Below are 55949 nucleotides of genomic sequence, written 5' to 3' on the forward strand. Positions count from 1 at the left end.
TCCAGGTAGGCCTGGCCGTTGGGCTTCTGCAGTTCCAGCAGCCAACCGCCGTAGTACCAGCGGTTGCTGACACCGAGGACCAGGGTCGAGCCCTCGGCGCTCAGGGTGAACCCGCCACCCGACGGGGTGAGCGCCCACTTCTGGGAGGACGCGCCGGAGCAGGGCTGCTGGGCGAGGTACTGGCCGGCCACCGGACCGCCGCCGAGCTGGAGGCACTTGTCCGAACGGACGGACTTGATCCGCACCGCGCCGGATCCGGCGTCCTCGAAGGTCCACTTCTGGTTGGCGTAGCCGGTGCGCTGGTAGGCGATGGCCACGGTGCCGTCGTTGAGCGAGCTGCCCCAGAGGTCGGCGGCCTGCCCGGTGAGGCCGTTCACCATGGTGTACCGGGTGCCGGGCTGCGGCCGGCCGCCGTCGGCGAGGGTGCTGAAGGTGGCTGCGCGGCCGGGCTGCGAGACCGTGCCGGCGGCGTCACGCACGGCGACGGCCACGGTGTACGAGGTGCCGGGGGCGAGCCGGACCAGGCCGACCACGGTGGCGCGGACGGTGCCCACGGACTGCCCGTTCAGCAGCACGTCGTAGCCGGCGGCAGCCGGGACCGCGGTCCAGCTCAGCACGGCCGAGTTCTGGGTGATCTGGCTGACCGTCATGGCCGGGGCGGTGTTGCCGCCGGTGGGCGTCGCGGTCGGGGTGGGGGTCGGGCCCGGCGTGGTGGTTCCGGTCGGCGACGGGGTCCTGGTCGGGCTCGGGGTGGTGCTCCCGGTGGCCGTCGGGGTCGGGGTGGTGGGGGACGGCGTCGAGGTCGGGGACGGGGTCCGGGTCGGCGTGGCCGTCGGGGTCGGGGTGGGGGTGGGGGTCGGGTTCGGACCGGTGCCGCCACCGGCGATCAGGAAGCGGTTGTTGGCGACGTTCCAGTGCGTGGCCAGGTAACTGCCGGCCGCGGGATTGGTGTTGTAGTAGTCGTCGTGGTGGCAGTCGAGCCGGTTGTCACTGGCGTTGTCCGGGCAGACCGTCTTCATCGCCGGGTAGTACGGGGCGTCCGAGTAGCACATGAGGTCCCACTCGTCGACGCAGTGGCCGCCCTTGCTCGAATTGGGTGCGCTGTTGCTCACCGCACCCAGGTTGTGGCCGAGTTCGTGCGCCGCCGTGGAGCCGCCCCAGCAGCCGGAGTCGGTCCGCCCGTACGAGGGGCCGAAGTTGCTCAGGTTGTCCTGGCCGGGCCGCTCGTCGCCCGCGAAGGTGCCGATGCCGCAGTACACCTTGGCGTCGGTGAACATCATGTACTTGCGGTCCTTGCGGTTGAACCCCTGCGCGGCGAGCGCGCGGTTGCTCGCGTTGAAGTCCTGGATCTCGGAGTCCGCGATCTGCACGTTCAACACCGATGCGGTGCAGTCGGATTCGGTGACGAAGCGCACGTGCCGGACGCCGCCGGTCTCCTGGGCGCTGGCGTTGTAGATGACGTCGACCTCCGCCGCCCACTTCTTGAACGACGGCAGGTACTGGGCGAAGCGGTCGTTGCCCGGGGTGTGGACGTACACCACCTGGATCCGGTTGCCGGTGCTGCCGTCCCCCTCGCAGACCAGCGCGGACCCGCCGGCGGCGGGGGTCTGCTGGGGCGTTGCGGCTCCGGCCGCCGGGGTCGCAGCGTCGCCGAGGAGGGCCTTCTGGCCTGCGTCCAGGACCGGGGCACCGCCCTTCAGCAGGTCGGCCGCGGCGGGCGGCTGGGCGTCGGCGGGCGGCGTCAGCGCCGCCACCGGGGCGGCGGCCGCGGCGACCGGCGGGACGTCCTTGTGGATGTCGATGTCCTTGGGCGGCGCGTCCGGACCGTGGCTGCACAGCTGGCCCGCGGTGACCTCCAGCGAGCCGGCGCAGCGGTCGCCCGTCGGCAGCGTCAGACCTGTGTAGACGAGACCGCGTTCCGGCTGGTCCTTGGGTATCTCGTGCAGCGGCGCGGCCTTCTGGTCCCGCTTCGGAGCGGGTGCCTGCGTGGCGCCCTCGGCGGTGCCGGTCTCACCCGGGCCGCCGTCCTCGGTGACGACTCCGGCCGTGCCCGCCTCCGCCCGGTCGGCCGATCCGCCAACCGCCGCTGCGGTGCCGGCCCGGACGGCGGCCGGCTCCAACGCGGTCTGGATGCCCAGTGCGCCCGCCACCAGTCCGGCCACTACCGCCGCCGCCATAAGCGCCGTCCGGCGCCCCGACCTCTTGCGCCGCCTGCGGCGGGTCTCCGTACTCCGGTGTCCCATCGCACTCTCTCCTGTCCTCGGTGTGACGGTCCGTTCGCCATGTGACGTGGCGTCCGGACCTTCCGACACCCTGGAGACCGGGGAGGACGGGAGGGGATAACAGAAACATCTTTCGAAATTCGATCGGGTGGATCGGCGTCGTGCCACGACGGGGTGTGCGGCCGGGTGTGCGGCCGGGTGCGCGCGGTGGGCGGAGGGGGTGCGCAGCGGGTCGCGCAAAGGCGAGCGGCGGGGCGCGGGCATGGGCGCGCGAGCGGGCATACGGGCGGGCGCGCGAGCGGGCGCGCGGCAGTGCCGGGGAGCACGCTCGGGGGGTACGCGCTCCCCGGCAGGGGTGGTGGCGGCCACCCGGCCGGGCTGCCCGGGGGTCCGGGTTCCGGCTGCCGTGACCGGAATGCTAGACCCGCCGGGTGGCCGTGGCCAGAGCTCTGACCAGCCGATTTTCCGCCCCGGACATGCCACTGCGACCCACCGGGCACAGCCGCAGCGTCTCACCTCCGAGCGGACATCAGCTCCGAGCGGACATCAGCTCTGAGCGGACGTCACCTCCGGCTGGATGCCACCTCCGACCGGACGTCATCTTCGGCCGGACCTCACCCCGGCAACCGCGACGGCGCGGTCGGCACGACGACGCGGGGCGGCCGCCGTCCGATCAGACCGCCGTCCGATCAGACCGCCGCCTGATCAGGCCGCCGTCCGGTCAGGCCGCCACGCTCAGCACGGGGGCGGCGATCCGGCGGGCGACCGGGGCGTGCATGGTCGCGAGGGAGGCGGCCAGCCGGGCCGGGTCGCCGGCCAGCCAGAGCCGCAGCGCGGCGGCGAGCGCGGCGCTGGCGGGGCAGGTCCGCAGCCCGCCGGCGAGGGCGATCCGGTCGCCGAGCAGCGGGAGCAGGTCCGCGACGGGCGCCGGCAGCCAGAGCATGACGGCGCAGGCTGTGGGACGGGCGAGGACGCGCAGCAGCCGCAGCGCCGCGGTGTCGTCGTGCAGGGCCGGGATGACGTCGAGCAGCCCGTCCGCCGCCACCTCCGAGACGTCGCTGCCGTGGCCGCGCGCCAGTTCGCGCAGCAGGGCCCGCTCGGCCGCGGTGATCCGGACGGTCAGCATGACTTCTTCGCAGTCCATGGTCCTGGTCCCGCCTTCCGCTTGAGGGGTGTGCCCGTCGGTGGGTCACGCGCGTGCTGGTCCCCGGCGCCGTGGGGCGCCGAAAGGGTTCTGCCCGTCAGGAGGCCTCCGTCACCGGCGCAATCAGGCCGTAATGGCCGTCGTAACGGCGGTAGAGCACCCGGCCGCGGCCGTCGTCCGGATCGGTGTGGAAGACGAACGGCCAGCAGGTGAGCCAGAGCCGCCGGGCGGCCTCGGCCACGTCGAGGCGGGGCGCGGGGTGCAGGCTCTCGGACAGCGGGAGGGCGGATCCGCCGAGCCGCGCGGTCGAGTGGGCGCGGACCAGCCGCAGGCCACCGCTCACCGGCCGGCGGTGGACCAGGCTGTCCTGTCCGGTGAGTGCGTCCACGAAGAGGTGGAAGCCGTGGTCCAGGGCGAGCAGCTCGCGGGCCGCCTCGTCGGGGGTGCGGCGGGCGAGGACGACCGACTTGCGCCGGACGATCTGCCGTTCGGCCAGCGGGCGCGGGGTGAACTGCGGCCGGTAGGCGCTCTCGTACACCGCGGCCAGCCCGATGTCCCCCTGCTCGCGCAGCCGGGCGGCCCGGGCGGCGAGCGTGCCGAGCGCGAGGTCCACCGCCTCGCGGACGGTCCTGCCGGACAGTTGGACCCGGACCGTACCGTCGCCGTCCAGCACGACCGCGGCCTGCGCCACGACCGGCCGGGTCACCGCCCGGTCGCACATCCGGGTGAGCCGGACCCTGGCCCCGTGCACTCCCGGGCCGAGCGCCGCGAACAGTTCCAGCGCCTGCACCCGCGCGTACTCGGCGTCCTCGCGGGGCAGCTCGCCGCGTATCTCCACCCGTACGTCGGGGGCGGGCCGGTGGCGCAGACGGGTCATCAGGGTCCTCCTCGGTTCCGGACCATGCCGGGGTCTCCGGAACGTGCCGGACGGTTCCGGACCATGCTGGACCGTCGGAGGCCCTCCGGCCGAGGGCCTAAAGACCCTGCCTGTGAGGCAACGGCGACCGGCCCCGCCCGGCCCGTCCGCCCAGGTCAGACCCTGAACCGGGACGCGGCGGCGCCCGGGGGCGTGAGCGCCGTGGTCCGCGCCGCTCCGCCGTACCGGTCACAGCGCCTGACGGCCGGTTGCGGACGTGCACCGTTCCGGGCCAGACTCCCGTTCGTGACCGAGACGATCCCCCTGGACCAGGGCGACCCGCGCTGGGTCTTCCCGGCCCTCACCGAGGCCGAGGCCCCCGCCGTCGAGGCCGCACTCGCCCTCGCCGCCGGCCGGATGCGCCGGATTGCCACCGGACTCGGCGTCCGGGCGGGCCGGGCCGGGGCCGGCCTGGAGTATCACCGGAACGAGTGGATCGTCGCCGCCACCATCACCGGCTTCGTCGAGACACCGGACCTGCTCGTGGTCTGCTCACTCGGCTTCCCGCGCCGCTGCGGGTTCGACCTGAGCTGGGGGCCGCCCTGGCGGGCGGGGACCGAGGTCGAGGTGGCGGGCGAGGTGGTGGACGGCTGGGAGGAGTGGTTCGAGCAACCCGTGGCGGCCGCCGAGGGGTTCGCCGCGGCGGCCGACCGGCTGACCGGCCCGGTGGACGCCGCGGTCCGGCGCGGCCACCGGGCCTGACGGTGGGGCCCGCTCGATCTGCCGGTGGGGCCGCCGGGCCTGCCGGTCGGGCCACGGGGCCTGCCGGTGGGGCCGCCAGCTCTGCCGGTGGAGTCGCCGGGCCTGCCGGTGGTGCCGCCAGCTCTGCCGGTGGAGTCGCCGGGCCTGCCGGTGGAGTCGCCGGATCTGCCGGTGGAGTCGCCGGGCCTGCTGGTGGAGTCGCCGGATCTGCCGACGGGGTGTCACCGGGCCGTGCCGCTACCACATCGCCCGCGGTCAACGCGCCCACCGCGCGCGCCGCGCCCGGGCGGGAGCGGCACGATCCACCGATGGGGTGATCCCCCCGCGTACGGCGCAACGCTCGCGGGACCGGCGCGTTTTCTATGACGTGCGCCCTCCGTCTGTGGCGCGCGCGCGGGGGTCTGCGCTGGCCGGAGCCCCCGGATCCCGCCTGTCGCGGCGGCGGCTCCGGCGGGCCCGCCGCGCCGGTCCAACTGGTTGAGAGAGAATGTCATGCCCCTGACGATCGAGCCCCGTAGACCGATCGCCCCCTCCAGGGACGCCCCCCGGCCGGGGGCGCCGGCCGCTCCCCCGCTCGCGCCGGGCGCACTCCCCGTCCTCGGCCACGCCCCCGCCCTGCTCCGCGACCCGCTCGGCTTCCTCGGCTCGCTCTCCCGCCACGGCGGAGTGGTGCGGATCCGGCTCGGTCCGCGCACCGTCTGCGTGGTCACCGACGCCCGCCTGGTCCACACCCTGCTGGTGGCACTCGCCCACGACTGCCCGCGCGGCGCCGTCCAGGACACCCTCAGGACCGCCTTCGGCGACGGCCTCCTGATGTCCGAGGGACAGGCGCACCGCGACCGCCGCCGGGTCGTCCAGCCCGCCTTCGGCCAGGACCGGATGGCCGGCTACCTCGCGGTGATGCACCAGGTCACGGAGGAGCGCGCGGCACGCTGGCGGCCCGGCCAGGTCCTCGACGTGGCCAAGGAGATGAACCACCTCGCGCTGGAGATCGTCACCCGAACGCTGTTCGACGCGCGGCTGAGCGAGGACGCGACGCTCGCCTTCCACCAGGCGCTGCCCGACATGGTGAAGGGCCAGATCGTCCAGTCCCTCTACCCGCACCCCGCCCTCGCCCGGCTGCCGCTGCCGGTCAACCGGCGGTTCGACACCGCCGTCCGGGTGCTCAACCAGGTGGTCGACCAGGCCGTCGACCGCGGCGCCCGGCCGGCCGGCCGCCCCTTCGGCGGCGAGGCGCAGCCCGGCCGCAACGCGGCCCCCACGCTGCCCGCCCTGCTGCGCGCCGCAACCGACCCCGCCACCGGCCGCCCGCTCACCGAGGCGGACGTGCGCTCCGAGGCGATCACCATGTTCGGCGCGGGCACCGAGACCGTCTCCACCACGCTCACCTGGCTGATCGACGAACTGCTGCGGCACCCGCGGGTGGAGGCCCTCGTCCTCGCCGAGCTGGACGAGCACCTCCCGGCGGGCACCGTCCCCACCCCGGAGGCGCTCGCCCGGCTCACGTACACGCGCAGCGTCACCCGGGAGGTGGTCCGGCTGCACGCGCCGAACGCCTTCCTGATGCGCACCGCGAGCGTGCCGGTCGAGCTCGGCCGGTACCGGATCCCGGCCGGTACCGAGCTGCTCTACAGCCTCACCGCGCTGCACCGCGACCCGCTGCTCCACCCGGACCCGCTGCGCTTCCACCCCGGCCGCTGGCGCGAGGGCGACGGCTCGGCGGGCACCGGGCCGCGGGCGTTCCTGCCGTTCGGGGCGGGCAAGCACAAGTGCATCGGCGAGGCGTTCGCCTGGGCGGAGCTGACCGTGGCCGCCGCCGCGATCCTGCGCCGCTGGCGGCCGACGGCGGTGCCGGGCGCCCGGGCCCGCGAGGTCGTCTGGACCACCGTCCAGGCCCAGGGCCTGCGCGTCCGGCTCGCCCCGCGCGAGGCCCCCGGTGCACCGGCAGGACCGGAGGCACGAGCGGGCACCGCGCAGGCGGACCCCGTACCAACCGGCACCGCCCAGGCCACCGTCGAACGACCTGCCGCCGCTTCCGCAGGTGCCGCCGGCGCCCCACGGATCACCGCCGTCCCGCGGCCGGCCCCGCCCGCGCACCCGGCGCCGCGCCCACCCGCCACGGCCGGCCACCGCCTCCCCGGCGAGCTGCTCACCGCCACCACCCGGCACGCCGACTGGGCGCTCCACCACGGCCTGCTCTGCCCCGCCGAGCTGCCGCGCTACCAGGCCTACGCGCTCCCCGGGTTGATCGGCCACGCCTACCCCCGGGCGCGCGGCGCCGAGCTCGACCTGCTGGTCGACGTCCTCGGCTGGTTCACCATCCTCGACGACCGCTTCGACGGCCCGCCCGGCCACCGCCCTGCGCAGGCCCGCGCCGTCGTCCACCCGCTGCTCGCCGTCCTGACGGGCGACGTTCCCGCTCCGGCAGCGGGCGACTCCCCGTTGCTGCACTCCTGGCGGGAACTGTGGCAGCGCCAGTGCGACGCGATGTCGCCCGCCTGGCGCGAACGGAGCGCCGCCGAGTGGCGGTCCTGCCTGGAGACCTTCCTCACCGAGTCCGCGCACCGGGCCGGACGCACCTCCCCCGGCCTGCCCGAGACCCTGCGTCTGCGTCGTCACGCCAGCTGCCTCTACCCGTTCATGAACATACTGGAGCGCGTCCACGGCGCCGACGCACCCGCCCGGCTGCACGCCGACCCCACGCTGCACCGGCTGCGCGCGCACACCGCCGACGCCGCGACGCTCATCAACGACCTCTACTCGCTGGAACGGGAGGAGCGGCAGGCCGCGGCCGCCTTCAACACCGTGCTGACCCTGCAACGCGTCCGCGGCTGCACCCGCACCCAGGCCGCGGCTGCGGTCCGCGCCCGGGTCGCGCGCCTGAGGGAGGAGAGCGACACGCTCCGGCGGCGCCTGCTGCTCCGCCACCCGGCCGGCCACTGGTACCTGAACGGCACCCGGGAGCTGGTCGACGGCGTACAGGCCTGGACCAGCACCTCCCGCCGCTACGTCGGTGACGGCCCCCGCGTCAGGGACGATCAGCGCCTCAGGGACGGTCAGCGCCTCGGTGACGGTCACCCCCTCAGCGACGGCCTCCGAGGCTGAACAGCAGGATCACGAACCCGGCGAAGAGGTGCGTGGCGAAGATGTAGATGCCCGCGCGGATCAGCATGGCCTTGCGCCTGCTCTTCTCGTCGCTGATGCCGTCGGCCATGGCCGGGTTCTCCTTCGGGTCGGGCGGTCGTCGCGCACGGTCCGGGCGGGCGTCGGCACGACGCCCGCCCGGTGCTCATCGACCGGGCGCGCGGAGCTCGGTGAGCAGCGCGCCCTGGTCGGCGATCAGGTCGGTGAGGATGCGCCGGGCGGCGCGCAGCAGTTCGGCGACGTCCGGCGTGCTGAGCGCATAGACCACGGTGTTGCCCTCGCGGGTGGCCGTGACCAGCTGGGTCCGGCGCAGTACCGCGAGCTGCTGGGAGAGGTTGGACGGCTCGACCTCGATCTCGGCCAGCAGCTCGCGCACCGGCCGCGGCCCGTCCTGCAGCAGCTCCAGCACGCGGATGCGGACCGGGTGCCCGAGGGTGCGGAAGAACTCCGCCTTGGCCTGGTACAGCGGGACCGCCATCGTCCGTTCTCTCCCTGCTGTTCGCTGGTGCCCGGGGGCGCCCGATCGGCGGGCAGTCCGGCGGCCCGGTGCGGCCGGGAAGCATCATCCCTTGCGGATGAAGAATTCTTCAAGTCGTCATCGCGCCCGGCCGCCGACCACCGCCGCCACCCCGCTGCCACCCCCTGCCGACTTCCCTCTCCGGCCCCCTCCCCCATGAACGAACAGGGCCCGGGAGTCCGCCAACCCCCGGGCCCTGCTGCACTACCGGCGCGTCATCAACACGGCACCACGACGTCGACGGTCACCGGAGCCGGGTTCCACGGGAAGTCGGCCACGCTGAAGCTGCCGTGCACGGTCGAGCCGCACGTCACCGTGCCGCTGACGCCCCGCACCTGCACCGTGCTGGCCTTGAACAACGTGCCCCCGCTCACCGAGCCGAGCGAGGCGCCGCCCACCACCTGACCGGAGAGGCCGGTCAGCAGCTGCCTGGTCGGCAGCTCCGGGCTGCCCGGGCTCGGCGGACCGGCCAGGGAGATCTGGCCGTAGAACGCAACACCGGTGCCGGTGATCTCGGCGCACACCTTGGTCGACAGACCGGCCTGCAGGCCGGAGGCGCCGCAGGTGACGGTGGTGGTCGTGGTCGTGGCGGTCGCCGCGCCGGCCTCGGCGGGGATGGCCAGGAGGGTCGCCGCCCCGGCGACGCCGGCCGCGAGCAGAGTGAGTCGGTTCATCCGCTTCTCCGTTTCACAAAGTCATACAGTTCTGCGCATGTGACATTTCACATGTGCCATGCCGTAACCCTGGCACATGATTCGAATGCCCACCGGCGATTGGGCCATCGACCCATCGGACAGACCGGAAAACAGCCTTTCGATGGCGCGATCTTGGCTCTTGACCGCAGGTGAATGCCGCCGAACGGCACCGAGGTGGCCCGTGCCCGTGCCCTCGACCCGGCGTGGGGTGTTGGACGGGGTGTGAAGCGTCTCCTCCGGATCACCGCCGCCCTGGCCGCCGACCGCGCCCTCGCCGCCCTCGTTCCCGGAGCGATCCTCCAGCTCCACGTCGGCGCGCCCGACGAGAGCCCCGACCACCACTGCCTGGACGCCGAGGCGCTGCCGCTGATCATCGACGCCGTCCGTGCCCGCGGCTACCGCATCCTCGACCTGCGCGAGCTGCTCGACCCCGCACGGGCGAGCGGGTGATCAGGCGAGGACGTCGGCCGTCATGGTGGGGGACGATCCCGGCCCTCCCCCGCCGCTGCTCCCCGGACGGCCCCCGGCAGGCCCCGGCAGGCCCCGGCAGGCTACCGGCCGCCCGCGGCAAGACCGGAGCGCAGGGTGTCGACCCGGTGGAGGGCGTCGAGGAAGGCCTGGCGGTCCAGGCGGCCGCTGTCCAGGCCGTCGGCCAGGGCGACGGCGGCGGCATCGCCCTGCTCGACGTCGCGGGCCGAGCAGAGCAGGAGGTCCATGCCCGCCTCGGCCGCGGCGAGGGCCCGGGCGGGGGTGTCCCCGAACAGGTTCAGGGCGCCGGCTTCGAGTGCGTCGGTGACGGTGACGCCCCGGAAGCCGAGGCGGTCGCGGAGTTCGCCCTGGACGACGGTGGGCGACAGGCCGGCCGGGCGGGCCGGGTCGAGGGCGGGGTAGACCGCCCAGGAGGTCATGACCAGGCGGACGCCGGCCGCGATGGCGGCGCGGTAGGGCTCCTCGCCGCGGGCGCGGAGTTCGGCGAGGGGGACGGGCAGGGTGACGGGCTCCTCGTCGGTGTTCTGGTCGCGCGCGGCGGCGCCGAGGCCCGGGAAGTGCTTGGCGGTGGCCGCGACGCCGAGGTCCTGCTGCGCGGCCAGGAAGGCGGCGCCCAACCCGGCCACCACGGAGGGATCCTGGCCGTAGGAGCGCTCGAAGTGGTCGATGAAGTTGTCGGGGGTGTCGAAGACGTCGAGGACGGGCGCGAGGTTGGTGTTCAGACCGGCGTCGGCGAGGTTGTGGCCGGCGCCGGCGCCCGAGCGGGCGGCCTCGGCGACCGGGTCGGGCGCCAGCCCGGTGCGGCGGGCGGAGAGTTCGGGAGCACCGGGCAGCCGGCGGACCTTGCCGCCCTCCTGGTCGGTCATCAGCAGCAGCGGGAGGGCGCCCGGGGCCTCGGCGGCGGCCTGGCGCAGCTGCCCGACGGCCGTGCGGAGTTGGTCGGGCGAGGTGATGTTCTCGCCGAACAGGATGACGCCTGCCGCCCGGCCCTCGCTGATCGTCCGCAGCAGGGCCGGCGGCGGGGTCGGCCCGGCGTAGGAGTAGACGATGCGCCGGCCGGCGAGCCGGCGGGAGTCCTCGTTCGGCACGGGGCTCTTCCTCTCCGCGGTGGGCGGCGGCCGGTGGGTTCCGTGCGCGGTACCAACCGGGGCCGGGGTCATGGCGGTCAGCAGCAGGATGAGGGCCGCGACGCGGACGGTCCGTCGGAGCGACGGCATCGGACCTCCCGGACAGGGGGACGGAACCGCAGCGGGACGGGACCGTGGGGGGACGGGACTCTGGAGCGACATGGACGAAGCCGGGCGCGGGGCCCGCCGGGGCCGGCCGCTCCGGTGCGTCAGGCTACCGGGAGCCGACCCGGCCGGGCTCCGCGCAACGCGCCCGCTACCCCATCCGCCGTAGCAGTCCGCCCAGCACCGCGACGCCCTCCGTGATCTCGCCCGGCGCGCCGGCCGCGTAGCCGAGCACCAGCCCGGGCGGGTGCGGCAGCCGGGCGTGCCAGGAGAGCGGCTGCACCTTGACGCCGTGGGCGAGCGCGGCCGTGGCGAGTTCGGTGTCCGTGCAGTCGAGCCCGGCCGGGAAGGTGACCATCAGGTGCAACCCGGCCGCCGCACCGTGCACGACGGCGCCCGGCAGGTGGGCGCCGATCGCGGCGATCATCGCGTCCCGGCGCCGACGGTGACGCGGACGCAGCAGGCGCAGGTGGCGTTCCAGCTCGCCGCTCTCCATCAGCCGGGCCAGCACCAGCTGCGGCAGGACCGCGTTGCCGAGGTCGGCGAAGCGCTTGGCCGCGAGGACGGCCTCGCGATGGCGGGGCGGGACGAGCAGCCAGCCGGTGCGCAGGGCGGGGGCGAGCAGCTTGGAGACGCTGCCGGTGTAGCAGACCTGTTCGGGGAGGACGCCGCGCAGCGCGGGCACGGGTGCGCGGTCGTAACGGTGTTCGGCGTCGTAGTCGTCCTCGATGACGAGGCCGCCCTCGCCGGCCCAGCGGAGCAGTTCGCGGCGCCGCTCGCCGCCGAGCACGACGCCGGCCGGGAACTGGTGTGCGGGGGTGAGCAGGACGGCGGGGGCGCCGGTGGCGCGGAGCGCGTCGACGCGGATGCCGTCGGCGTCGACCGGGACGGGCGGGGTGGCGGTGAGCCAGTGGCCGAGGTGCTGGCGGGTGCCGAGCGAGCCCGGGTCCTCGACCGCGACCTCGGTGAGGCCGGCCTGCCCGAGCACCTGGCCGAGCAGGGCGAGGGCCTGGGCCGCGCCGGCGACGATCAGCACCTCGTCGGGGTCGGCGCGGATGCCCCGGTTGCGCGCCAGCCAGTGGGCGACGGCCCGGCGGAGCGCGGGGGTGCCGCGGGGGTCGCCGTAGCCGAACTCGTGGGCGGAGAGCCTGTCCAGGACGGCGCGTTCGGCGCGCAGCCAGGCGGCGCGGGGGAAGGCGGCGAGGTCCGGGACGCCGGGCGAGAGGTTGATCCGGGCGGGGGCGGCGCGCAGCGCGTCGAAGCTCGCGGGGACGGGCGCGGCGTCGAACGGGGCGGGTGCCGGCGCTGGAGGCCCGGCCGGCGGGGGCGGCGGGGCGGGGGTGGCGACGACGACGGTGCCGCCCCTGCCCCGGCCGGCGATCTGGCCCTCCTCGGCGAGCCGCCCGTAGGCGTCGGTGACGACCCCTCGGGAGACCCGCAGCTCGGCGGCGAGCACCCGGGTGGCGGGCAGTCGGCTGCCGGCGGGGAGGCGGCCGTCCGCGATCGCCCGGCGCAGCCGGCCGGCCAGCCAGTCGGCGAGACCGCCCGGCGGTGCGTCGGCGGTGTCGAGCTGGAGGAAGTCGGCACCGACCGGTTTGGACCGGTCGACAGCCGGCTCTATGGACCTGTTCACCAGTCCATTGTGGACGCCAGGGTGGGGACATGACGACGGAGAAGGAATTCCAGGAGACCACCGCGCGGCCGCGGACCGCCGCCCCCTCGGAGCGCCACGGCTACGTCCACGGCTATTCGGCCACCGAGGCGCAGCGGCTCGGTGACCAGGCGGACACCCTCGCGGAGCTGCTGCACGCGGACACCGCGTACCCGACGGGCAGCCGGGTGCTGGAGGCGGGGTGCGGCGTCGGGGCGCAGACGCTGCACCTGCTGGCGGGCAGTCCCGGCGTGCGGCTGACGGCGGCCGACATCTCGGCCGACTCGCTCGCCGAGGCGCGCGCCCGGGTGGCGGCGCACGCGCCCGGCGCCAAGGTGACGTGGCACCACGGGGACCTGCACGAGCTGCCGTTCGCCGACGGCGCGTTCGACCACGTCTTCCTCTGCTTCGTGCTGGAGCACCTGGCGGACCCGGTGACCGCGCTGGCAGCCCTGCGCCGGGTGCTGAGGCCGGGCGGCACGGTCACGGTGATCGAGGGGGACCACGGCTCGGCCTTCTTCCACCCGGAGAGCGCCGCCGCCCGCGCGACGGTGGACCACCTGGTGCGGTTGCAGGCCGACGCGGGCGGCGACGGCCTGATCGGGCGGCGGCTGCACCCGCTGCTGACGGCGGCGGGGTTCGGCGACGTCGCGGTCCGCCCGCGCACCGTCTACGCGGACGGGAGCCGCCCGGCGCTGGGGGAGGGGTTCACCCGCCGCACCTTCGTCGCGATGGTCGAGTCGGTGCGCGACGACGCGGTCGCGGCCGGCCTCACCTCTGCGGCCGCGTTCGACCGGGGCGTCGTCGACCTGCGCCGCACGGCGGAGGAGGGCGGGACGTTCCACTACACCTTCTTCAAGGCCGTCGCGGTCAACCCCTGACGTGTCTCCGACGATCCGCGCCGTGCGCCCGGCGGGGAACGTCGGAGGCGCCGCGGCGGGCGCGGAACGTCGGACGGGCCACGGCGGGCGGGCCGGTCACCCGGCCTCGTCGCCCTCCCCCAAGGTCGCGAGCACCGTCCGCAGGGCATCGATCAGGGCCTCGGTCTGCTGCGGGTCGAGGTCGGCCAGGATGCGCCGTTCGGTGGTGAGGTGATCGGGGAGGGCGCGGTCGACCAGGGCATGGCCCTCGGGGGTGAGGGCGACGTCGCGGCTGCGGCCGTCGGACCCGCTCGGGGTACGGGTCACCAGGCCTCGGGCCTCCAGCCGGTCGAGGCGCTGGCTGATCGCCCCGGAGGTGACCATCGCGGACTCCATCAGCCCGGTGGGGGTGAGCCGGTAGGGCGGGCCGCTGCGCTTCAGGGTGGCGAGGACGTCGAAGGAGGGGGTGTCCAGGTCGTGCGCGGCGAAGTTCCGCTTCAGCTCGGCCTCCACCAGGCGGGTGAGGCGTTTGAGCCGGCCGATCACCTCCATCGGGGAGACGTCGAGGTCGGGGCGCTCCGCGCCCCACTGCCGCACCAGTCGGTCCACATGGTCTGCCACCGCTCCAGCCTAGACGACCCCCCAACGATGCCTTAGCGGTGAGATACCTCACAGCACCCGATTCACCCGGCCGGACCCGGATGTCTTAGCGCTGAGATACATTTTCCGGGTGCTTAGGAACCGACTCGGAATCGTGCTGGTGACCGCGCTCGCCCCCGCCGTCTGGGGGTCGACCTACCTCGTCACCACGGAACTGCTCCCGCCCAACCGCCCGCTGCTGGCCGCGGTGCTCCGCGCACTGCCCGCCGGACTGCTCCTCATCGCCATCACCCGCCGTCTGCCGAAGGGCAGTTGGTGGTGGCGCTCACTGGTGCTGGGCGCTCTCAACATCGGCGCGTTCATGGCCCTCCTCTTCATCGCCGCCTACCGCCTGCCCGGCGGGGTCGCCGCCACCGTCGGCGCCGTCCAGCCGCTGATCGCCGCAGGACTCTCCGCCGGGCTGCTCGGCGACCGGCTCTCGCTGCGCACCCTCCTCTCCGGCATCGCCGGCGTGATCGGGGTCAGCCTGCTGGTGCTGCGGGCCAACGCCCAGCTCGACGCCCTGGGCGTCGCGGCCGCGCTCGGCGGCGCCGTCGTGATGGCCACCGGCGTCGTCCTCTCCAAGCGCTGGACCTCGCCCGCCCCGCTGCTCGCCACCACCGGCTGGCAGCTCACCGCCGGCGGCCTGATGCTCGTCCCGGTCGCACTCCTGGTGGAGGGCGCGCCGCCGTCCCACCTCACCGGCGCCAACCTGCTCGGCTACGCCTACCTCGGCCTGATCGGCGCCGCCGTCTCGTACGCGCTCTGGTTCCGCGGGATCCGGGCGCTGCCGCCGACCTCCGTCACCTTCCTCGGGCTGCTCAGCCCCGTGGTCGCCACCGCCCTCGGCTGGCTGGTCCTCGGTCAGGACCTCTCGCCGGTCCAGGGGGTCGGCGCGGTCATCGTGCTCGGCTCACTGGTCGCCGCCCAGAACCAGCGCCCCCGGACCACCGCCCCGGAGAGCCCGCTCCCCCCGGCCGGGCAGCCCGCGTCGGCCGAGGCCGCCGCGACGCAGCAGCCCGTCCCCGAACCCACCCGCTGAGCACGCACACCGCCTGACCGCACACGCCGCCCGAGCGCGTGCACCGCCCGAGACCGCACGTCCCCCTTCCGGAACTGGAGAACCCCATGCGCATCACCGTGTTCGGCGCCACCGGCAACGTCGGCAGCCGCGTCGTCGCCGAGGCCCTCGCCCGCGGCCACCAGGTCACCGCCGTCCTGCGCGACCCGGCCCGGCCGCACAGCCTGCCCGGAGCCGCCACCATCGCCACCGGCGACGCCCGCACCGCCGAGGACGTCACCCGGCTGGCCACCGGCCAGGACGTGGTGATCAGCGCCACCCGCCCGGCCCCCGGCAGCGAGGGCGAACTGGCCACCGCCACCAAGGGCCTGCTGGCAGGCATGGCCGGAACGGGCGCACGGCTGCTTGCCGTCGGCGGCGCGGGCAGCCTCACCCTGCCCGGCGGCGGTGCCACCGTCATCGACGGCCCCGACTTCCCGCCCGGCTGGCTCCCGATCGCCCTCGCCTGCAACGAGCAGCTCGCCCTCTACCGGGCCGACACCGAGGTCGACTGGGCGTACCTGAGCCCCGCCGCGCTCCTCGAACCGGGCGTGCGCACCGGCCGCTACCGTCTCGGCCGGGACGAGCTGGTGGTGGACGCCGACGGCACCTCCGCCATCTCCATGGAGGACCTCGCCGTCGCCCTGCTCGACGAGGCCGAGCAGCCCGCCCACCACCGCACCCGCTTCACCGCGGCCTACTGAGCGGGCCGGGCGTCGTGCGGGTGCGACCGCGTGCCGGGGCCCCTGGGCCGGCGGGGCAGGGGCCCCGGCACATCCGCCGTCAGGCGCCGAGGCGCTCGACGGTCACCTTCGTGAGGACGACCTCCTCGACCGGGCGGTCGCCGCCGTCGGTGTCGCTCTTGGCGATCGCGTCCACCACGGCGGCGCCCTCGACGACCTCGCCGAAGATGGTGTGCTTGCCGTAGAGGTGCGGGGTCGCGCCGACCGTGATGAAGAACTGCGAGCCGTTGGTGCCCCGGCCCTGCCGCTTCCCGGCGTTGGCCATGGCCAGCAGGTAGGGCCGGTTGAAGTAGAGGTCCGGGTGGATCTCGTCGTCGAACTCGTATCCCGGGCCGCCGACACCCAGGCCGAGCGGGTCGCCGCCCTGGATCATGAAGCCGGCGATCACCCGGTGGAAGACGGTGCCGTCGTAGAGCCGGTCGGTCGACGTCTGCCCGGTCTCCGGGTGCGTCCACTCGCGCTCGCCCTGGGCGAGCTCCACGAAGTTGCGGACGGTCTTGGGCGCGTGGTTCGGGAACAGCTTGACCTTGATCGTGCCGAGCGTCGTCTCCAGCGTCGCGATGAGGCTCTCTGCCACGTGGTGTCTCCATGCTTCGTCGGGCCGGGGGCCTCGCGCCGCGACCGCCCCCGCATTTCCGCGCATACAGTAGTCGACCGGTCGCGTCCGGAGACCGGCCCGGTGCACCGGTGCCCTCCCGGGGCGGCTCGTCGGCGCCACCCGGCCGGGGCCGGTCACCGGGCCGGGTGTCCCGCAGCGGGAACGCGTTCGAGGCCGGGCCTGCCCGCCACGGACCGGTGGCCGTCCTGCTGCCGGAACAGCCGGCCGGGCCACCACATCCACCGGCCCGCGTCCAGGGTCAGGGCTGTGACCAGCACCGAGCGGACGACCACGGTGTCCAGCAGCACGCCGAACGCCACCGCGAACCCGAGCTCGGCCGCGAACACCAGCGGCAGCGAGGCCATCGCCGCGAAGGTGCCGGCCAGTACCAGGCCCGCCGAGGTGATCACACCCCCGGTGGCGGACAGGCCGGTCAGCGCGCCGCGCCGGGTGCCGTGCAGCAGCGCCTCCTCGCGGACCCGGGTGACCAGGAAGATGTTGTAGTCGATGCCCAGGGCGACCAGGAACACGAACGTCAGGAGCGGGAAGGAGGCCTCCGCGCCGGCGAAGTGGAACACGTGGTCGAACACCAGGCTGCTCACCCCGAGGGCCGCCCCGAAGGACAGCACCACCGTCGCCATCAGCAGCAGTGGTGCGACGACCGCCCGCAGTAGCAGCGCGAGGATCAGGAACACCACGACCAGCACGACGGGGATGATCACCCGGGAGTCGCGGGCGGCCGCGTCCTGGGTGTCGAGGACGACCGCCGCGTTGCCGCCGACCTGCGCGTCCGCGCCCCCGATCCGGTGGACCGCGGCCCTGGCCTGCCCGACGGTGCGCATCGCGGCCGTGCTGCCGGGGGCGTCCTTGAGCTCCCCCAGCATGACGGCCTCACCGTCCTTGACCATCGGCGTCGAGACCCCGGCGATTCCCGGGACACCGGACAGCGCGGCCCTCACCTGCTCCGCCGAGGCGGCCCTGGCCACCACGACGACGGGGTCGCCCGAGCCGGCCGGGAAGTGCCTGGACTGGATCTCCTCGCCGACGACCGTCTGCGGCCTGCCGGTGAACTGGTCCGTGGCGGAGAGCCCGTCGGCCTTGAGCCCGAACACCCCGGCCGCCATGGCACCGAGGACGAGCGCGGTGCCGATCCACACGATCCGCGGCCGGCCGGAGACGGCGGTACCGACCCTGGTCCAGACGCCCCCCTCGGCCGCCCCGGCCGAGCCGTACGACGGCCGCACCGGCCAGAAGACCCAGCGGTCGCAGATCACCAGCAGGGCCGGCAGCAGGGTGACCATGGCGAGCAGCCCCACCAGGATGCCCACGGCACAGGCCGGCCCGAGCCCCTTGGTGGAGTTGAGGGTGGCCAGCATCAGCAGCATCAGGCTGACCGCGACGGTCGCGGCGCTGGCGACGATCGCGGGGCCGGAACGGCGCAGCGCCTCCGCCATCGCCTCGTGCCGGTCCTCGTGCCGCCGCAGCTCCTCCCGGTACCGCGAGACGAGGAGCAGCGCGTAGTCGGTGGCGGCGCCGAACACCAGCACCGTCAGGATGAAGCCGGTCTGCTTGTTGACGGTGAGTCCGGCGTGCTTCGCCAGCAGGTAGATCACCGCCTCCGAGGTGACCAGGGCGCCGCCCGCGGTGAGCAGCGGCAGCAGTGGCAGCACCGGGCTGCGGTAGGTGACCAGCAGGATCAGGACCACCACCACCGAGGTGATCACGGTCAGGCCGCCTCCCCCGCCGAAGGCCTTGATCGAGTCGGACGCCTGACCCGCCGGCCCGGTGACGTGGAACCCCAGACCGTCGGCGTTCGCCTCGCCGACCCTGCTCATCGCGTCGACGGCCTTGCCGATCCCCTCCCAGCCCGTCCTGTCCTTCCGGATCCGGACCACGGTCTGGACGGCCTTGCCGTCCTGCGCCTCCACCGGTCCCTCCGGCTGCCCCACGACGTTCTCGATGCCCTTGAAGGCCTCGGCGTCGGCCCGGACCTTGGCCAGGTCGGCAGGGGTGAGGCCCTCGGGCCGGTCGTAGACCACGATCGCGGGGAGGGCGTCGGCGAGCCCGAAGCCCTCGGCCCGTTCGACGACCCCGGTCGACTCCGCGTTCCCGGGCAGCCAGGCCGAGTTGTCGTTCTCCTCGACGTCACCGAGCCGGCCGGCCAGCAGGACGGCCGGGACCAGCAGGACCGCCCAGAGGGCCAGGGCGACCCACTTCGCCACCCTGCCGCAGGGCAGGGCCGCTGTCTTCCGCATCACGTGCACTCCTTGGCGTTCAGTCGACGTTCCGGCGGGTGCGTTCCGAAAGGAGAGGAAGCAGGCGCCCGGAGTGTGACATCCGGTCGGGAGATGTGATCCACCTCTCATCAGCGGCCCGCGACGCACCGTCAGCAGGGCGGGCGCGGCGAGGCCCACCGGGCCGCGGCCGGGGCCCACCGGGTGCCTGCACACCATGCGGGGTGTCCCTGGCACCACCCCCAAGACGGGTGCGCGCCCTATCGATCACGCGGTTCCGGGTCGACATGATCAACGACGTGACCACGAATGCGACCCTCACCGCCCCGCCCGCCCGCGCCCGCCGACGCCGGACGCCCCTCGCCGCCCTGGCGGCCGTGCTGCTCGCCGCCGTCGCCCTGCCCGCCACCGCCGGGGCCGCCGGCGCCTCGGCCGCGCCCGCAGTCCCCGCCCGCTACGCCCAGCAGCACCTCGCCTGGCAGCCCTGCACCGAGGAGCCCTCGCTGGAGTGCGCCACCATGGCCGTCCCGCGCGACTGGCACCACCCGGCGGACGGCCCGGACGTCACCGTCGCGGTCTCCCGGCACCGCGTGGCCGACCCCGCCCAGCGGCGCGGCACGCTGCTGATGGCCGCCGGCGGCCCCGGCGGCACGGGCCTGCTGCGCCCGGCCGGTTTCGTCCACGACGCCCCGGCCCTCGGCGCCGCGTACGACGTGGTGGGCTTCGACCAGCGCGGGGTGGGCCACAGCACCCGGGCCGCCTGCCAGACCCCGGAGGAGTTCCAGGCCTTCTTCGCCGGGGACTTCCGCGACGACTCCCCCGCAGCCCGGGAGCGCGTCATCGCCAACTCCCGCAAGCTCGCGGCCGACTGCGAGGAACGCAGCGGCGGCCTGCTGCCCTACCTGACCACCGAGCAGACCGCCCGCGACCTCGACCTCTTCCGCGCCCTGCTCGGCGAGCGGCGGATCACCTACTACGGGCCGTCCTACGCCACCATGATCGGGGCGTACTACGCGACGCTCTTCCCCAACCGGGTCGAGCGGATGGTGCTGGACAGCAACATCGGCTTCGACGGCAGCTGGGAGCAGTTCCAGCTCGGCCAGCCGATGAGCTTCCAGCGCCGCTTCGAGGAGGACTTCCTGCCCTGGCTGGCGGCGCGCGACAGCACCTACCACTACGGCTCCACGCCTGCCGAGGTCAAGGCCCGCTGGGAGCAGCGGCGCGGCGCCCTGCACGACGCCCCGCTCGTCGACGGCACGCTCACCATCGGCCCCAACCAGCTGGACAACGGCTCCATCCAGGGCATCTACCGCATGAACAACGGCTTCTCACTGCTGGCCACCGCGCTGACCGCCCTGGAGGACTGGCCCGGCGCCGACCCGGCCGCCCGGACGACGGCACGACGGGTCTTCGGCGACTACCTCAGCCCGGAGTTCCTCGCCGAGTACTTCTCGGTGACCTGCAGCGACACCCCGTGGACCCGTGACCTCTCGGTCTGGACGGCCCGGGGTGCCGAGAACACCGCCCGCTGGCCGCTGGTGGGCGCCCGGACGCTGGCCTTCTCCGCCGTCTGCGCGGCCTGGCCGGCCCCGGCCGCGCCGAAGGTCCGGGTCACCGGCGCCGGGCTGCCGTCCGTCCTGATGCTCAACTCGGTGCACGACCCGGCCACGTACTACGAGGCCGCCCTCTCCGCCCACCGCGCGCTGCGCGGCTCCCGCCTGGTGACGGTCACCGGCAACGGTGACCACGGCCAGTACCCCGGCCCGAACACCTGCGTCCGCGAGGTCGTCGAGTCCTACCTGCTGGCCGGCCGGACACCCGCACGCGACCTCACCTTCCCCTCCCCGCAGGCGGGTTGACCGGGCGCTCGCCTCTCGGCCGCGGGTGAGCACGGCCGGATCCCCGATACCACCGCCCGCGGACGCGGCGTGGCCGCCGGACGGATCCGGCGGCCACGGGGCGGGGCGGGGCGAAGGGGTGGGTGTCAGCTACTCAGGGGCGGTCGAGGGTGATGGAGTTGACCGGGGTGAGGTCGGCCCAGACGCCGTTCTGGGCCGGCATGTCGTAGTTGCAGTTGGTGCCGTTGTAGCCGAGGCACAGGTGGGCGTGGGCGCCGCCGGACTGGTTGTTGAGGACCCAGTGCCAGCCGGTCTTGTTCTGCAGGTTGTGGGCGCCGTAGCTCCAGAAGACGTCGGTCGGCGGGGTGGAGGTGGGCGCGCCCTCGCCGTAGACGCAGACCGCCCCGTACGGGCAGCCGTCCCACGAGCCGTCGGCGGCCTGGGCCCCGGTGGCGCCCAGGGCGGTCACGGCGGCGGTCGCGAGGGCGAGCGCGGCGGCGGCGTGGATGATCTTGCGCATGGGTGGATCTCCCTCTGGTGTGGCTGATGTGGCTGCTCTGGCCAGTGATCAGCAGCGTAGGAGGGGTGCGGCGGCAGCGGTCCCTGACGGATGACAGGGTGACGTCCACGGGCCCGGCCGCGCGGCGTCGGGCCCGGCGGCCGGGCAGGCAGGCGGCCGACGGAGGCGGCAACGTCGGACTTCGGGCCTCGGACAGCAGCGGCGCCGGACAGCGGCGTCGGGCCCGGCCACCGGACGGCGGCGGTCACACGGGAACGTTCCCCGCCTCCGCGGCACCGAGGTCCTGCCGGCCGAGGACGCGCAGCAGTTCCAGCCGCTCCGCCGTCTCCGAACCCGGGTCGGCGGTGTACACCAGCAGCAGCTGGTCCCGCCCGCCGGTGGCCAGCACCTCGCAGTCGAGGTCGAGCCGGCCGACCACCGGGTGCAGGACCGTCTTGCGGCTGCTGCGCCGCACGGCGACCTCGTGCTGCTCCCAGTAGGCGGCGAACTCCTCGCCGGTGGCCCGCAGCCGCTTCAGCAGGGCGGCGAGGTGCGGGTCGCCGGGCCGGGCGGCGTGGGCCGCGCGGAGGTGGGCGACGTGGGCGCGGGCGAGGGCGTCGTGCTCCTCGGGCGGGAAGAGGGCGCGGGCGGCGGGGTCGGCGAACCAGCGGACCGTCACATTGCGCAGGTGAGACGCCCGGTCGGCCACGTCGCCGAGGAGCGCGGCGGCCATCGGGTTCTGGACGAGGACGTCGCCGACGTCCGAGACGACCTGGGCCGGGGTGTCGTGCAGGCGGTCCAGGATCAGCAGCAGGCCCGGGCGGATGTGGCTCAACGGGCTGTGGCGGCGCGGGGGTTCGTGGCCCGCGAGGTGAAAGAGGTGGTCGCGCTCGTCGTCGGTCAGGCGCAGCGCACGGGCGAGGGCGGCGGCCAGTTGCGGCGAGGGCTGCGGACCGCGCCCCTGCTCCAGCCTGGCGTAGTAGTCGACCGAGAGCCCGGCCAGTTGGGCGACCTCCTCTCGGCGCAGGCCCGGCGTGCGGCGCCTGGCGCCGGGCGGCAGGCCGACGTCGGCAGGGGTGAGGCGCGCACGGCGGCGGGTGAGGAAGTCGGCGAGGGCCGGTCGGTCGATCACGCGTTCCAGCATGGCGCACCGGCTGCCTTCTCAGCCAGGGACTGCCGATCCCTGGTTGAGGAGGTCTCTCCCGCCGCCGCGACGACCCCGGCAGAGTCGGTCCCGGCAGCCGGAGCGACCGGCCGCCGGACGGACGGGCGACGGGGAGTCGACGATGACGGTTTTTCTGGTGACCGGGGCGACGGGGCAGGTCGGGCGCAGGTTCGTGCCGCGGCTGGCGCAGTGGGCCGGTGCGGACTCGGTCCGGGTGCTGGTGCGGGACGAGGCGCGGGCAGCTTCGCTGGCCGCGCTCGGCGTGCGGGTGGTGGTCGGCGACCTGCGGGAGCGGGCGGACCGGGCCCGGGCGCTGGCCGGCGCGGAGGTGGTGGTCAACGTGGCCGCGGCGCTGCGCGGGGTGACGGACGAGGAGGCGTTCGCGGTGAACCGGGACGCGGCAGTGGAGCTGGGCCGGGAGGCGGCCGGGGCCGGTGTGCGCCGGTTCGTGCACACCAGCACCAATCTGGTCTACGGACGCGGGCTGGGCCGCCCCGCGGTGGAGGCCGACCGGCCGAACCCGGACGCCGCGTGGGGCGCCTACGCCGCGTCGAAGGCCGAGGCGGAGGCGGGGCTGCGGGAGCTGGGCGACCGGCTGCCGCTGGTCGTCGCCCGGCTGGCGTTCGTCTACGGCGAGGGCGACCCGCACCTGGCGGACTCGCTGCACTGGGCCGGCCGGTGGCCCTCGCACCAGCGGCTGCCCGTGGTCCATCACGCGGACGTGGCGCAGGCGCTGTGGCGCGCGGCGGTCACGCCCGGCGTGGAGGGCCGGACGTACAACGTCGGCGACGACGCGCCGGTGACCGCCTGGGACCTGCACGAGATCAACGGCGCGCCGCAGCCGGCGGGCGCGGGCGGGCACGACCCGGCCGACCCGTGGGAGGGACAGGTCTCGACCGCGGCGATCCGCCGGGAGCTGGGCTGGCGCCCGCTCTACCCGTCGGTGTGGACGGCCCGCGACGCCGGCGCGCTGTAGGCGGCGCCCCGGGTCCCGCCCGTCCTGCCTGTCCTGCCTGTCCCGCCCGCCATCCCGCCCGACGCCCGGCGCCCGCCGCCCGGCCTGCCGCCCGCCGCGCGCATGTCGAACCGCGTGCGGCAGACGGCACCGCGCCGACACCGCGCCGGGGGCGGGCTCCGCGCGAGCGGAACCCGCCCCCGGCCGTCGGTCGCTACCGCGGTGCCGGGGCGTAGCCGGCGGGCCGGGTGGTGAAGGTGCCCCGGCCCTGGGTACGGCTTCGCAACCTGGTCGCGTAGCCGAAGAGTTCGGCCAGCGGCACGGTCGCCGACACCACCGCGGTGCCGGCCCTCGGCGCCGAGCCCTGAACCCTGCCGCGGCGGGCGGCGAGGTCGCCGAGCACGCCGCCCACCGCGTCCTCGGGCACGCTCACCGTCACCTCGGCGACGGGCTCCAGGAGCAGCGGGCCGCACTTGCGCAGCGCCTCGCGCAGGGCGAGCCGCCCGGCGGTACGGAACGCCAGGTCCGAGGAGTCCTTGGGGTGGGTGGCCCCGTCGGTCAGCGTGACGAGCACGCCGGTGACGGGGTGGCCGGCCAGCGGGCCCTCGGCGAGCGCGTCCCGGCAGCCGGCCTCGACCGCCTGGACGAACTCCTTCGGCACCCGCCCGCCGGTGACGGTGGAACGGAACTCGAAGCCCTCGGCCACGTCACCGTCCAGCGGCGCCACGTCGAGCACGAGGTGGGCGAACTGGCCGGCGCCGCCCTCCTGTTTGACGTGCCGGTACACCAGGCCGCGAACACCGTCGGCGATGGTCTCCCGGTAGGCGACCTGCGGCCGCCCGACGGCGACCTCCAGCCCGTGGGCCCGGCGGATCTTCTCCACCGCGACCTCCAGGTGCAGTTCACCCATGCCGGACAGCACCCGCTGGCCGGTCTCCGGGTCGGTGCGGACCACCAGCGACGGGTCCTCCTCGGCGAGCCGGGCCAGCGCCGTGGCGAGCCGGTCGGTGTCGGTGGCGCGCCGGGCCTCGACCGCGACGGTGACGACCGGGTCGGCCGCGACGGTCGGCTCCAGGACCACCGGCGCGGAGGGCGCGCAGAGCGTGGCGCCCGCCCGGGCCGCCTTGGCGCCGACCACCGCGACGATGTCCCCGGCCACCGCCGAACCGGTCTCCGCGTGCCGGTCGGCCTGCACCCGGAGGATCCGGGCGATCCGCTCGGTGCGTCCCGTGCCGGCGTCCAGCACCGTGTCCCCCTTCCGCAGTGTTCCGGAGTAGACGCGCAGATAGGTGAGCCGGCCGGTGGCGGTGGCGTTCACCTTGAAGACCAGCGCCGCGAACGGCCCGGCCGGGTCGGCGGCCCGCTCGACCTCCGCACCGCCGGCCGCGCCGCGCACGGCGGGTACGTCCAGCGGCGAGGGCAGGTACGCCACCACGGCCTCCAGCAGCGGTTCGATGCCCCGGTTGCGGTAGGCCGAGCCGCAGAGCACGACCACGGCCTCGCCGGTACGGGTGAGGTCGCGCAGGGCGGCGGCCAGCGTGCCGGGGGTCAGCGACCCGCGGTCGCAGTACTCCTCCAGCGCGCCGGGATGGAGTGCGGCCACCGCCTCCTCCAGCACCCGGCGACGCCGCTCGGCCTCCTCCCGCAGCTCCTCGGGCACCGCGCCCTCCTGGTACGCGTCCGGGCCGGGCCGGTCCGCCCAGGTCAGGGCGCGCATCGTCAGCAGGTCGACCACACCGGTGAAGCCGTCCTCCCGCCCGATCGGCAACTGGACGGCCAGCGGGGCCGGGTGCAGCCGTTCGCGGATGGAGGCGACCGCCGCGTCCAGGTCGGCGCCCGCGCGGTCGAGCTTGTTGACGAAGGCGATCCGCGGCACACCGTGCCGGTCGGCCTGCCGCCAGACCGACTCGCTCTGCGGCTCGACGCCCGCGACGGCGTCGAACACCGCCACCGCCCCGTCGAGCACCCGCAGCGAGCGCTCGACCTCGTCGGCGAAGTCGATGTGGCCCGGGGTGTCGATCAGGTTGATCCGGTGGCCGTCCCACGCGCAGCTGACGGCCGCGGCGAAGATGGTGATGCCGCGGTCCCGCTCCTGCGGGTCGAAGTCGGTGACGGTGGTGCCGTCGTGGACCTCGCCGCGCTTGTGGGTCTCGCCGGTCAGGAAGAGGATCCGCTCGGTGACGGTGGTCTTGCCCGCGTCCACGTGGGCGAGGATGCCGAGGTTGCGGACCGTGGCGGTGGTCTGCACGGCGGTGCTCTGCACGGCGGTGCTCTGGGCGGCCGTGGTCTGGGCAGTGCTGGTCTGGACGGTGGTGGCGAGGTCGGTGCGCATGGCCCGGTGCCTTTCGGGGTGTTCCGGAAAAGGGCGGCGCGATTGCGGCGACGGAACAGCCTCGGCATGGGTCCGGAGAACACACGGCCGGCCGAATCCGCTCCCGTGCCCAGGTCAACTGGGCCAGGAGGGCGGGTGTTTCAGGTGTTCGTCGCAGTCATCCGATGCCGGCCGCGCAGCGGGCACCGGACGCACGAGGACACCAGGATCACCTCGTACCGCGAGGAGGGAACGACGACAGCGGTGCGGTAGCGCACGACTGACCCTCCCTCGACTCGTCACGGTGGCGCCGCCCCCGGAACGGCGGCGGCGTACGGCTGCGACCCGAGTCTAGGAAACCCGCCCCGTCCCGGTCACCGGGTTTTCCGGGCTCCGGCCGCCGGCCCCGGACGAGGGAGCCCGCACCGGCCGTGTGCTGGCCCCGCCGCCGTCGGCAGGACGCCGCTTCGTAGAGTGGCGCGCATGATGCGCCCGAACCCTGTGACCGCCCACGACGAACGGACGCTCCGCCGGTTGATCGGCGAGGCCGGACTCGCCCCGTGGGAAGGCGAGTTGACGGGGGTGGCCGAGCACGGAATCGCCCTGGGGCCGCGGCCGGACGGGTTCGGGGGGCCGGAGCCGTTCTCCCGCTGCGGCGGTGTCCCGGCCGTTCCGCCCGGCTTCGTCTGGCCGCGCTCCGGGTCCGGTCCGGATGAGCTGCCGGACTGCTTCGTCGCCCAGATCGACCTGGCGGAGGTCGCCCGGGAGGACGCCAACGGGCTGCTGCCGCCCCGCGGCCTGCTCTACTTCTTCTTCCCCGGCCACGACGGCTTCGCCGGCCGTGACCCGGTGACCGTCCGCTTCCACCCGGACCGGTCCGCCGCCGACACCGCGCCCTACGACGTGGCCGCCGACACCGCGTTCGCCGATCCCACCGCCGGATGGGGCGCCCCGCCATGGGAGTTCACCGGCCCGCCGGCCGCGCTGTACGCCGCCGGCAAGGCGATGCCGGCACAGGTCGAACGGTTCCACGACGAGCCGCTCCTCGACCTCCCCGACGAGGCCGCGGACCGGCTGGCCGCACTGGGCTCCGCCGCCCTCGACGTCGCCCCGGAGCACGGCGCGTACATGGTGCTGCTCGGCCCCGACCGGGAGACGGACCAGTACGTGGTCCCGCCACACGGCGCCGGGCCGGACCGGATCCTGCTCGACGCCGGAGTACCGGACTTCACCGGGTGCCCGCTCTACTACGTCATCCGCGACGAGGACCTGGCCGCCGCCGACTTCAGCAGGGTCGAGGCCGTCACCGTCCAGCGGTGACGAATCGTCCGGGGCACCCGGAACCGCGAGTGCCCCGGCCACTGCTGCTCAGGTCACGACGGGGCTGCGGCGTTCGAGGAGGACGACGTCGCGCCAGCGGCCGTGGTGCCTGCCGATCCGCTCACGAGTCCCGACCACCCGGAATCCCGCCTTCGCGTGGAGACCGAGACTGGCGGCGTTCTCGGGGAAGACGCCGGACTGGACGGTCCAGATTCCGGCGGCGTCGGTGGAGGCCAGCAGCGCCCCCAGGAGGGCCAGGCCGACACCCCCGCCCCGGGCGTCGGGACGGACGTAGACGGAGTGCTCGACCACCCCGGCGTACGCGCACCGGCCCGACACCGGGACGACGGCGGCCCAGCCCAGCACGCGACCGGCGCCGCCGACGGCGACCAGGCGGTGTTCCGGGAGGCGGGAGGCGTCGAACGCCTCCCAGGCCGGCGCGGTGGTCTCGAAGGTGGCGTCGCCGCCGTCGATCCCGGCCTGGTAGATCGCCAGCACCTGATCGGCGTGCCCGGGGAGCATCGCGGTGACGGTCATGCCGGTGGTGGTCATGCGGCGGCCTCGATGCCGAGCTCGGCGAGCAGGCCTCGGACGTGCTGCTCGATCCGGTCGCGGATCGGGCGGACGGCGTCGACGCCGTGGCCGGCCGGGTCGTCGAGCTTCCAGTCCAGGTACCGCTTGCCGGGGAAGTAGGGGCAGGCGTCGCCGCAGCCCATCGTGATCACCACGTCGGACGCCTGCACCGCCTCCGTGGTGAGTACCTTCGGGACCTCGGCGGAGATGTCGATCCCGACCTCGTTCATGGCCTCGACCACGGCGGGGTTCACGGTGTCGGCGGGGGCGGAGCCGGCCGAGCGGACCTCGACCCTGCCCCGGCCGAGGTGGGCGAGGAAGGCGGCGGCCATCTGGGAGCGGCCGGCGTTGTGGACGCAGACGAACAGCGCGGACGGGACGGCGGGAGAGCTCACGGGTTTCATCCTTCGGGGGCGGACGGGCGTCAGTGACCGGAGGCGGCCGGGTGGTGCCCGCCGTGCGGGACCACGACGTTCTCGGCGGCAGCTGCAGCGGGGTGGCCGAACAGCGCGGTGACCAGGGCGAGACCGACGGCCAGGCCGACGAGCTGGGCGGCGACGAACGGCAGCACCGAGGCGGGGGCGATGCCCGCGAAGGTGTTGGTGAAGGTGCGGCCGATCGTCACGGCGGGGTTGGCGAAGCTGGTGCTGGAGGTGAACCAGTACGCGGCGCCGATGTAGCAGGCGACCCCGACCGGGGCGAAGTGCGCGCGGCCGGTGCGGACCAGGCCGAAGATCAGCAGGACCAGGCCGGCGGTTGCCACGACCTCGCCCACCCACAGGTGCGGGGCCGAACGGTCGTGGGTGGACCAGTGCACCAGCGGCTCGGCGAACATCGCGTCCGCCAGCACCGCCCCGCCGATCGCCCCGGCGATCTGCGCGGGCACGTAGGCGGCGACCTCGCGGGGGCTCAGGCCCTCGCCGGTGCGGCGGCCGGTCCACCAGGCGGCCAGGGTGACCACGGGGTTGAAGTGGGCGCCGGAGACCGGGCCGAGCAGGGCGATCAGCACGCCGAGGCCGAACACCGTGGCCAGGGAGTTGGCCAGCAGCTGTACGCCCACGTCCTGGGAGAGCCTGGTGGCCTGGATGCCGGAGCCGACCACGGCGGCGACCAGCGCGCCGGTGCCGACGAACTCGGCCGCCGTCCGGCGCCCGAGCGGAGCTGTCTGCGTCATCTCGCCGCCTCCGCGGTCACGGCGGCGGTGCCGGCCGGGGTCTGGAGCAGGGAGGACAGCTTGGCCAGCGCGGCGGGCAGCACCCAGTAGTAGACCCAGGTCCCGCGCCGCTCGGAGCCGACCAGGCCGGCCTCGCGCAGCACCTTCAGATGGTGGGAGATGGTCGGCTGGGACACGTCGAACGGGCCGGTGAGGTCGCAGACGCAGGCCTCGCCGCCCTCGTGCGAGGCGATCAGCGACAGCAGCCGTAGCCGCACCGGGTCCGACAGGGCCTTGAACATCCTCGCCAGGTCAACGGCGGCGTCCTCCCCGAGTGGCTCACGGACCATCGGCGAGCAGCACGCCACCGCGTCCTCCTGGCCGAGCACCGGCAGTTCCAGATTCGACATACGTCTATGTTGACAGTCATCTATTCGGAGAGGCAAGCTCGCTGTATCGACAGACGTCGATACAAGACCCGGATCGGGGAGACCGCCATGTCCCGTGTTCAGCTCGCCCTGCGTGTCGCCGACCTCGAAGGCTCCGTCGCCTTCTACTCCCGGCTCTTCGGTACCGAGCCCGCCAAGCGGCGCCCCGGCTACGCCAACTTCGCCGTCACCGAGCCCCCGCTCAAGCTCGTCCTCATCGAGGGCGAGACCGGCGAGGACACCCACCTCGACCACCTCGGCGTCGAGGTCGAGACCACCGAGCAGGTCGCTGCCGCCACCACCCGCCTCAAGGACGCGGGCCTGGCCACCTTCGAGGAGAACGACACCTCCTGCTGCTACGCGCTGCAGGACAAGGTGTGGGTGCACGGCCCCGGCAAGGAGCCCTGGGAGGTCTACGTCGTGAAGGCCGACGCCGACACCCTCGGAAAGAGCGCCGACAGCGCGCCGGAGGCCTGCTGCGGCACCACCGCCTGCTGCACGCCGGACGAGGAAGCCCTCGACCCCACCCGGACCCCGGCCGGGACGAAGGCCGCCGCCGGCTGCGCGTGCGGCGCCTGACAGAGATACGGCGCCTGACAGAGATACGAAGCGGCCCGGACCGCGGAGATCGTCCTCGGGCCGGCACCCGGTGCACCCGGTCCTCGCGGCGTTCGGCGCTGCGGCCGTCAAGGGCTGGAGCCGGTCGGAGGACGCGCGCAGGGCGTCCGGACGGGGCACGCGGTGGCGCCGGCGACCGCGCGCCGGCGGTCCCGGATCCGCCGAACTTCAGTTCGCCCGCGGTGATCGCTAGTGTGCCCCGGTGAACAGCAGTGACAACCTCCCCGTCCAGGACAGCCCCACGCCGCAGAAGCCGGTGTGGCCGCGTAACCTGGCGCTCTCGCTCGCCGCGGCCGCCGCCGCGTTCGGCGTGATGAAGACGATCGACCCCGCCGAGGGCGGCACGGGCCGCGCCGCGGCCGCACCGTCCCCGGCCTCCGCCTCCCCCGCCGCCCGCCCGGCGGTGCCGCTGGACCAGGCGTTCCCCGCACAGGTGAAGGGCCCCTCCGGCGCGGTGTACACCAGGGTGACCGCGAAGGCGCTCGACTCCTGCGCCCCCGAGGGCTCCGTCGGCCCCCTGCTGAGCGAACTGGTCAGGAAGAGCAAGGGCTGCGTCGGCCACCAGACCGCGCTCTACACGGACGCCCAGAACAACCGGTTCAGCCTCTCCGTCCTCACCATGCAGGACCCCAGGGACACCGCCCACCTGCTCGCCCAGCTCTCCATGGCCTTCGGCGACCAGCAGGTGTCCCCCCAGACCCCGCCGCCGGGCTGGGGGCTGCCGGCGCTGCCCGCCGGCAGCGGGACGGTCCAGGCGTTCAGCGGCATCGGGCGCGCGATGGTGGTGGGCCTCGGCCAGTGGTCGGACGGGCGGACGGCCGACCTCCAGAAGCTCACCGACCGGCTCAGCCCCCTGCTGGACGGTGTCACCGACAAGGTCGCCGCCCACGAGGCGCCGCCGACGGCCGGCACGGCCTCTGCCGCCCCATCGGCCACCCACCCCGCCGGCCCGTCGGCCACCCCGTCGGCCGGCAAGTCGGCAAACCCGTCGACCACCGCGTCGGCCACCAGGCCGGCCACCTCCTCGGGCCCCTCGGGCAGCCCGTCGGCCGGCCCGTCGGCCACCAAGCACCCGGGGGCCTGACCCGGTGATTCCGGCCGTTCCCCGCGATACGGTCCGTCCGTGACGGAGAACGGTTGGGACATCGTGTTGCTCGGCGGGGCGTCGGGCGTCGGCAAGAGCCGGGCGGCCGCGCGACTGGCCGGGGCGTCTGGCGCGTTCGTGGTGGAGTTCGACGACGTGGTCAGCGCCGTCCAGGAGACCACCACGGCCGCCCAGCACCCGCAGCTCCACCTCTTCGCGGGCCTGCCCGACCCCGACGGCCTCCCCGCCGCGCAGGTGCTGGAGCTCCAGATCGCCACCGCCCGCGCCCTGGAGCCCGCGATGCTGGGCGTCGTGCGCAACCGGCTCACGGTCGACGTGCCCGCGGTGGTCGAGGGCGACTACCTCACCCCGGCCGCCGCCGCGCTGGCCGTCGAGGCCGGACGGGTGGCCGGGCGCAGCGTCCGGGCGGTGTTCCTGCACGAGCCGGACGCGGCCCGGATCACCGCCAACTACGCCGCGCGCGAGCCGGGGCCCTCCGCCCAGGCGCAGCGGGCCGAGGTCAGCTCCCGCTACTCGCACTGGCTCGCCGGACAGGCCCGCCGGCTCGCCCTCCCAGTGGTGGCCTGCCGCCCCTGGGACACGCTCGACGTGCGGTTGGGCGAGGCCCTGCGAACGGATTCGCCGGCCTCGGCAGGCTCGCGGCGCGCATCCGCCAACACCTGAACCGGCGCGGCATCCGTGCCGTCGTCCCGCAAGCCGCGGGGCCTGGCGACACGCCGGCGCAACGCGGCGGCAGCCCGTGTCCGGGGCGGGGTGCCGTCGTCCGGGATGACCCAGCGGAACGAGGCGACGTGACGGTCGGCCACGTTGACATCCGATGAGGTGGGCAAGCCACACGCCGTCGCAGTCGACAGGACGCCGGCGAGGACGTGTGGCCCTCGTCCGGGTCCTATCCTGCCAGTCCCCGGAGCAGGCCCTCCAGATCGCGCTCGCCGTCGCTGGTCTGGGCACCGTGAGCCAGTCCGCCGCGGATCAGACGCTCGGCCGCGGGGCGACCGACCTGGCCCGCCCAGGCGTCGTGCTCCCGCAGGAGACCCTCGGCCAGGTCCTCGGGGACGATGGCGCGCTTGGCCGCCGCGATCACACCCTCGGGCAAGGCTGCGATGTTGCGGGCGAGGCGGTCAACGATGTCGTCGAGTTCGTCGGCAGGGACGGCCCGGTTCACCCATCCGTAGCGCTCTGCGGTTTCGGCGTCGTACAGATCGGCACCCAGCACCGCCTCCAGGGCGCGATTGCGGCCGACCCGGCCGGCGAGGTACTGCGTGCCCCCTCCACCCGGGACGATGCCCATGAGAGCTTCGATCTGGCCGATCCCGGCGCGACCGATCGCCGCGAACGCCATGTCTGCGGCCGTGACGAACTCTGCCCCTCCTCCGCGCGCCGTCCCGGCGAGCTTGACGATGGTTACCTGGGGCTGGTGCCGAAGCAGCTCCCCGAGAGCCTGGAAGACGTTGACGCCGTCCGGAAGGTCGGCCGCGAGCCTGTCGAAGGCGTCTGGCGTGTCGACGAGCGACATGTCGACGTGGGCTATGAAGAACTCCGGATCGGCGCTGTCGAACACGATCACCCGGACCGAGTCGTCGTCCTTCAGCGCGGTCAGCAGGTGCCGGAGGTCGGCCATCAGGGCGACGTTCAGCACGTTGACGGGCGGGTTGTCGAGGGTGACGCGGGCGATGCCGTCTTCGCGACTCACCCGCAGGGTTGCGTAGGCGTCGTGGTTCATGGAGGTCTCCGATCGGTACCTGGTAGACATCTAGGTTCCTGATGCATACTCACAGTGCGACGGTGGGTGACCGGCCGTCAATAACGCACTTTCGGCATCGCAAGGATCGCGGAGGATACCGACATGGCCACTTCTGAAACCGGCGCCGCCGCCGGCATCGACATCGTCTACCGGTCCGACTGCCCCAGCCGCCCGATCCTCGACCAGATCGCCGACAAGTGGTCGATGATGGTGATGGCAGTCCTTGAGAAGCCCACACGGTTCAACGAGATCAAGCGCCGCCTTGAGGGTGTGACCCAGCGGGTCCTGACCCAGACCCTGCGCCGCCTGGAGCGCAACGGGATGGTCGTGCGCCGCGTGCTGCCAACCTCGCCGGTCGGGGTCGAGTACTCCCTCACCCCGCTCGGCGAATCCCTGCGGGAGCCGTTCGGCCGGCTGTACGACTGGACGGTCGACAACGCGGACGAAATCCGGGCGCACCAAATGGACTATGACCAACGCGTTCAGAGCTGAGAAGGCGTCCCCGGGAACCCCCTCGTCCTCGTACTGCAACGGTGCCTGCGGGCCCAGCAGCTCGAAAGGGGGCCGGACCAGCTCGAACACCAGACCTGATACCGCTGACCGTGCCCGAAATCCGCCGACCGGTCACCCGACTCGCCCGGCCCGTCCGCCGCAGCATCGACCACGTCCTGCGCTGGTCCCGCCGGCGCCGCCACCGGGCCCGGATCAGCCACTACCGCGATGCGCGTTACGGCGCGTCCACGAGCCGTTGGATGGTGTCGGCGATCCAGCGTTCGAGCTCCTCGCTGTCGCCGAGGTCGTCGCGCAGCACGCGCAGCCGCGCGGAGATCCCGAGGACGAAGACGTCGACTGCCCGGGCGCGGGCGTGGGCTTCCTCCTCGGTCATCCCGTAGCGCAGCAGCAACTGCCGCAGCGGCTCCAGTGATTCCCGGTCGAGGAACGTCGACAGGGCTTCGGCGGCCTCGCCGCGTTCGCCCGCGGCGCGCAGCAGGACGAGGAGCGGGTCCTCGCCCTCCATACCGGTCCACCGGTCGACGATGCCCCGGGCCATCCGGTGGCCGAGGGAGTGCCGCGGGCCGTCGAACCTGCGGTCGAGTTCGAGGCGGACTTCGGTGGCGGCGACGAAGAGCCCGTCCTTGCCGCCGAAGTAGCGGGTGATGAGGTTGGGCGACACTTCTGCGGACGCGGCGATGGCGCGGACCGTCGTGCGGGCGAATCCGGTGCGCGCGAACTCGCGTCGTGCGGCGGTGAGGATCCGCTCACGGGTCAGCGAGGCGTCCTTGAGTCGTGGCGTCGCGGTTTCCATGCCGTCAGGGTATCGGCACCCCGCCGCGATGTATACGCATGAACACATGATGTGTATGGTTGTACACATGACGCTGCCGTTCAGCCCCGTGACCGATTCCGCTCTGGATGACCTGCACCGACGCCTCGCCGCGACGCGCAGGCCGCTCCTTGCCCGGGCGGCCGGGTGGGAACGGGGCGCGGACGCGGACTTCCTCGCCCGCCTGCTCGATTCCTGGCGCGAGCGCTACGACTGGCGGGCCCACGAGGCCCGTATCCTCGACCTGCCCTGGGAGACCGTCGGCTCCGGCGACCGCGCCCTCCACCTCGTGCACCAGCGCGCCGCCGCCGACGCCCCTGTGGTGGTTCTGCTGCACGGCTGGCCCGACTCGGTGCTCCGCTTCGAGCGGGTGCTCCCCCTGCTCGAAGACCTGAACGTGGTCGTACCCGCCCTTCCGGGCTTCCCGTTCTCGCACGAGTCGGCACGGCCCGGGATGACGACCACTGCGATGGCGTCGCTGGTGACCGACGCGACCCGGGCGCTCGGATACGGGCGGTACGTCGTCTCCGGCGGCGATGTCGGCGCGGACGTCGCCGAGCAGCTCGCCGCGATGCACCCGGACCGGGTCGCGGCCCTGCACCTGACGAACGTCTCTCCACTGCACGCGGTCTTCGCGGACCGCTCCGCCCTGGGCGCGGAGGAGCTCGCCTACCTCGACACCGCGGCCGCGTGGCAGCGCGCCGAAGGGGGGTACATCGCACAGCAGTCCACCAAACCGCACACGCTCGCGCCCGCGCTGGCGGATTCGCCGGCCGGACTGGGGGCCTGGATCTGCGAGAAGCTGTGGAGCTGGTCCCACATCCCGTTCGAGGAGGAGGTCCTGCTCACCTGGATCAGCGTCTACTGGTTCACGAACACGATCGGAACGTCGTTCACGCCGTACGCCGAGGTCGCGCCGCCGGTGCCGTATGTGGCGACGCCGACCGTCCTCAGCGCCTTCTCGCACGACACCAAGCCCGCACCCCGCTGCTTCGCCTCCCGCTTCGTCAACGTCCGGGAGTTCATCGAGCACGAGAACGGAGGCCACTTCGCGGCCTGGGAGCAGCCGCTGCACTACGCGGAGGATCTCCGCCGGGCCGTGGGACTCGCGGATTGGTAGCCCGCGGACAGCGGCCCGAGTACCGCCTGCGGTTCCGGGAGACCGGGGCGCACCGTTGCAGCATGAGGGCGGTCCGGGCCGACGTCGGCCGACCGCGGTGCGGCGTACGGCGGGGCCGGGCCCTCCGCCTCCCCCGAGCAGCGGGCTGACGACCCGTCGGTCAGTCTTCCCGGGCGTCGTCGTAGGCCTCGCGGGCGGCCAGCACCTCGGGCATGTTCTGCTCGGCCCACGCCTTGATCGACTGCATCAGCGGGAGCAGGCCCGTCCCGAGCGGGGTGAGCGCGTAGTCGACCCGGGCCGGTACCGAGGGCGTGACGGTCCGGGTGAGCAGGCCGTCGCGTTCGAGGGCCCGGAGGGTCTGGGTGAGCATCTTCTCGCTCACGCCGGCCAGGCGCCGGCGCAGGTCGCTGTAGCGCAGGGGACCGTCGGCGAGGGCGTTGACGACCAGGCTGACCCACTTGTCGCCGATCCGGTCGAGCAGTTGCCGGGCCGGGCACTCGGCGAGGTACGCGTCGAAGCCGGCGCGCTCGGCCGCGCGGCGCTGGGCGGCGGTCGTGGTGGCCATGGGCTCTCCTCCCCGTACGGTACGCACTTTCCGGTGCGTGCTTCCCCGTGGAGAGCAACTCTCCTTAGTTTGGGAGCCGTTCGCAACCTCCGGTTCTGCCGACCCCAACTCCGAGGAGCGCGCCATGCGTGCCGTTGTCGTTCGTACCTTCGCCGGCCCCGAAGCCCTGGAGCTGGTGGACGTGCCCGTGCCCGAGGCCGGCCCCGGTCAGGTCCGGGTGCGGGTGGAGGCTGCCGGGGTCAACCCGGTGGACGCGGTGACCCGGGCCGGGGTCCTGGCGCAGGCGGGGCTGATGCCGCCGCGCGAGGTGGTCGGGATCGGCTGGGACGTGGCCGGCGTGGTCGACCGGGTCGGGCCCGGGGTGGCCGGATTCGCCCCCGGCGAGCGGGTGATCGGCCTGCGCGACCGGCTGGACGCCCCGCTGGGCTCCTACGCCGAGTACCTGGTGCTGGACGCCTCCGTGCTGGCCCCGGCACCGGCGGGGGTGCCGGCCGTGGAGGCGGCGACGCTGCCGCTGAACGGGCTGACCGCCGTCCAGGCACTGGACCTGCTCGGCCTGCCGGCCGGTGCCACCCTGCTGGTGACCGGTGCGGCGGGCGCGGTGGGCGGCTTCGCGGTCGAGCTGGCGGTGTTGCGCGGACTGCGGGTCGTGGCACTGGCGGGCGAGGAGGACGAGGCGCTGGTACGGGAGTTGGGTGCCGAGTGGTTCGTCCCGCGCGGCACCGCCGATCCGGCCGCCGCCGTCCGGTCCCTCGTCCCGGGCGGCGTGGACGGCGCACTGGACGCGGCCCTGCTGGGTGTCGTCGCACTCGGCGCCGTCCGGAACCGGGGGGCCTTCGTCGCCGTCTCCGGGGGCGCACCGGTGGGCCTGCGGGGCATCCGGGTGACCAACGTCTGGATCGCCGCCGACGGCCGCGCGCTCGCCGGCTTGTCCGACCTGGCCGCCCGGCGCCGCCTCACCCTGCGGGTGGCCGACGCCCTCCCGCTGGAACAGGCCGCCGAGGCGCACCGGCGGCTCGACCGGGGCGGCCTGCGCGGGCGGCTGGTCCTCGTCCCCTGAGCCTGCGTGCCACCCATGGGACCGGGGTCCACCACCTCGACCCGGGCCGCCCGTACCTCAGGTGCACCGCCACCCGAGCTGTTCACGCACCGGACTAGCGGCGCCCGGAGCGCTGTTGGCGGAGCCAGGCCACGGCGGCGACCAGGCCGACGGCGCCGCCCGCGCAGAGCTTGACGGCGCCCTTGGCAAGCAGCCAGCCGAGACCGGGGAAGGTCCAGCCCAGCCAGTGGAAGACGGCCAGCATCACCGCCACCGCCCCCACCGCCGCCAGCACGGTGACCGCCACCATGGCCCCGGTGGACAGCTCGCGCTCCTCCGAAGCCGTTTCCGCCGTTTCGTTCGTGCCCCCAGAATCCATGAAGGGCATCCTAACCCGGCGTCAGCGAGGTGCGTGGTGGGTATCGCCGGTGTGCTCGCCGGTCTCGTGGTCGGGGAAGCTGACGGCCAGGGTGACGCGGTACTCGAAGACGTCGTCGCGGTGGCCGGGGACGCGGGCCCAGGCCAGCGAGTGCACCTCGGCCTCGGGCGCCTGCCGGCACCAGGCGGCGGCCTCCTCCAGCGCCCTGGCCGCCGAACGGCCGGTGCAGACCACGGCGGTGTAGGCGGCGACCGCGATGTCGCCGCAGCTGCGGCCGGCCCGCGAGACCGCCCGGACCGCGGCCGCGGCATGGGTGAGGTCGCGGGCGAGGTCGTCGACCACGCGGGGCGGCGCCGGCAGGAGGGCCGGGCCCTCCGCCACGGTCTCCGGCAGGTTCGTGCTCACTGTCTGGGCCTCCGTCCGCCTGGTCACGGGATCCACCTGGATCGGGGTCCGCCTGAAAAGGGTCCGCCTGGTCACAGGGTGCGCCTGGTCACGGGCCCAAGGATGCCGGGCCGCCGTTCCTGGCATGACCACTTTCACCGGAACATCACCCGTCCGTGGAGCGGATGGTGTAGAAGACGACGCCTTCGGGCGCGCCCTGGTAAGGGACGGCCGATGCATCGGGCCAGGTCAGGCCGCTCGCCGACGGGCGCCGCCCGGAGCCCGACCGCACCTGCGCGCACCACCGCCGTGCCCCGGACCGCCCGTTCGGCTCCCGGTCGCGCCCGGTTCATGTCGGCTGCCGGGCGCCCGCCGTGACGGAGTCGTACAACTCCCGTTGCAGGAAACGGAAATACCGGCCGAGGCCGGACACTAGGATCCTCCCCGAGGCAGTCCGCCGCCGTGGCGGACGCCGCCCGAGGGGGAACCCATGCAGCTCAAGTCACCGCTCCAGTACGGTCGTCGGCACCTCTGGCTGCCGGCGCTGGCACTCGCGGGCGCCGCGCTGGCCGGGTGCTCGTCCGGCAGCGGGGGCGGGTCGGCCGCGCCCTCCACCGGCAGTGCGGCGTCCACCCCGGCCGCCGCGCCCACCACTGCGGCCCCGGTACCCACCTCTGCCGCGTCCACCCCGGCCGCGCCGGCCACCACTGCGGCGCCGACGGGCACCGCCGCCAAGCGACCCGCCGACGCCTGCACGCTACTCAACTCCCCCCAGGTGATCGCCGCCGTCGGCACCGGCGGCCCGTTCACCGGCACCCACCCCGACCCGGCGAGCGACGGCAGCCCGGTCTGGGGCTGCACCTGGGGCTCCCGCCAGTCGTACGCGTCGATCCGCGAGGTGAAGCCGACCGTCCTCGCCACCGTCAAGGCGAACCCGGACAACCAGATCACCCCGGTGCCGGGGGCGGGCCAGGAGGCGGTGCTGACGCAACGCAAGGACGGCACCCACCCGGAGGTGTACTTCGTCGCCGACGGCCGCACCTACTCCGTCGAGGTGGTCAAGGACCGCGGCCCGGGCGACAACGTCAACGCCCCGGCGGAGGCGTTGGCCGAGAGCGGGCTGGCCCTGGTGTTCGCCAAGGCGCTCGCGGGCTGAGCGGGCCGAACGGACGGGCCACCGGAGCGGCCCGGACGGACGGACCGGACGGACGGACCGGACGGACGGACCGGACGGACGGACGGACCGGACGGACCGGACGGACGGACCGACCACGCCGGCCGACCGGACGGACCGGCCTTCGAACGGCGCCGCGGCCCCGGTGGCCTGGGCCGTTCGAAGGCCGGCCGGGGACGCCGGGCGGCGCAGCCCGTTCCCCTCGGGGCGTGAACGGGGCCGGGCGGGGGCTGCGGGCGGATGCGGGTGCGGCGCGGGCGTTCACAGAATGACGCCACGGCGCCGTACCCCGTATTCCCCCTGACGGCCAAGGCGGATCGTATGAGCCGATTCCACCCGTCCCCGTCCCGGCCCACGAGGCCGCCGCGCACGAAGCCCCGGGCCCCGCAGCTCCAGCCCCGCAGCCCCGGCCACAAAGCCCCGGCCCACGAAGGGCGCGCACAGAGCGGCCTCCCTGCTCTCCGGTCTCGCCCTGCCCGCCCCCGCGGCCGGGGCGCTGGCCACCGCGATACCTGCGCGAGCCGACAATCCGACCATCTCGGGTACCAGCATGCGCTATGCCTGGGACACGGCCGAGCCGGGCCTGAGCCCCGCGCAGGTCTCGGCCTCGGACTTCGGCCGGCGCTGGTCCACGGCCGTGGACGGCGCGGTGTACGCGCAGCCGCTGGTGGCCGGTTCGACGGTGGCGGTCGCCACCGAGACCAACCACGTGTACGGCGTCGGCGCGGCCGACGGCAAGGTCCTCTGGCAGCGCGCGCTCGACACCCCCGTGCCGTCGTCCACGGCCTGTCTCCCCGGGTACCGGGATCACCTCAACGCCTGTGTACGACAAGGCGACCGGCACGGTCTACTTGGTCACGAAGTCCAACGAGGGCGGCGCGCACTTCTCCGTGCACGCCCTGGACGTCACCTCGGGCGCCGAGCGCAGCGGCTGGCCGGTGCCGGTCCAGGGCGACCCGGTGAACAGCCCGGGCGTCCCGTTCAACGCGGCCACCTCCGCCCAGCGCGCCGGACTGCTGCTGCTGGACGGCGCGGTGTACTTCGGCTTCGCCTCGGACTGCGGGGTCGGCACGTACGTCGGCCATGTCGGCGGCGTCAACACCACGAGCCGCAAGCTGACGCTCTGGTCCACGGAGTCCGGCTCGAACTCGCAGAACGGCGGCGTCTGGATGAGCGGCGGCGGCCTGGTCTCGGACGGCGCCGGGCGGATCATCCTGGCCACCGGCAACGGCGCGGGAACGGGCTCCTCGCCGGCCAAGGGGCCGGGGAACAAGCCGGGGAGCCACTTCGCGGACTCGGTGGTGCGCCTGGGCGTCAACAGTGACGGCAGCCTCGCCCCGAAGGACTTCTTCAGCCCGGCCAACAACCGGGACCTCGACCACAACGACCTCGACCTCGGCTCCGGCGGCCCGGCCGCGCTCCCGTCCGGCTTCGGCACCACCTCGCACCCGCACCCGCACCTGCTGGTGCAGGTCGGCAAGGACGGGCGGATCTTCCTGCTGGACCGCGACAACCTGGGCGGCACGGTCCAGGGCCCGAACGGCACCGACGCCGTGGTGGGCATGACCGGCCCGTACAAGGGCGTCTGGGGCCACCCGGGCGTCTGGGGCGGCGGCGGCTACGTCTACGTGATCGAGAACTACGGTTCGCTGCGCGCGCTCAAGTACTCGGTGAACGGCTCCGGTGCTCCGCAGCTGACCAGCGCCGGGACGAGCGCCGAGGGCTTCGGCTACGCGTCCGGCTCACCGGTGGTGACCTCCAACGGCACGGCCGGCGGGTCGGCGCTGGTCTGGCTGATCTACTCCGGTACCGGTCCGGGCGGCCAGAACGGCGAACTGCGCGTCTACGACCCGGTTCCGGTCAACGGCACGCTCAAGATGCGCCGCAGCTTCGCCCTCGGCACGGTGACCAGGTTCTCCGTCCCGGCGACGGACGGAGGGCGGGTGTTCGTCGGCACCAAGGACGGGCACCTGATCTCGTTCGGCCGCGCCTGAGGCAGACCGCCCGCATCCACCGCGTCCACCGCGTGACCGCGGCCCGGCCCCGTCCGTCACCCGTTCGAGCGCGTTTGTCCGCGGATCGCGCGGGTTGGAACGGCGGCCGGGCCCGGCGGCTCGTAGCGTCCTGACCCACGGGGCCCGATGCGCCCCGCCCCCAACCCGACCTCGTCCCGAGGGAGAACCCCGTGAAGTGCACCACCACACCCCGCCCCGCCCCCGCCGTACCGGCCGAGCGCCCGGCCGGCGCCGCCACCGCGGCGAAGCCCGCCTGGACCACCCCCGCGGTGGAGTGCCACCGCGCCGGCGCCGAGGTCACCGCCTACGCCGCGCGGACCACTCGGTGACCCAGCCCCTGACCCGCGAACGGTTCGCGGCCAGGCTGTACGACCTGCGCGGACGGTACTGGGACACCCACCCGTTCCACCTGCGCCTGCACTCCGGTGGCTGCACGCCGCCGGAGTTGCGGCGTTGGGTCGCCAACCGCTGGTACTACCAGCTCTGCCTGACCCGCAAGAACGCCGCCATCATCGCCAACTGCCCGCTGCCGGAGGTCCGTCGCTCCTGGGTGGAACGCCTCGCCTACCAGGACGGGCCCAGCGGCGACGAGGGCGGTCTGGCCGACTGACTGGTGCTCGCCGAGGCCGTCGGCCTGGACCGCGCCGAGGTCACCGACGAGCGGCACGTCGCCCGCGGGGTGCGCTTCGCCGTCGACGGCTACCTGCACTTCTGCCAGACCAGGCCGTGGACCGACGGCGTGGCGGCGGCGCTCACCGAGATGTTCTCGCCCGACCACATGGCCCAGCGGGTCACCGCCTGGCGCACCCACTACGACTGGATCGACCCGGCCGGGTACGCCTACTTCGAGCACCGCATCCCCACCGCCCGCAAGGACAGCGCCCGCACGCTCGAACTGGTCCTGGACCACTGCGTCACCGCCACCCAGCAGCAGGCCGCGCTGGACGCGCTGGCGTTCAAGTGCGACGTCCTGCGCGCCATGCTGGACGCCGTCGACTACGGCGCCGACCGATGACCGCCCCCGCCCGGACCGACCAGGTGCCCGGACTGCGGCGCGGCGTCCGGATGGTGCACGACCCGGTCCGCGGCCGGGGCGTGCTGCTCTACCCCGAGGGCGTGCTGCTGCTCAACGAGACCGCCGCCGCGGTGCTGCGCCACTGCGACGGCCGGCGCGGCACGGACGGCATCACCGCCGAACTCACCACCGAGTACGACGGGGTGGACCCGGACCAGGTCCGCGCGCTGCTCGCCGAGCTGGCCGGGCGGCGGCTGCTCGCCCTGGACGGCACCGGCGCTCCGGCCGAGCCACGGCAGGCCGCCGGCCTGCCCGGTGCCCCGGTCCGCCCGCCCGCGCCGCTCGGACTCGTCGCCGAACTCACCCACCGCTGCCCGCTGCAGTGCACCTACTGCGCCAACCCGATCGAACTCACCTGCCAGCGCGACGAGTTGGAGACAGAGCAGTGGCTGCGCCTGCTCGACCAGGCACGCGGCCTGGGCGTGCTCCAGGTCCACCTCACCGGCGGCGAACCGCTGCTCCGCCGCGACCTGGACCGGATCATCGGCCACGCCCACCACCTGGGCCTCTACACCAACCTGGTCACCAGCGGCCTGCCGCTGGACGCCGAGCGCACCGCGGAGCTCGCCGACGCGGGCCTGGACCACGTCCAACTCTCCGTGCAGGACGCCGACCTGCACCGCGCGGACGCCGTGGCCGGCCTCGCCGCGCACCGGCGCAAGCTCGCCGCGGCCGCGCTGCTGACCGGCGCCGGCCTGCCGCTCACCGTCAACGCCGTGCTGCACCGCGGCAACGTGGCCAGGATCGGCGCCCTCGCCGACCTGGCGGTGGAGCTGGGCGCCGACCGGGTCGAGCTCGCACACACCCAGTTCTACGGCTGGGCCTGGCGCAACCGCGCACACCTCGCCCCGAGCGGGGAACAGGTCCGCCAGGCCGAACGGGACGTGGCCGCCGCCCGGGAGCGTCACGGCGACCGCATCGAGATCGTGCACGTCACCGCCGACCACCACGGCGACACCGCCAAACCCTGTATGGACGGCTGGGGGCGGCGCCAGCTGGTGGTGGCCCCCGACGGCGACGTGCTGCCCTGCCTGGCCGCCGCCCAGCTGCCCGGCCTGCCGGTGCCGAGCGCCGTGACCGACGGCCTGGCCGCGATCTGGCACGACTCGCCCGCGTTCAACCGCTACCGCGGCACCGACTGGATGCCGGAGCCGTGCCGCAGCTGCGCGCTGCGCGAGGTGGACCACGGCGGCTGCCGGTGCCAGGCCTTCCAGTTCACCGGCGACCCGGGAGCCACCGACCCGGCCTGTCACCTCTCCCCGCACCACCACCTGGTCGCCGGGCCCGCCCCCGCCGGTGCCCCGCCCCCCGTCCCCCGGAGAATGCGCTGAAGATCCGGATCCTCGGCACCGCCGCCGGCGGCGGACTGCCCCAGTGGAACTGCGGCTGCGCCGGCTGCACCACCGCCCGCCGCACCGGCGCCGCCCGCAGCCAGGACTGCCTGGCGGTCAGCGCGGACGGCGCCGCCTGGTACCTGGTCAACGCCTCGCCCGACCTGCGCGGCCAGCTCCTCGCCGCCCCCGAACTCGCCCCCTCTCCCGGCACCCGCGACACCCCGCTGCGCGGCGTCCTGCTCACCAGCGGCGAACTCGACCACACGCTGGGGCTGCTGACCCTGCGGGAGGCCGCCGAGCTGACCGTGCACGCCACCCTCCCGGTCCGCTACGCCCTCCACTCGGCCTTCCCGGCCGGCCCGCTGCTCGCGCCGTACACCAAGGCCGGCTGGCAGACCCTCACCCCGGGCCGCACCGTCGAGCTGGCCGGCGGGCTGCGCGCCGAGCCGCTGGCGCTCGGCGGCAAACGGCCCCGCTACGCGGCCGACCTGCCCGGCGAGGGCTGGGAGGGCCGGCCGGACTGGGTCACCGGCTTCCGGTTCACCGACGCCGACGGCCGGGCGAGCGCCGTGTACGCACCCGGGCTCGCCGAGTGGACACCCGCGATGGACCGGGCGGTGGCCGGCGCGGACGTGGTCGTCCTGGACGGCACCTTCAGCACCGACGACGAACTCGCCGGGCACACCGGCGGGTCACGCTCCTCCCGCGGCATGGGCCACCTGGCCGTCCTGGACTCGCTCCCCCACCTGGCCCGCCACCCCGGCCCGCGCTACCTCTACACCCACCTCAACAACACCAACCCGCTGGCCCACCCGGGCTCGCCCGGCACCGAGGCCCTCGCCCGGGCGCTGGCGGCGGCCGGCGCGGCCGTCGCCGAGGACGGGATGCTGATCGAGTTCTGACGGCGAGGACGTGCACGCGCGGTTCCCGGCGGACTCCACGGGCCCGAGCAGTCCGGCCCCACCCGCCGTCAGGCCCCCTCACCACCTGCGCGTTCATCCAACGGTGGCGCCCAGGACGCCCATCGCTCACCCGGGTCGCGTCAGGTGATCGTGATACTAATCATTCGGGGGACGCGAACTGTCATGCACTGGCAGGCACGATGGTGACAGCCCGTCCGTTCCCCGAGGGTCCGCACGGTCAGGGGAGGGGCACGGTATGAGGGCAGGGATCGGCAACGCCGGAGACGGCGGAGCGGCTCGGACGGGGCGTCGGCTGCGACTGGGCAAGCGCGTCACCGGGACGGCGGCGGCGTTCACCGCGCTGGCGGCACTGACCGGTTCCCAGGTGACCGGCCTCGGGCTCCTGCCCGTCGCGGCGGCCGACTCGGCGACGCCCGTCACCGACCCGCTCACCCCCGTCTCCGTCTCCGTCTCACTGCCCGGCACCACGTTCCCCGGCACCGCGCAGCCGACCCTGGCCAACAAGCCCGGCGTCCCCGTCGACGGCGGGGCCGCCACCCCGCTGCCGCAGCCGCCCACCTCCCTGCCCGGGGACCCCTCGGCCGGCCCGTTCCGCACCGGGCCCGCCCTGCCGGAGACCGTCTTCGCCGCCTACCGCAAGGCCGAAACCGCCCTGGCCCAGCGCTCGCCCGGCTGCCACCTGCCGTGGCAGTTGCTGGCCGCGATCGGCGAGGTCGAGTCCGGCCAGGCCGGCCGCGGCGCCGTGGACGCCGCCGGGACGACCTACCGGCCGATCCTCGGCCCGGTGCTCGACGGCAAGGGCTTCGCGGCGATCCCCGACACCGACGGCGGCCGCCACGACGGTGACCGCGTCTGGGACCGGGCCGTCGGCCCGATGCAGTTCATCCCCTCCACCTGGGCCACCTGGGGCGTCGACGCCAACGGCGACGGCCAGGCCGACCCGAACAACATCTTCGACGCCGCCGAGGCCGCCGGCCGCTACCTCTGCGCGGGCGGGCGCGACCTCGCCGACCCGGCGCAGCTCGACCGGGCCGTCCTCGGCTACAACAACTCGGGCGAGTACCTGCGGACCGTCAGGAACTGGATGGCCCACTTCGGGACCGGTACCGCGACCACCACCCCGGACCGTCCGGCGCCGGCGGGCGCGGTGACCGCTCCCACGGCACCCGCCTCCTCCGCGGCGGCCACCCCGACCACCGCGCCCGCGCCGTCCCCCTCGGCCACCTCCCCGGCCTCGCCGTCCGCGACGCCGACGCCCACCTCACAGCCGTCCCCGTCGGCCACCCCGACTCCGACGACGAGCCCGAGCGCCACGCCCACCGCGAAGCCGACGACCACTCCCACCGGGACCCCGAGCACCAGCCCGAGCACCAGCCCGAGCGCGACCCCGACCGGCACGCCGACCGCGACGCCGACGGACTGCCCGGCCCCCACCCCCACCGGCACGGCCACGCCCACGGCCACCCCGAGCGCGACGGCGTCCCCGTCCGCGACGGCGACGGCCACCCCGAGCGCGACGGCGTCCCCGTCCGCGACGGCGACGGCCACCGCCCCCGGCTGCCCCGTCCCGACCGGTACCCCCTCGGCCACCGCGACCGCCACCCTCTCCCCGTCGGCCGCCCCCTCGCCCTCCGCCCACTGAGACTGCCGGGACCGCCGACGGTGGGGGATCCGGGCCTCCCGGGTCCCCCGCCGTCGGCGCTCACCAGCCGAGAGGCCGCCGTCGACCTCGCCGTCCCCGTGGACGACGCCGGCTGCGCGGTCGCGCCCTGCTCCTGAACCTCGGCGCCCAGGCGGTCCGCGGCGGACGCGGCACGGGACGCCCGGACGGCCCGGCAGCCGAACCGTTCAGCGCGCGGGCGACGGACGCGGGGCCCATCCGGGGGGAGATCGGACGGGCCCCGCGGGTCCGGAGCGGCTGAGGGTCGGCCGGGCTGTCAGAGGTGCTTGACCAGCTCCGGCATGAGGTCCTGGAAGGTGCGACCGCTGGCCGGCTGACCGATCGCGGCCATCTGCCAGCCGCCCGCCGTCCGCTGCACCTTGGCCATGATCTGCGCGGTGTACGGGCCGCCGCCGGTGAGCGTGTAGCGGGCCAGCTCGGCGCCGGTCTGCTCGTCGACCAGCCGGCAGAACGCGTTCTCGACCTCCTGGAAGGTCTGGCCGGTGAAGGAGTTGACGGTGAAGACGATCTGGTCGACCTCGGCCGGCACCCGGGTGAGGTCGACGGTGATCGACTCGTCGTCGGTGGCGTCGCCGGCGCCGCCGGTCAGGTTGTCCCCGCTGTGCCGCACCGAGCCGTCGTTGCTCTGCAGGTGCTGGAAGAAGACCACGTCCACCGGCTTGCCCTCGGCGAACAGCACCGCCGAGGCGTCCAGGTCGATCTCCTGCGAGGCCAGCAGCTTGGCGAAGAAGCCCTTCTTCTGGGCGGCGCGCCAGCCGAGGCCCATCCGCACCAGGCCCAACCGCCCGCCGCCCGGCTTCTCCAGGCTCAGCTTCTGACCCTTGGCCAGCGAAACGCTCATCGTGTCCTCCTCGTTCCTCCGCCGTGCGCGCTCTGAATCTACAGCACTGTAGAAACGGCCTGAGCCGACGTTTCATCGGCACGCAACACTCGGTCCTAGAAGACCCGGTACCCCGTTCCCAGGATCAACACCACATCATCCGAGCACAGGGAGGAGGTACGCCATGAGTGACACGCTCCAGGCCGAAGCCGCCGACCCCCTCCGGGCCGAAGCCGCCGGAGCGGTGCTCACCGGGATCGGCCGGCTCTACCGGCAGCGCTCCGCCTTCGACCCGGTCGCCGTCAGCATCGGGCACCTGGAGGACGTCGGCCGGTTCAACATCATCGGCGAGAAGGTGACCCTCTGGGGCACCGTCCGCTGCGCCGTCGAGGCCGACATGGCCGAGGTGGAGAAGCGCCTGGTCACCCTCGCCGAGCACACCGCGCAGGCCTACAACTGCACGGCTCAGGTGGACTACCTCCAGCCGGTGCCCGCGTCGCACAGCAAACCGGAGTGGGTGGCCGCCGCGCTGCCCACCTTCCGCCGGGTGGTCGGCACCGACCGCGTCGCCTGGGACCACCTCACGGGCACCCTGGAGCCGACCGCGGGTTGACCGCGCGGGCCCGCAGCGGGGTCACGTACCCAACGACGGCGGGGTGACCGCGTCAGCCGGTCCGCTCCAACCGCACCAGCGCGTCGAGCGCCTCGGCCCGGCCCCCGTCCTCCCCGGCGGGGGCCCGGTGGTCGGCCTCCGCGGCGACCGGGCGGCGGACGCGCTCGGCACGGACGGTGCGCAGGCCGGTACCGGCGAGGTCGGCGAGGACGTCCTCCGGGGTGAACAGGACGCGCGGGTCCTGCGGGCCGCCGACGCCCTCGGTGAGGTTGGTGGTGTCATGGCCGACCACCAGTAGGGTGCCGCCGGGGGCGAGCGCGGCGGCGGCGCGGCGCAGGGCGGCCCGTCGGTCGGCGGCGGGGAGCTGGAGATAGGCGACCAGGACGAGGTCGTAGCCCGTGGGCGGGGCGGCGAAGGTGCGCGCGTCGCCGTGGCGCCAGGTGAGCCGGCCGGCCACCTCCGCGGGCAGCTGGGCGGTGAGCCGTCCGGCACGTTCGACGGCGACGGCGGAGAAGTCGAGGCCGGTGACCTGCCAGCCCCGCCCGGCCAGCCAGATGCCGTTGCGCCCCTCCCCGGCGGCGAGGTCCAGGGCACGGCCGGGGGCGAGGCCGGCGACCTCGCGGACCACCCAGCGATTGGGTTCACCCCCCCAGACCAGCTCGCTCGCCGCGTACCGCTCGTCCCAGTCCCGGCTCTCCATCGCCCGTCCTCCGTTCCGCGGGGGCCACTCTCCACGCCACCGTACCGGCGCGGCGACTTTCGGCCATCCAGCGGGTTGACGCCCTTGACGGCGAATATTGGTCCAGTCCAATCTGTGATGTCGCCGATGCGTAAGGACTCCTGGTCCCGCCGCGCCGGCGCACCGTACCGAAGCACGTGCTCACCCCGGTCGCGCGCCCCCACAGCGCTCGGCCCGGCTCCCCTCGGCCCGCCCGGGCCCATCGCACCGCCGGAACCCCACTCATCCGGAGGACACCGCATGCACGACCGAGTCACGCCCGCGCGCCCTGCCGAGCGCCGGGCCGCCGCGCCACGCCGCCGGGCCACCGCACTGGCCCTGGCGGCGACGCTCACCACCGGCAGCGCCGCCCTCGCCCTGTCGCTCAACACGGCCTCGGCCGCGTCCGTCAACCTGCTGACCAACGCCGGCTTCGAGACCGGCACCCTGGCCGGCTGGAGCTGCGCCAACGGGTCGGTCGCCACCACCCCGGTGCACGGCGGAGGTTACTCGCTCAGCGGCGCGGCCTCGGCCTCCGACACCGCGCAGTGCCAGCAGACGGTCGCCGTCCAGCCGAACACCCAGTACATCCTCTCCGGCTGGGTGCAGGGCAGCTACGTCTACCTCGGCGCGACCGGCACGGGCGTCAACTCCCAGGCCTGGACGCCCGGTGCGACCGACTGGACGCAGCTCAGCAGCACCTTCACCACCGGTGCGACCACCACCTCGGTCACGGTCTTCACGCACGGCTGGTACGGCACCGGCACCTACCGCGCGGACGACCTCACCCTGACCGGGCCGGCCGGGCCGACCGCCGGCACCAGCCCGACGGCCTCCAACAGCCCCACCGCGTCCGGCAGTCCGACGGCTTCGACCAGTCCGACCGCGTCCGGCAGCCCGACCTCGTCCAGCAGCCCCACGGCCTCCGGCAGTCCCACGGTGACGACCAGCCCCACCGCGACGGCCACCGCCACCACGCCGGGCACCGGCCCGGCCGGGGACGGCAAGGTCACCACACCCACCGGGGTGACCGTCACCAAGGTCACCCACAACGCCGTGGTACTCAGCTGGCAGCCCTCCACCCTGACCAGCGGCGACGGCGTGGTCGCCTACAAGGTGTACTCGGGCGGCCAGCTGGTGGCCACCTCGATGGGCACCTCGGTGGCCGTCAGCTCGCTGCTGCCGAGCACCGCCTACGGCTTCACCGTCCAGGGCTACTCGGGCAGTCACGGCTCCGCCCAGTCCGCGAAGGTCTCCACGACCACCGCGGCCGCGCCCGCCGCGAGCCCGTTCCGCTCGGCCTACTTCGACCAGTGGGGCGTCTACGAGAACGCCTACCACGCGAAGAACGTCGACACCAGCGGCGCCGCCGGCAAGCTGGACGTCATCACCTACGCCTTCGCCAACATCCACCCGACCTCGCACACCTGCTTCCAGGCGGTGAAGGCCTCCGACTCCGCCAACGAGTCCAACCCCAACGCGGGTGACGGCGCGGGTGACGCCTACGCCGACTACCAGGCCGACTACACCGGCGCGGCCAGCGTGGACGGCTCCGGCGACGTCTACGAGCAGCCGCTCAAGGGCAACTTCAACCAGCTGCGCCAGCTGAAGGCCAAGTACCCGAACCTGCGCTTCACCATCTCGATCGGCGGCTGGACGTACTCCAAGTACTTCTCCGACGCGGCCGCCACCGACGCCTCCCGCAAGGCCTTCGTCTCCTCCTGCGTCGACATGTTCCTCAAGGGGAACCTGCCGACCGGCATCGCCGGTGACGCCTCCGGCGGCCAGGCCTCGGCGGCCGGCCTCTTCGACGGCGTCGACCTCGACTGGGAGTACCCGGGCTCGGCCGGCGGCCACACCGGGAACCACTACTCCCCCGCCGACAAGCAGAACTTCACCCTGCTGCTGAAGGAGTTCCGCACCCAGCTGGACGCCCTCGGCAACGCCCAGGGCAAGCGGTTCCTGCTGACCGCGGCACTGCCCAGTGGCCAGGACAAGATCGCGCGGCTGGAGACCGACCAGATCGGCGCCTACCTGGACTACGCCGACATCATGACCTACGACATGCACGGCGCCTGGGACGCCACGGGCCCGACCAACCACCAGGACCCGCTGCACGACAGCCCGAACGACCCGACCACGCCGATCACCCCGGGCACCCGCAAGTACAACGTGGACACCACGCTCACCGCGTACACCACCGGCCTGCCCGAGTACGGGATCACGGGCGGGTTCCCGGCGAACAAGCTGGTGCTGGGCATCCCGTTCTACTGGCGCGGCTGGACGGGCGTCCCGGCCGGCAACAACTTCGGCCTGTACCGGAGCGCGACCGGCCCGACGCCGGCCAAGCCGCTCAGCGCCGAGGCCGGGCTGGCGGCCTGGAAGGAGCTGGGCGCCACCGCCGCCAACACCCACTGGGACCCGGTGACCGAGACCTCGTGGGTCTACGACGGCACCAACTTCTGGACGGGCGACACCCCGCAGGCCATCCAGGCGCGCGGCGCCTACGCCAAGAGCAAGGGGCTGGCCGGAATGTTCGCCTTCTCCCTGGAGAACGACGACGCCTCCGGCACCCTGCTCAACGCCATGAACAGCAGTTTGCACTGATGTAGCGTCAGGTCGGTCGCCGGGCTCCGGCGCAGCACGGCCGGGCATCCGGTCGGGCTCCGGCGCAGCACCGCCCGGCTCCGGCAAAGCACAGCCGGGCATCCGGTCAGGCATTGCCGGGCGTCGCCAGGAATGACCCGGGGGCCGCGCGGATCACGGTGATCCGCGCGGCCCCCGGGTCGCCTCCGCCGTCCGCCGTCAGTGCTCCGGCACCGGGTCGACCCCGTTGCCGCGGCGCGCCACGCCCGGTCGGCAGCGGAGCAGCCGGCCGACCGTCAGCCGGGCGCCGCGCACCGCACCGTGCCGGTGCAGCGCCTGGACGGCGTAGGTCGAACAGGTCGGCGTGTACGGGCAGCAGGCCGGACGCTTCGGACTGACCTCGGTCCGGTAGTACCGCACCGCGCCGTAGAGCACGCCCGCCGCGAAGCCGCCCGGGGCGGGCGCCGCCGGGTCGGCCTGACCGCGGCGCCGGCCGCGACCGCCGGTCAGGGCGAACCGCACGCCCGCGGCCATCATCACCGGCACCAGCACGATCAGACAGGGATCGGCGACGTCCCCGCAGCAGTCGCAGGCGTCGCACGCATCCGACCAGTCGCGGTCCTTCTTCTTGGTCTTGCCGTTCTGCCGCTTGTACGCCAGCCACTCCCACCGCTGTGCCTTCCGCCGCCGTCGCTCCTTCTCGGGCAGCCACCACCAGGCCTGCTCGGGGCGGCGCGGCGGCGGATAGGAGAGTGGCTGATGGGGCGGCGGATGGGCCACGGCTCACGGTCCCTTCGGCAGGCCCGACGGGACCGGCCCCCGACGGTCCGGTCAGATTATCGAAGACGGGCCATCGAGGGGCACGGTCCCGTGCACCCTCCGGGAGAGCGGTCAGTCCTGGCCGCCCCCCAGGGTGGGGAAGAGATCGGTGAACGGCTGGGTGGTCACCGAGACGCTCCGGCCGAACGGGTCGTCGAAGTCCCAGATCAGGAAGAGCAGGAAGGCGATCAGTGCGCTGAACGCCCCCGCCAGCAGCAACTCCCGCGTCGAACGCCGGATCTGCAGCGCGAACACCATGCCGACGGTCACCACGGCACCGACGATCAGACCGAACCAGACCACCCCCGGCATGGTCGGCCCGGCATTCTGGCCGCGGGCGTTGCGGGCGTCGTCGGCGGTGCTGATCCGGTCCATCATCGGCTGGTAGGCCTGGGCCTCCAGATCGCCGGCCGGGGTGCGGGTGGCGACGTCCTGGCGCAGCTTGTCCAGCAGTTCGGTGCCCCGCGTGGAGATCTCGCCGTGCTCGCGCATGTACGCCCACTCGACGTCGACGACGTACGAGACGTAGGCGTCCACGTCGGCGCGGACCTTGTCGCGGAACTCGACCGGGTACACCTGGGCGCGCTCGCTCACCTCGTGCAGCGACTGCGCCTCGCGCAGCACGTCGTCCTGGGCGGCGCCGCGCGCCTCCCAGACGCCGGCGATGGCGAGGCCGAGCACGATCGCGTAGACCACGCCGATCATCATCGTCATGTACTCGATGACATCGGGTGTCTCGTCGGTGTTCTCGTCCTCGCTGGCCCGGCGGTGCCTCAGCAGCACCACCGCCACCACGACGGCGCAGGCTGCCGACATGGCGATGGCCAGCGCCAACCACTCGGACATGGGAACTCCCTTCTTCAGCTTGGGTTTTCCGGTTTCTTCGGCCGGCTCGGATGCGCCGGCCTGCGGTCGCCGGCTCGGGTTCGCCGAGCGGGTTCGCCGGCTTGCGCCCACCGGCTTGCGTTCACGGGCTTGCGTCCAACCGCCTTCGGTTCCGCTTCCGGCCCGCGCGGGTGGTCCGACTCGCGCGGGCCGGATCGGATGGCCCGGCCCGGGTGTTCCCGCGCGTGCCCGGCCGCCGTCGTGGGACGCGGCCGGACACCGTGGAGCGGGTGCCGGCCACCGGGCCCGAGCGCCGGGGAACGTGCGCGCCGTGGGCGCTCCCGGTGGGCGCGCCGTGGTCAGGAGCGGCCGGAGCCGCCACGGCCGGACCGGCCACGTGGGCGCAGGGCCGCCGCAGCCAGTACGGCGGGGACGGTGACCAGCAGCATCGTCCTGGTCGGTGAACTGCCGTGGTGGCGTTCCGGCGCGGGCGCCGGCGGGGCCAGCGGAAGCCGGACCGGTTTGACCACCGGCTTCGGCCGGACCGGGCTGGGGGCCGGCGCACTGGGCTCGACCGTCGGTGCCGGCGGTTCCGGCACGGGCGGCGGGGGCGGGACGACCGGCTGCGCGGTGGGTCTCGGCGTGGGTGTCGGCGTCGGCCGGGGGGACGCGGGCGGCGGGGTGGGCCTCGGCGTCGGGGTGGGAGCGGCCGGCGGAACCGGTGCGGGGGCCGGCGGTGGGGTCGGCGCCGGGGTGGGTCTGGGCGTCGGAGTGGGTGTCGACGTCGGCGTGGGCGTCGGTTTCGGAGTGGGTGTCGGCGTCGGTTTCGGAGTGGGTGTCGGGGTGGGCGTCGGCGTAGGGCTCGGGCACGGGTGGCAGGGCTTGGGGTGCGGATGCGGATGCGGATGCGGCTTGGGGCTGGGCTTGGGGTGGTGCAACAGCCCGGAGAGGTCGACGGTCACGCCGACCTCGACGTCGACGTCGACCTCGACGTCCACACCCCCCTCGCCGACCGACACCGAGACGTCCGTATCGGTGTCGACGCAGGTCTCGACCACCGGGCCGTGGGGTTTGCCCCCACCCTGGTGCTCGGGGACACGCGCCCCGGCCGCGCCGCTCAGCAGCGCGCAGAGTGCGGCGACCCCGGCCGCCGCGCCGGCCAGCCGGGCCCGGCGTCCGCGGACACCGCCGCCGTCACCGCTCACCGTGATCAGATCTGCGGTCACGGTCGCCCGTCCACCGGTATCCGTCGGGACTGCTGGGGCTGCTGTCGCTGCAGCATGGGTTCCTTGCACCTCTCACGTCGTCGGGAGCGTCGTCTGGGGGGATCGGCCGGCGCTGGGAGGCCGACACCGGACGGCCCGCCTCAAGGGGCGGGCCGTCCGACATCTGGTGAAACGATCTTGCGGTGGTCCGGGTTACGGCCCGACCGCGTTCTGTCCGGCCGTCAGCGGGTGACGGCCCGGTGCACCGCTCAGTGGCGGCCGTGCGCGATCTCGACGTTCTCCAGGACGCCGACCGCGTCCGGCACCAGGATCGCGGCCGAGTAGTAGGCGCTGACCAGGTAGGAGATGATCGCCTTCTCGCTGATGCCCATGAAGCGGACCGAGAGGCTGGGCTGGTACTCGTCCGGGATGCCGGTCTGGTGCAGGCCGATGACGCCCTGGTTGTCCTCGCCGGTCCGGATCACCAGGATGGAGCTGGTGTTCTCCTTGGTGATCGGGATCTTGCTGCACGGCAGGATCGGCACCCCGCGCCAGGCCGGCACCTGCTGCCCGCCGAGGTCGACATGGTGGGGGTAGAGCCCGCGCGCGTTCAGCTCGCGGCCGATCGCCGCGATGGTGCGCGGGTGCGCGAGCAGGTAGTCCGGGTCGCGGCGGCGGTTGAGCAGCTCGTCCAGGTCGTCCGGGGTGGGCGGGCCGGAGTGGGTCTGGATCCGCTGGTCGAAGTCGGCGTTGTTGAGCAGGCCGAACTCCGGGTTGTTGATGAGCTCGAACTCCTGGCGCTCGCGCAGCGCCTCGATGGTCAGCCGGAGCTGGTGCTCGGTCTGGTTCATCGGCTGGTTGTAGAGGTCGGCGACCCGGGTGTGCACCTTGAGCACGGTCTGCGCGACGCTCAGCTCGTACTCGCGCGGCTTCAGCTCGTAGTCCACGAAGGCGCCGGGCAGCTCGTACTCGCCCCGGTGGCCGGCCGACATGGCGATCTCGGCCTCACCGCGCTCGTTCTGGCGCTGGAGCGGCAGCGCGAGGAAGTCGCGGATGTGGTCCTGGAGGGCGGTCGAGCCCTCCCGGATGGCCTGGAACTCCCGCCGGGGCAGGGAGAGCACGGTGCCGGCGGTGGCAGACTTGGCGGTGAACTCCCAGACGGCGTCGGGGTCGAGCACCGCCTGCTCGCCGAAGCGGTCGCCGTCACCGAGGACGCCGACGACGGTCTCGTCGCCGTACTTGCCGGTGCCGATCTGGTTGATCTTGCCGTGGGCGATGAGGTAGATCCGGTCGGCCGCCGCGCCGCGCTCGGCCAGCACCTCACCGGGGCCGAAGTCCCGCTGCTCGCAGCGGTCGGCGAGGGCGATCAGCACGTCGTCGTCCTCGAAGCCGCGCAGCAGGGCGAGTTCGCCCAGCTCGCGCGGGATGACCCGGACCTCCGAACCGGTCTTGATGAACTCGATCCGGCCGTCGCCCACGGTGTAGGTGAGGCGGCGGTTGACGCGGTACGCGCCACCGGCGGCCTGCACCCAGGGCAGCACCTTGAGCAGCCAGCGGGAGGTGATCTCCTGCATCTGCGGCGCGGACTTGGTGGTGGTGGCGAGATTGCGGGCAGCGGCTGTGGTGAGGCTCGACTGCTGCGGAACCTGCTGTGTCTCCGGGCTGGTCTCCACCGGCATCGGCAGGGTTCTCCTTCATCTGGTCAGGTCACGCCGATCTGCCGCGGCGAAATGTGTGGCAGATCGTCAGATAGGCTTCATGGTGGGGGCGTTGGCGAAATCTCGCACGGCCCTCCGCCCACTCGGGCGGCCCACCGGGAACCCTAGATCACCGACACCCGGCCAGCCCCGTACGAACGCCGAGTGCCCCCCGATAGGGTGAATCTCAACCATGGAGTGGTTGGAATCCGTCAACTGTCCCTAGACGGAACTTCGAATTCCTGTGCATGCGAATCGCCCCCGGCCCGGAACGATCCCATCCAACCGAACGGAGCTACGGGAGGATTCGCGATCCCACGGCTGGGCCGTAACCCCGTGGAACTGGAGTTCGATCGTCGAACGGGTGGAGCGCACCGACGGCCGGAGGCTGCGGCGACGGGGCGTCGGACCACGCCGGTGCCCCTGCCGTCGATCCCGCACCGGCCTGCCACCGGCACGGCACGGAGCGGCACCGGCACGGCACCGGAGCGCTCACCGACCCGGTCCGGCCCGGCTCAGGCCTCTCGCGGCTCAGTCTTCTCGCGGCTCAGTCTTCTCGCGGCCGCCGCCTGTGACGGCGGTACCAGACCGCGCCCACCAGCCCGGAGAGGCCGATCAGCGCGAGGGCGAGTACCGGCCACCGGCTGCTGGCGAGCCGAATGTCGGCGAGCACCAGGAACACCACGGTCCCCACCGGGATCAACAACGAGAACGCCGTCTGGACGGCGGCCGCGACGATCCCGGGATCGGTACGGGCACTGCGCCGCTCGGGCCAGCCGGCCTGGTCACCACCGAAGTAGAAGGAGACGGCCCGGGTCGCCATCCGGCCGGTGGCCCGGTAGTAGGAGACCGCCATGTAGGGCAGCCAGACCAGCGGGACGACCATGCCGACCATGAGGACCAGCACCACCACCAGCCACCCGCCGGCCGTCCGCCAGCGGGAGGGCGGCGGGTCGACGCTCTCGCTGGTCAGTCCGAGCAGCCGGGCCATCCGCCAGATCAGCGACCAGAACCCGCGCCGTTGCCCGTCGCCCGTGGCAGCCGACGGGTGCTCCGCGAGGGAGCGCTCCGCGGCGGCCACATCGGGGTGGGCGCCCT

54 protein-coding genes and 1 pseudogene (1 of these 55 cut by a window edge) are annotated in these 55949 nt (G+C 74.3%); 24 read left to right on the forward strand and 31 right to left on the reverse strand.

Annotation, left to right across the window (positions count from 1 at the left end):
• From C2142_RS02490 to C2142_RS02500, 3 genes are all read right to left on the reverse strand, one after another.
• The coding region (locus C2142_RS02490) for an RICIN domain-containing protein (protein WP_148642135.1) at nt 1-2177 on the reverse strand (2177 nt) is incomplete at its 3' end.
• A gap of 766 nt (nt 2178-2943) precedes the next feature.
• Nucleotides 2944-3366, reverse strand: coding sequence for a hypothetical protein (locus C2142_RS02495; protein ID WP_148640861.1), 423 nt, complete (start codon nt 3364-3366; stop codon nt 2944-2946).
• Nucleotides 3367-3463: 97 nt separating this feature from the next.
• On the reverse strand, nt 3464-4243 hold the full coding sequence (locus tag C2142_RS02500; protein WP_148640862.1) for a sigma 54 modulation/S30EA ribosomal C-terminal domain-containing protein: 780 nt from the start codon (nt 4241-4243) through the stop codon (nt 3464-3466).
• Nucleotides 4244-4528: 285 nt separating this feature from the next.
• Between C2142_RS02500 and C2142_RS02505 the strand changes: the two genes are divergently transcribed.
• On the forward strand, nt 4529-4984 hold the full coding sequence (locus tag C2142_RS02505) for a hypothetical protein (protein ID WP_148640863.1): 456 nt from the start codon (nt 4529-4531) through the stop codon (nt 4982-4984).
• A gap of 492 nt (nt 4985-5476) precedes the next feature.
• A complete protein-coding gene (locus C2142_RS41400) occupies nt 5477-8089 on the forward strand; it encodes a cytochrome P450 (RefSeq protein WP_148640864.1) in 2613 nt (870 codons plus the stop codon).
• Here the strand turns inward: C2142_RS41400 and C2142_RS39145 are convergent.
• The 3 genes from C2142_RS39145 to C2142_RS02520 all read right to left on the reverse strand — a co-directional run bounded on the left by C2142_RS39145 (nt 8067) and on the right by C2142_RS02520 (nt 9319).
• Nucleotides 8067-8198 carry a DUF6126 family protein gene (locus tag C2142_RS39145; protein ID WP_241002330.1) on the reverse strand — a complete coding sequence of 44 codons (132 nt, stop codon included), beginning with the start codon at nt 8196-8198 and terminating at the stop codon, nt 8067-8069. The genes C2142_RS41400 and C2142_RS39145 overlap by 23 nt on opposite strands.
• Nucleotides 8199-8273: 75 nt before the next feature.
• Entirely contained in the window at nt 8274-8606 is a 333-nt protein-coding gene (locus tag C2142_RS02515) for a metalloregulator ArsR/SmtB family transcription factor (protein WP_148640865.1), read from the reverse strand.
• Between the two features lie 257 nt (nt 8607-8863).
• Nucleotides 8864-9319, reverse strand: coding sequence for a hypothetical protein (locus C2142_RS02520; protein WP_148640866.1), 456 nt, complete (start codon nt 9317-9319; stop codon nt 8864-8866).
• Between the two features lie 243 nt (nt 9320-9562).
• On the opposite strand from C2142_RS02520, the gene C2142_RS02525 reads away from it, so the two are divergent.
• Complete coding sequence (locus C2142_RS02525) at nt 9563-9790, forward strand: hypothetical protein (RefSeq protein WP_148640867.1); 228 nt, start codon at nt 9563-9565, stop codon at nt 9788-9790.
• A gap of 101 nt (nt 9791-9891) precedes the next feature.
• Here the strand turns inward: C2142_RS02525 and C2142_RS02530 are convergent, their stop codons facing one another.
• Nucleotides 9892-11046 (reverse strand): glycoside hydrolase family 3 N-terminal domain-containing protein, encoded by a 1155-nt coding sequence (locus C2142_RS02530; RefSeq protein WP_241002331.1) that lies wholly within the window; start codon nt 11044-11046, stop codon nt 9892-9894.
• Nucleotides 11047-11212: 166 nt separating this feature from the next.
• A complete protein-coding gene (locus C2142_RS02535) occupies nt 11213-12694 on the reverse strand; it encodes a PLP-dependent aminotransferase family protein (RefSeq protein ID WP_148640868.1) in 1482 nt (493 codons plus the stop codon).
• A gap of 29 nt (nt 12695-12723) precedes the next feature.
• Here C2142_RS02535 and C2142_RS02540 point away from each other — a divergent pair, with 29 nt between their 5' ends.
• Nucleotides 12724-13593 (forward strand): methyltransferase domain-containing protein, encoded by an 870-nt coding sequence (locus tag C2142_RS02540; protein ID WP_148640869.1) that lies wholly within the window; start codon nt 12724-12726, stop codon nt 13591-13593.
• A 96-nt stretch (nt 13594-13689) separates the two neighbouring features.
• Here C2142_RS02540 and C2142_RS02545 read toward each other — a convergent pair whose 3' ends face one another.
• A complete protein-coding gene (locus C2142_RS02545; protein WP_148640870.1) occupies nt 13690-14193 on the reverse strand; it encodes a MarR family transcriptional regulator in 504 nt (167 codons plus the stop codon).
• A gap of 109 nt (nt 14194-14302) precedes the next feature.
• Between C2142_RS02545 and C2142_RS02550 the strand changes: the two genes are divergently transcribed.
• Together C2142_RS02550 and C2142_RS02555 are read left to right on the forward strand one after the other, a co-directional pair.
• Complete coding sequence (locus C2142_RS02550; protein ID WP_162002391.1) at nt 14303-15253, forward strand: EamA family transporter; 951 nt, start codon at nt 14303-14305, stop codon at nt 15251-15253.
• An 86-nt stretch (nt 15254-15339) separates the two neighbouring features.
• Entirely contained in the window at nt 15340-15975 is a 636-nt protein-coding gene (locus C2142_RS02555) for an NAD(P)H-binding protein (RefSeq protein WP_148640871.1), read from the forward strand.
• A 79-nt stretch (nt 15976-16054) separates the two neighbouring features.
• On the opposite strand, the gene C2142_RS02560 is transcribed toward C2142_RS02555, so the two are convergent.
• On the reverse strand, nt 16055-16591 hold the full coding sequence (locus C2142_RS02560; RefSeq protein ID WP_148640872.1) for a peptidylprolyl isomerase: 537 nt from the start codon (nt 16589-16591) through the stop codon (nt 16055-16057).
• 155 nt (nt 16592-16746) lie between these two features.
• On the reverse strand, nt 16747-18867 hold the full coding sequence (locus tag C2142_RS02565; protein ID WP_148640873.1) for an MMPL family transporter: 2121 nt from the start codon (nt 18865-18867) through the stop codon (nt 16747-16749).
• 278 nt (nt 18868-19145) lie between these two features.
• On the opposite strand from C2142_RS02565, the gene C2142_RS02570 reads away from it, so the two are divergent.
• Nucleotides 19146-20705 (forward strand): alpha/beta hydrolase, encoded by a 1560-nt coding sequence (locus tag C2142_RS02570; RefSeq protein WP_241002332.1) that lies wholly within the window; start codon nt 19146-19148, stop codon nt 20703-20705.
• A 133-nt stretch (nt 20706-20838) separates the two neighbouring features.
• Here C2142_RS02570 and C2142_RS02575 read toward each other — a convergent pair whose 3' ends face one another.
• Nucleotides 20839-21204 carry a hypothetical protein gene (locus tag C2142_RS02575; RefSeq protein ID WP_148640875.1) on the reverse strand — a complete coding sequence of 122 codons (366 nt, stop codon included), beginning with the start codon at nt 21202-21204 and terminating at the stop codon, nt 20839-20841.
• Between the two features lie 244 nt (nt 21205-21448).
• Nucleotides 21449-22312, reverse strand: coding sequence for a helix-turn-helix transcriptional regulator (locus tag C2142_RS02580; protein ID WP_148642138.1), 864 nt, complete (start codon nt 22310-22312; stop codon nt 21449-21451).
• A 157-nt stretch (nt 22313-22469) separates the two neighbouring features.
• Here C2142_RS02580 and C2142_RS02585 point away from each other — a divergent pair, with 157 nt between their 5' ends.
• The gene (locus tag C2142_RS02585; RefSeq protein WP_148640876.1) at nt 22470-23324 is read left to right on the forward strand and encodes an NAD(P)-dependent oxidoreductase; all 855 of its coding nucleotides are present in this window, start codon (nt 22470-22472) and stop codon (nt 23322-23324) included.
• Nucleotides 23325-23517: 193 nt separating this feature from the next.
• On the opposite strand, the gene fusA is transcribed toward C2142_RS02585, so the two are convergent.
• On the reverse strand, nt 23518-25635 hold the full coding sequence (gene fusA, locus C2142_RS02590; RefSeq protein WP_148640877.1) for an elongation factor G: 2118 nt from the start codon (nt 25633-25635) through the stop codon (nt 23518-23520).
• 462 nt (nt 25636-26097) lie between these two features.
• On the opposite strand from fusA, the gene C2142_RS02595 reads away from it, so the two are divergent.
• A complete protein-coding gene (locus C2142_RS02595) occupies nt 26098-26934 on the forward strand; it encodes a DUF1963 domain-containing protein (protein ID WP_148640878.1) in 837 nt (278 codons plus the stop codon).
• A 48-nt stretch (nt 26935-26982) separates the two neighbouring features.
• Here the strand turns inward: C2142_RS02595 and C2142_RS02600 are convergent, their stop codons facing one another.
• From C2142_RS02600 to C2142_RS02615, 4 genes are read right to left on the reverse strand one after another with little or no spacing between them, the layout of a single operon-like run.
• The gene (locus C2142_RS02600) at nt 26983-27486 is read right to left on the reverse strand and encodes a GNAT family N-acetyltransferase (RefSeq protein WP_148640879.1); all 504 of its coding nucleotides are present in this window, start codon (nt 27484-27486) and stop codon (nt 26983-26985) included.
• Nucleotides 27483-27911: an arsenate reductase ArsC gene (locus tag C2142_RS02605; RefSeq protein WP_148640880.1), complete on the reverse strand. Its 429-nt coding sequence runs from the start codon at nt 27909-27911 to the stop codon at nt 27483-27485. Before C2142_RS02605 ends, C2142_RS02600 begins: the two co-directional genes overlap by 4 nt.
• A gap of 20 nt (nt 27912-27931) precedes the next feature.
• Nucleotides 27932-28681 (reverse strand): MIP/aquaporin family protein, encoded by a 750-nt coding sequence (locus C2142_RS02610; protein ID WP_148640881.1) that lies wholly within the window; start codon nt 28679-28681, stop codon nt 27932-27934.
• Nucleotides 28678-29070: a metalloregulator ArsR/SmtB family transcription factor gene (locus C2142_RS02615; protein WP_148640882.1), complete on the reverse strand. Its 393-nt coding sequence runs from the start codon at nt 29068-29070 to the stop codon at nt 28678-28680. Before C2142_RS02615 ends, C2142_RS02610 begins: the two co-directional genes overlap by 4 nt.
• Nucleotides 29071-29157: 87 nt before the next feature.
• On the opposite strand from C2142_RS02615, the gene C2142_RS02620 reads away from it, so the two are divergent.
• From C2142_RS02620 to C2142_RS02630, 3 genes are all read left to right on the forward strand, one after another.
• A complete protein-coding gene (locus C2142_RS02620) occupies nt 29158-29667 on the forward strand; it encodes an ArsI/CadI family heavy metal resistance metalloenzyme (protein WP_148640883.1) in 510 nt (169 codons plus the stop codon).
• Between the two features lie 241 nt (nt 29668-29908).
• Nucleotides 29909-30790, forward strand: coding sequence for a hypothetical protein (locus C2142_RS02625; RefSeq protein WP_148640884.1), 882 nt, complete (start codon nt 29909-29911; stop codon nt 30788-30790).
• A gap of 39 nt (nt 30791-30829) precedes the next feature.
• Nucleotides 30830-31474, forward strand: a complete 645-nt coding sequence (locus C2142_RS02630) for an AAA family ATPase (RefSeq protein ID WP_148640885.1) — start codon at nt 30830-30832, stop codon at nt 31472-31474.
• Nucleotides 31475-31700: 226 nt separating this feature from the next.
• On the opposite strand, the gene C2142_RS02635 is transcribed toward C2142_RS02630, so the two are convergent.
• A complete protein-coding gene (locus tag C2142_RS02635) occupies nt 31701-32534 on the reverse strand; it encodes an enoyl-CoA hydratase/isomerase family protein (protein WP_148640886.1) in 834 nt (277 codons plus the stop codon).
• 123 nt (nt 32535-32657) lie between these two features.
• On the opposite strand from C2142_RS02635, the gene C2142_RS02640 reads away from it, so the two are divergent.
• A complete protein-coding gene (locus tag C2142_RS02640; RefSeq protein ID WP_148640887.1) occupies nt 32658-33047 on the forward strand; it encodes a helix-turn-helix domain-containing protein in 390 nt (129 codons plus the stop codon).
• A 235-nt stretch (nt 33048-33282) separates the two neighbouring features.
• On the opposite strand, the gene C2142_RS02645 is transcribed toward C2142_RS02640, so the two are convergent.
• On the reverse strand, nt 33283-33861 hold the full coding sequence (locus tag C2142_RS02645) for a TetR/AcrR family transcriptional regulator (RefSeq protein WP_148640888.1): 579 nt from the start codon (nt 33859-33861) through the stop codon (nt 33283-33285).
• Nucleotides 33862-33928: 67 nt separating this feature from the next.
• On the opposite strand from C2142_RS02645, the gene C2142_RS02650 reads away from it, so the two are divergent.
• Nucleotides 33929-34999 (forward strand): epoxide hydrolase family protein, encoded by a 1071-nt coding sequence (locus C2142_RS02650; RefSeq protein WP_148640889.1) that lies wholly within the window; start codon nt 33929-33931, stop codon nt 34997-34999.
• 160 nt (nt 35000-35159) lie between these two features.
• On the opposite strand, the gene C2142_RS02655 is transcribed toward C2142_RS02650, so the two are convergent.
• Nucleotides 35160-35564: a helix-turn-helix domain-containing protein gene (locus tag C2142_RS02655; protein ID WP_148640890.1), complete on the reverse strand. Its 405-nt coding sequence runs from the start codon at nt 35562-35564 to the stop codon at nt 35160-35162.
• Between the two features lie 124 nt (nt 35565-35688).
• Between C2142_RS02655 and C2142_RS02660 the strand changes: the two genes are divergently transcribed.
• A complete protein-coding gene (locus C2142_RS02660; protein WP_148640891.1) occupies nt 35689-36624 on the forward strand; it encodes an NADP-dependent oxidoreductase in 936 nt (311 codons plus the stop codon).
• A 94-nt stretch (nt 36625-36718) separates the two neighbouring features.
• Here C2142_RS02660 and C2142_RS02665 read toward each other — a convergent pair whose 3' ends face one another.
• Together C2142_RS02665 and C2142_RS02670 are read right to left on the reverse strand one after the other, a co-directional pair.
• On the reverse strand, nt 36719-36982 hold the full coding sequence (locus tag C2142_RS02665; protein ID WP_148640892.1) for a hypothetical protein: 264 nt from the start codon (nt 36980-36982) through the stop codon (nt 36719-36721).
• 21 nt (nt 36983-37003) lie between these two features.
• Nucleotides 37004-37387 carry a hypothetical protein gene (locus C2142_RS02670; protein ID WP_148640893.1) on the reverse strand — a complete coding sequence of 128 codons (384 nt, stop codon included), beginning with the start codon at nt 37385-37387 and terminating at the stop codon, nt 37004-37006.
• A gap of 469 nt (nt 37388-37856) precedes the next feature.
• Between C2142_RS02670 and C2142_RS02675 the strand changes: the two genes are divergently transcribed.
• Nucleotides 37857-38522, forward strand: coding sequence for a hypothetical protein (locus C2142_RS02675; protein WP_148640894.1), 666 nt, complete (start codon nt 37857-37859; stop codon nt 38520-38522).
• Nucleotides 38523-39095: 573 nt separating this feature from the next.
• Here C2142_RS02675 and C2142_RS39150 read toward each other — a convergent pair.
• A complete protein-coding gene (locus C2142_RS39150; RefSeq protein WP_241002333.1) occupies nt 39096-39323 on the reverse strand; it encodes a hypothetical protein in 228 nt (75 codons plus the stop codon).
• Between the two features lie 38 nt (nt 39324-39361).
• Here C2142_RS39150 and C2142_RS39155 point away from each other — a divergent pair, with 38 nt between their 5' ends.
• The 6 genes and pseudogenes from C2142_RS39155 to C2142_RS02710 all read left to right on the forward strand — a co-directional run bounded on the left by C2142_RS39155 (nt 39362) and on the right by C2142_RS02710 (nt 45529).
• Nucleotides 39362-40534, forward strand: a complete 1173-nt coding sequence (locus C2142_RS39155) for a hypothetical protein (protein WP_241002334.1) — start codon at nt 39362-39364, stop codon at nt 40532-40534.
• A 191-nt stretch (nt 40535-40725) separates the two neighbouring features.
• Entirely contained in the window at nt 40726-40884 is a 159-nt protein-coding gene (gene pqqA, locus C2142_RS02685) for a pyrroloquinoline quinone precursor peptide PqqA (RefSeq protein WP_148640895.1), read from the forward strand.
• Nucleotides 40881-41570: pseudogene (pqqC, locus tag C2142_RS39160) on the forward strand (pyrroloquinoline-quinone synthase PqqC). The gene pqqA and the pseudogene pqqC overlap by 4 nt, the downstream one beginning before the upstream one ends.
• Nucleotides 41567-42961: a pyrroloquinoline quinone biosynthesis protein PqqE gene (pqqE, locus tag C2142_RS02700; protein WP_148640896.1), complete on the forward strand. Its 1395-nt coding sequence runs from the start codon at nt 41567-41569 to the stop codon at nt 42959-42961. The pseudogene pqqC and the gene pqqE overlap by 4 nt, the downstream one beginning before the upstream one ends.
• A 35-nt stretch (nt 42962-42996) precedes the next feature.
• Nucleotides 42997-43866 carry an MBL fold metallo-hydrolase gene (locus tag C2142_RS02705; RefSeq protein ID WP_241003103.1) on the forward strand — a complete coding sequence of 290 codons (870 nt, stop codon included), beginning with the start codon at nt 42997-42999 and terminating at the stop codon, nt 43864-43866.
• 256 nt (nt 43867-44122) lie between these two features.
• Nucleotides 44123-45529, forward strand: coding sequence for a lytic transglycosylase domain-containing protein (locus C2142_RS02710; RefSeq protein ID WP_148640897.1), 1407 nt, complete (start codon nt 44123-44125; stop codon nt 45527-45529).
• Nucleotides 45530-45824: 295 nt separating this feature from the next.
• Here C2142_RS02710 and C2142_RS02715 read toward each other — a convergent pair whose 3' ends face one another.
• Nucleotides 45825-46409, reverse strand: a complete 585-nt coding sequence (locus C2142_RS02715) for a TerD family protein (RefSeq protein WP_148640898.1) — start codon at nt 46407-46409, stop codon at nt 45825-45827.
• 163 nt (nt 46410-46572) lie between these two features.
• Between C2142_RS02715 and C2142_RS02720 the strand changes: the two genes are divergently transcribed.
• Nucleotides 46573-47001 carry a hypothetical protein gene (locus C2142_RS02720; protein WP_241002335.1) on the forward strand — a complete coding sequence of 143 codons (429 nt, stop codon included), beginning with the start codon at nt 46573-46575 and terminating at the stop codon, nt 46999-47001.
• A gap of 52 nt (nt 47002-47053) precedes the next feature.
• Here C2142_RS02720 and C2142_RS02725 read toward each other — a convergent pair whose 3' ends face one another.
• Entirely contained in the window at nt 47054-47701 is a 648-nt protein-coding gene (locus C2142_RS02725) for a class I SAM-dependent methyltransferase (protein ID WP_148640899.1), read from the reverse strand.
• 279 nt (nt 47702-47980) lie between these two features.
• Here C2142_RS02725 and C2142_RS02730 point away from each other — a divergent pair, with 279 nt between their 5' ends.
• Entirely contained in the window at nt 47981-50326 is a 2346-nt protein-coding gene (locus tag C2142_RS02730; protein ID WP_148640900.1) for a glycosyl hydrolase family 18 protein, read from the forward strand.
• 198 nt (nt 50327-50524) lie between these two features.
• On the opposite strand, the gene yidD is transcribed toward C2142_RS02730, so the two are convergent.
• From yidD to C2142_RS02755, 5 genes are all read right to left on the reverse strand, one after another.
• A complete protein-coding gene (yidD, locus tag C2142_RS39165; protein WP_241002336.1) occupies nt 50525-51085 on the reverse strand; it encodes a membrane protein insertion efficiency factor YidD in 561 nt (186 codons plus the stop codon).
• A gap of 111 nt (nt 51086-51196) precedes the next feature.
• Nucleotides 51197-51970 (reverse strand): DUF4239 domain-containing protein, encoded by a 774-nt coding sequence (locus C2142_RS02740; RefSeq protein WP_148640901.1) that lies wholly within the window; start codon nt 51968-51970, stop codon nt 51197-51199.
• Between the two features lie 338 nt (nt 51971-52308).
• Entirely contained in the window at nt 52309-53175 is an 867-nt protein-coding gene (locus C2142_RS02745; protein WP_148640902.1) for a hypothetical protein, read from the reverse strand.
• Between the two features lie 248 nt (nt 53176-53423).
• Nucleotides 53424-54833, reverse strand: coding sequence for a family 2B encapsulin nanocompartment shell protein (locus C2142_RS02750; RefSeq protein ID WP_148640903.1), 1410 nt, complete (start codon nt 54831-54833; stop codon nt 53424-53426).
• A gap of 565 nt (nt 54834-55398) precedes the next feature.
• Nucleotides 55399-55949: the 3' portion of a hypothetical protein gene (locus C2142_RS02755; RefSeq protein WP_148640904.1), read on the reverse strand. The gene runs 415 nt beyond the window's last position; the window shows 551 of its 966 coding nt (coding positions 416-966); its start codon lies off the right edge, out of view — the gene reads right to left on this strand; its stop codon occupies nt 55399-55401.

Origin of the sequence: Streptomyces sp. CB01881 (genome assembly GCF_002953255.1) — a bacterium.
Classification (GTDB): domain Bacteria; phylum Actinomycetota; class Actinomycetes; order Streptomycetales; family Streptomycetaceae; genus Kitasatospora.

Excerpts from the sequence above, each read along its gene's own strand:
- C2142_RS02495 (WP_148640861.1), bottom strand. The coding sequence starts at position 3,366 with ATGGACTGCGAAGAAGTCATGCTGACCGTCCGGATCACCGCGGCCGAG.
- C2142_RS02500 (WP_148640862.1), bottom strand. The coding sequence starts at position 4,243 with ATGACCCGTCTGCGCCACCGGCCCGCCCCCGACGTACGGGTGGAGATA.
- C2142_RS41400 (WP_148640864.1), top strand. The coding sequence starts at position 5,477 with ATGCCCCTGACGATCGAGCCCCGTAGACCGATCGCCCCCTCCAGGGAC.
- C2142_RS39145 (WP_241002330.1), bottom strand. The coding sequence starts at position 8,198 with ATGGCCGACGGCATCAGCGACGAGAAGAGCAGGCGCAAGGCCATGCTG.
- C2142_RS02515 (WP_148640865.1), bottom strand. The coding sequence starts at position 8,606 with ATGGCGGTCCCGCTGTACCAGGCCAAGGCGGAGTTCTTCCGCACCCTC.
- C2142_RS02520 (WP_148640866.1), bottom strand. The coding sequence starts at position 9,319 with ATGAACCGACTCACTCTGCTCGCGGCCGGCGTCGCCGGGGCGGCGACC.
- C2142_RS02530 (WP_241002331.1), bottom strand. The coding sequence starts at position 11,046 with ATGCCGTCGCTCCGACGGACCGTCCGCGTCGCGGCCCTCATCCTGCTG.
- C2142_RS02540 (WP_148640869.1), top strand. The coding sequence starts at position 12,724 with ATGACGACGGAGAAGGAATTCCAGGAGACCACCGCGCGGCCGCGGACC.
- C2142_RS02555 (WP_148640871.1), top strand. The coding sequence starts at position 15,340 with ATGCGCATCACCGTGTTCGGCGCCACCGGCAACGTCGGCAGCCGCGTC.
- C2142_RS02565 (WP_148640873.1), bottom strand. The coding sequence starts at position 18,867 with ATGCGGAAGACAGCGGCCCTGCCCTGCGGCAGGGTGGCGAAGTGGGTC.
- C2142_RS02575 (WP_148640875.1), bottom strand. The coding sequence starts at position 21,204 with ATGCGCAAGATCATCCACGCCGCCGCCGCGCTCGCCCTCGCGACCGCC.
- C2142_RS02585 (WP_148640876.1), top strand. The coding sequence starts at position 22,470 with ATGACGGTTTTTCTGGTGACCGGGGCGACGGGGCAGGTCGGGCGCAGG.
- fusA (WP_148640877.1), bottom strand. The coding sequence starts at position 25,635 with ATGCGCACCGACCTCGCCACCACCGTCCAGACCAGCACTGCCCAGACC.
- C2142_RS02595 (WP_148640878.1), top strand. The coding sequence starts at position 26,098 with ATGATGCGCCCGAACCCTGTGACCGCCCACGACGAACGGACGCTCCGC.
- C2142_RS02600 (WP_148640879.1), bottom strand. The coding sequence starts at position 27,486 with ATGACCACCACCGGCATGACCGTCACCGCGATGCTCCCCGGGCACGCC.
- C2142_RS02605 (WP_148640880.1), bottom strand. The coding sequence starts at position 27,911 with ATGAAACCCGTGAGCTCTCCCGCCGTCCCGTCCGCGCTGTTCGTCTGC.
- C2142_RS02610 (WP_148640881.1), bottom strand. The coding sequence starts at position 28,681 with ATGACGCAGACAGCTCCGCTCGGGCGCCGGACGGCGGCCGAGTTCGTC.
- C2142_RS02615 (WP_148640882.1), bottom strand. The coding sequence starts at position 29,070 with ATGTCGAATCTGGAACTGCCGGTGCTCGGCCAGGAGGACGCGGTGGCG.
- C2142_RS02620 (WP_148640883.1), top strand. The coding sequence starts at position 29,158 with ATGTCCCGTGTTCAGCTCGCCCTGCGTGTCGCCGACCTCGAAGGCTCC.
- C2142_RS02635 (WP_148640886.1), bottom strand. The coding sequence starts at position 32,534 with ATGAACCACGACGCCTACGCAACCCTGCGGGTGAGTCGCGAAGACGGC.
- C2142_RS02640 (WP_148640887.1), top strand. The coding sequence starts at position 32,658 with ATGGCCACTTCTGAAACCGGCGCCGCCGCCGGCATCGACATCGTCTAC.
- C2142_RS02645 (WP_148640888.1), bottom strand. The coding sequence starts at position 33,861 with ATGGAAACCGCGACGCCACGACTCAAGGACGCCTCGCTGACCCGTGAG.
- C2142_RS02650 (WP_148640889.1), top strand. The coding sequence starts at position 33,929 with ATGACGCTGCCGTTCAGCCCCGTGACCGATTCCGCTCTGGATGACCTG.
- C2142_RS02655 (WP_148640890.1), bottom strand. The coding sequence starts at position 35,564 with ATGGCCACCACGACCGCCGCCCAGCGCCGCGCGGCCGAGCGCGCCGGC.
- C2142_RS02660 (WP_148640891.1), top strand. The coding sequence starts at position 35,689 with ATGCGTGCCGTTGTCGTTCGTACCTTCGCCGGCCCCGAAGCCCTGGAG.
- C2142_RS02665 (WP_148640892.1), bottom strand. The coding sequence starts at position 36,982 with ATGGATTCTGGGGGCACGAACGAAACGGCGGAAACGGCTTCGGAGGAG.
- C2142_RS02675 (WP_148640894.1), top strand. The coding sequence starts at position 37,857 with ATGCAGCTCAAGTCACCGCTCCAGTACGGTCGTCGGCACCTCTGGCTG.
- pqqE (WP_148640896.1), top strand. The coding sequence starts at position 41,567 with ATGACCGCCCCCGCCCGGACCGACCAGGTGCCCGGACTGCGGCGCGGC.
- C2142_RS02710 (WP_148640897.1), top strand. The coding sequence starts at position 44,123 with ATGAGGGCAGGGATCGGCAACGCCGGAGACGGCGGAGCGGCTCGGACG.
- C2142_RS02715 (WP_148640898.1), bottom strand. The coding sequence starts at position 46,409 with ATGAGCGTTTCGCTGGCCAAGGGTCAGAAGCTGAGCCTGGAGAAGCCG.
- C2142_RS02720 (WP_241002335.1), top strand. The coding sequence starts at position 46,573 with ATGAGTGACACGCTCCAGGCCGAAGCCGCCGACCCCCTCCGGGCCGAA.
- C2142_RS02725 (WP_148640899.1), bottom strand. The coding sequence starts at position 47,701 with ATGGAGAGCCGGGACTGGGACGAGCGGTACGCGGCGAGCGAGCTGGTC.
- C2142_RS02730 (WP_148640900.1), top strand. The coding sequence starts at position 47,981 with ATGCACGACCGAGTCACGCCCGCGCGCCCTGCCGAGCGCCGGGCCGCC.
- C2142_RS02740 (WP_148640901.1), bottom strand. The coding sequence starts at position 51,970 with ATGTCCGAGTGGTTGGCGCTGGCCATCGCCATGTCGGCAGCCTGCGCC.
- C2142_RS02750 (WP_148640903.1), bottom strand. The coding sequence starts at position 54,833 with ATGCCGGTGGAGACCAGCCCGGAGACACAGCAGGTTCCGCAGCAGTCG.